Raw genomic sequence first — 54832 nt, forward strand, 5'->3', positions numbered from 1 at the left:
GAAATGCCAGGGCTGGTGGTTCGCGCCGCTCGGGGCGGTGCCGGCTGCCAGCAGACAGGTCTCGATCACCGCGCTCGGCACCGGCCTTTCGCTGAAGGAGCGCGTGGTGCGGCGGCGGTTGATGTCCTCGTAGAATTCAGCCGCACGCGCTGCCATCTCCTCGGGGCTGCGCTCGATCCATTGGTCGTAGGGCACGGTTTCATGAGCACGCATGGCAAGTCTTCTCCTACAGCGGCGCGCGTCTTATCAGACGCGCCAAGGTCGCTTCAGCACTTTGAATGGCTGCATGTTTTATCCTTAAATCGAATAGGATTTAAGGAAACATGCAGTAGTTCCAGGAGACGTTAGAGCGTGCCGACCACCCGGAATCAAGCGGCCCGGACTACGCTTCAGAGTGCGGGAACGGCCTTGAGATAGGCGGCAATCGCCTCGCGGTCGGCAGCGGTCAACTTCGCCATATTCTTCTGGACTTCGACCATGGAGCCACCAACGGAATCGAATTCCGGCGTGAAACCGGTTTCGAGATAGGAGGCGATGTCGGAGGCGCTCCAGCCGCCGATGCTCTTCGAGCCCGGCGTGATGTCGGGGATGCGTCCCTTACCTTCCGGGTTCGGCGCGCCAGCCAGCCACTGGGCCGGCTCGAAGCCACCAAGCGCGTTTCGTGGCGTATGGCACTCGCCACAATGACCCGGCCCTTCGACCAGATATTGGCCGCGCGTCAGCTTCGGATCGGCGGCATCGATGGTCACGCGTGGGGTGTCGGTGAGGAACAGCAGCTTCCAGCCGCCGAGCGCCAACCGCATATTATAGGGGAACGGCAGCTCGTGGTCCGGCGCAACGTCGCTCGCCTTCGGCAGCGTCTTGATGTAGCCCCAGAGGTCGTTGACATCCTTCGGCGTCATCCTGATGTAGGAGGCGTAGGGGAAGGACGGATAGAGATGTTCGCCGTTTCGACCGACGCCCCGCGTCATGGCGTTGCCGAATTCCGCAAGCGTCCATCCGCCGATACCGGCCGCTTCGTCAGGCGAGATATTCGGCGCGTGGAAGGTGCCAAATGGGCTTTTTAGCGGCGGCCCGCCGGCAAGAACCAGCCGGGCGTCACCCTCGCTGCCGCGCTTTGCATGGCAGCTGACGCAGCCGCCGGCCCAGAAAATCTGCTCGCCATTGGTCAGATCTGGCTCTCCGAGACCCTCCCAATGAGCCGCCGCCCAGGGCGCGGGCTTGGTCAGCCACCAAAAGGCCGCACCGCCGACAAGGCCCAGAATCACGAGACCCGAGACCAGCTTTCTAATCCGTCGGCCCATCAGGCTTCCTTTCAACTGCATCCCCAACCCGCTACAGCGCCGCGCGTCTTATCAGACGCGCCAAGGCCGCTGTAGCACTTTGAATTGCTGCATGTTTTTATCCTTGAATCGGATACGTTTTAAGGAAACATGCAGTAGGTTCGCTCACACTCAAAACTGCGTGACAAGCCACAACCTTACTGCGGCAACAGCGCGATGATGCGCCGAAACAGTCGGCGCATCGTCTGAGAATTTCGGGGAGAACGACCTACCGTCAGTCCTTCTTCAGGCGATAGGTCTCATGACAGCTGCCGCAATCCTTGCCGAGCATGCCGAGTGCCGCACCGACGCCAGCCTGATCGGCCGGAAGCTGGGCGAGCACGGCGTCGGTGTCAGAACCAAGCTTGGCCGCCTTGGCTTTGAAATCGTCCATGTTCTCCCAGATCTTCGGGCTTGCTTCCGTCTCCAAACCGGTTTCGGAACCGGCCGGGAAATGGTCCGGGAAGACCTTGACCGTCTCGGAGATGGTCGTCAGCGACGCCTTGACGATCTCAGCGTCATAAGGCTTTTCGCCCTTGGCGATACCACCGAGCGCACCAGCAGCCTGACCAACCTTCTTCATCAGGGCCTGACGAACCGCCTGCGGTTCGTCAGCCGCGGTCACGGCGGTAACGCCAAGCCCAGCGAGGGCGGCCGCAAGCATTAGAGCGCGTATCTTCATCGTGATCTCCCGGTCATTCGAATCCGCATCTGCGGCCTTCGTGTTGAATGCGCCGGCATGATGTCATTTTAGCCTTTCGACGGAAGTAACATTTTTTTGATGTCCTTGTCACAACAGCATAATTTGACGCGGCCGCGCGATTCTTGATCGTCTCGACCGCGTCGTTCCAATAACATGACTACGGCAGTCATGTTTGTACGTGACGGCTCTACCGTCCGCCGGCCCAGCCCTGCCAGACGGTGAAAGCTGCGACCAGCACCAGAACAACGCCGGCGATACGGCCGATCAGAACCGTCGCACCGGGGCTGCCGACGAGAAAGTCGCGGCCGCGACCGGCGGCGAGCGCCAAGCCGCCATAGACGGCAAGCTGGGTGGTGGCGATCATCAACGCCATGACCGCCGCCTGCGACCATACCGGCCCGAATTGGGGTTTGAGAAACTGCGGATAGACCGCCAGCATGAAGAGATAGGCCTTCGGGTTCATCAGGCTGGTGAGTGCGCCCTGACGAAAGCTCGCCCAGCGCGACAGCCGCGCGGCGCCGTCGATACCGCCGATGGTGATGGAACTGCGGATGAGGGAATAGCCGATCCAGGCGATATAGGCGGCACCGCCGATGAGCAGCACGTTGAACAGTTGCGGCACCAGATGAAGGATGACGCTGACCCCGAGCGCCGCGTAGAGGGTGTGAAGGACACCGCCCGCCATGATACCGGCCGTCGCCGACAGGCCGGAGGCTCGCCCCCCGGTCAGCGAATTCGCCAGCACGAAGATCATATCCATGCCCGGCACGATGATGATGCCGAAGAGAAGGGTGAAGAAAAGCCAGAGATTTTCCGTATAGCTCATGTCAGTTGTCCGAGGTCCGTTCGATCGTTGCCTGAGCGGATTGCTTATTTTTCAATCCGTTGCCCAATGTTATAAGCGTCGCCAACTGACAGGGTCTTGTCAGGAGCGTTTTGGAACAGCGGAGTTTTTTCGATGCGCAAGGCCTCGCGCCTGTTCGAGATTATCCAGATCCTGCGGCTGGCCCGAAAGCCGGTGACCGCCGCTGAAATGGCCGAGACGCTGGAGGTGACGCCGCGCTCGATCTATCGCGATATCGCCGCCCTACAGGCCATGCGCGTGCCGATCGAAGGTGGTCGCGGCATCGGTTATATCCTGCGCCCCGGCTTCGACCTGCCGCCGCTGATGTTCTCGATCGAGGAAACCGAGGCGATCGTACTGGCGCTGGCGCTGCTGGCGCGCACCGGAGACGAGGAGCTGAGGGCGGCAGCCGGCCGCGTCAATCAGAAGATCACAGGTGCTGTGCCAGAACCGCTGCGGCTTGCGCTTCGCTCACAGGCGCTGCATGCCTGGGGAACGGTGGCACCCTCACCTACCGGCGTCGATCTGGCACTGGTGCGTCGCGCGATCCGCGACGAACGCAAGCTCGGCATCGACTATCGCGACGAACTCGGCCGCGCCACCGAGCGGACGATCCGGCCGGTCGCGTTGATCTACTATTCCGAAACCGCCAATATCGTCGCCTGGTGCGAGCTGCGTCAGGCGATCCGCAACTTCCGCGCCGATCGGGTCGAACATTGCGAAGCGACCGACGACTTCTTTCCAGGCGAAGGCGAAGGCCTGCGGGACCTCTGGATCAGCGGCTGGCGGCCACAACCAGGCGGGGCATGATCGTCTCCAACTGCAGGGTTCGATCCGTTTCGCGGCCGTAGCCGCGGATTGCCATTCTGTCCGCATGGATCTCGACGATCGCATAGGCTGTCGTATCCGGCGTCTCGACCATGCCCTTGATATTGACGAAATGAGTGCCGTCGGCGAGGCCGTAATTGCCGTCGTGGTTGTGACCGCAGAAATAGGCGCCGACGTTTTTGAAACGACCGAAGAGATCGACGATGCGCTGGCTGTCCCACATGTTGTGGGCGTTCGGCGGATAGACCGGGTAGTGGCCCATGACGACCACCTGCTCGCCGGCAGCCTCCGCCTTGCGCAGCGTCTCCTCCAGCCAGGCGAACTGCACGTCGCCGAGCGCGGCATTCCAGGGATGGGCGTTATCGGCCCCTTGCGATTTCAGCGTCTCGATCCACGTCTCGGCTGCGGTTCGCCGCGGGTCGCCGGGTGGCGGGGCGAAAAGGCTGACCTCGTTGCCGTCGATCAACACGAACCGCCAGTCGGCCATCGCAAATGTCTGATAGGGCGAGGGCATGCCGACCCGGCCGAAAACCTGCCCGAGCTTCTCCGGATCGACGCCGAAATCATGATTGCCGAGCAGAAAATGCTTGGGATGACGAAGCTTGTCGTAGAGCGGCAGGATCGCATCGAAGCTCTGCCAGCCTCGATCGATGATATCACCGAGCGTCACCACGAAGGCGAGGTCTTCGGCGTTGAAGGTCTCGATCGCTTCGGCGAGCTTCGTCAGGCTGTTGGCATAATAGCGGCCGAGGACGAGGTTCGGTTCCACAGCGGCATATTGCGGGTCGGCGATGACGCCGAAGCGGAGGAGAGGTGATGTGTCTGCGTGCATGGTGCTTCTCCCTACAGCGCTGCGCGTCCTATTAGATGCGCAAAGGTTGCTGTAGCACTTTGAATTGCTGCATGTTTTTATCCTTAAATCGAAGACGATTTAAGGAAACATGCAGTAGCGCCGGGCGATGACACGTTGGTGACGGCCGAGCATCCCGCCTCCACCGGTCACCCCCAAACGAAAAGACCCGGCGCAAGCGCCGGGTCCTGAAGTCGAGGCTTGGGAAGGCTTACTTGGAAGCCGCTTCGTACATTTCGAGTACGTAATCCCAGTTGATCAGGCTGTCGACGAACGCTTCGAGGTACTTCGGGCGCGCGTTGCGATAGTCGATGTAATAGGAATGTTCCCAGACGTCGACGCCGAGGATCGGCGAAGCGCCGTGAACGAGCGGGTTCTCGCCGTTCGGGGTCTTGGAGATTTCGAGCTTGCCGTTCTTGACCGAAAGCCATGCCCAGCCCGAACCAAACTGGCCGGTGCCAGCCGCGATGAAATCGGCACGGAACTTGTCGTAGCCGCCGAGATCCGACTTGATGGCTGCGTCGAGCTTGCCCGGCAGGCTGGTGCCGCCGCCGCCCTTCTTCATCCACTTCCAGAAGTGGATGTGGTTGTAGTGCTGGCCGGCATTGTTGAACAGCGGCTGGTTGGTGCCATAGGACTTCTTGACGACTTCCTCGAGCGAGAGGTCGGAGAGACCGGCTTCCTCGGCAAGCTTGTTGCCGTTGGTCACGTAAGCGAGGTGGTGCTTGTCGTGGTGGTACTCGAGCGTCTCGCGCGACATGTAGGGCGCCAGCGCATCGTAGTCATAGGGAAGGTTCGGCAATTCGAAAGCCATGTGGGCATCTCCTCTTGGCATGGGATTTCGTCAAAGAAATCTGTGAGCGGGAACATAGGCACCGGCCTTGACGGAGGCAACCGATGCGATGCCAATTTTTCCTCAACCCACGGAATATACTTTCAACATCATTTTGAAAGCGCCCGCGGCCCGAGCACATTCGCGCCACGTTTCGCGGGCAGCGTGCACCCATTGCAACCAGTTGAGAATAAGGACTGAACATGCTGCATCGCCCGATCCTGACCCTTGCCCTTGTGGCAGCAACCGGATTTGCCGCGACCGGCGCCCATGCGTCCTCAGGCGATGCCTGGGAAGAATTCCGGGCCGACGTTTCGGAGAAGTGCATTGCGGCCGCCCCTTCGCTCGACAAGCCGGTCGTCGTCGTCGATCCGTTCGGCTCGGAAAGCTTCGGGCTGGCGCTGGTCTCGGGCAAGCCCAAGGGCGCCGAAAATGCCGTCACCCAGATCTGCGTCTACGACAAGCAGAAGAAGACGGTGGAAATCGGCGGTGAACTGGCAGCCGACACCGTCACGGTCGTGGCACCGGCCGCAGACAAGTAGGCTGTCGCCGGCGATCTGTGATCGCAGGCCCGCGCGAGCTTGCGCGCACAAGCGCTCATGCATGCGGTTTCCGGCTCTCATCGTCGAGCAACCGGCCGGAAACCGCACCGCCCAACGTCAGGGTTGCGAATCACAGCCGCCACAATTACCGGCAATTCTCCAACCGGAGATTGCCATGAAACCGATCCATATTGCTTCGTTCGCGTTTACCCTTTTGACCCTAGCCTCCTGCGCCCCAAGCCAGCGCGAGTATGAGACGGTGCAGACGGCGGTTCAAGGCAGCCCCGCGCTTCAGAGAGCGATTGTGAAGGATTGCATCAGCAAGAGATGGTCGAAATCCGACCTCGAAACTGGCGCGTTGATCATGAGCGTTCCGATCAACAAGGTCCAGGCGTTGACCTGCAAGCGGTTGACGAGCGCTCTGGCATCGGGCCGGCTGAAGTATGCGGACGTCCGCCCCGGCCAACCTACGGTCAACCTCATAAAGATCGTGCAGGGGCGCTAAGCAGCCTTTCACGGACCAACGGTGGAGACGATCCGGGGCAAGGCCTTGCCGGCTCTTCCGGCCGACCTTGCCACGTTGGCGGCGGAAACTGTCGAAGCCTTCGAGCGCCTGGGCCCCGACCCGCACGGCTCCACCTACGGCTTCTTCGATGGCCATGGCTGGAACATGGCCTTCGACCATGGGGAGCACCGGCTGTCGGAACTGGCCGAACTCGTTGACGATCCCGAGCATGCGCCGACGATGCTGCGCAGCGTCGAGACCTGGGCCGCGACCGTGGCGCGGGCAACCTGACCCGCGCCATAGTCGATCTCGTTAGGCGTCCTGGCTCGAATGGGCCCAATCCATGTAGAGATCGCGTGCCTTGGCGGCGACCGGTCCGGCCTGCAGGTCACGGTCGTCAAGGCGGGTGACCGGCAGGACCTTGGAATAGTTGCCGGAGGTGAAGATCTCATCGGCAGCCTCGAAATCGGCCATCGACAACGTCGCCTCGACAACCTCGAAACCGGCTTCGCGCAACAGCGTCATGACGCGGAAGCGGGTGATGCCGGCAAGGAAGGTGCGGTTGGCGGCCGGCGTGAACACGACGCCATCCTTGACCAGGAAGACGTTGGACGAGCCGGTTTCGGCGATGTTGCCGAGCATATCGCGCACCAGCGCATTGTCGAAGCCGCGCGACCGCGCCTCGGTCAGGATGCGGGCATTGTTGGGATAGAGGCAGCCGGCCTTGGCATCGGTCGGCATGGATTCGAGCGTCGGCCGGCGGAACGGCGACAGGGTCAGAGACGAGCCGCCATGGCCGTTACCCATCGGCGCCTCGAACAGGCAAAGCGCAAAGCGGGTCGATTCCGGATCGATGGCGACCATCCCGGCCGCACCATGCTCGGCCCAATACATCGGCTTGACGTAGAGCGCGGTCTGGCCGTCGAATTTCTTGGCGCCTTCCCAGGTCAAGGCCTCGATCTCTTCCGGCTTCACGGTCGGCTTCAGTCCGAGCGCCGTTGCCGAGCGGTTGACGCGCTGGCAATGCAGGTCGAGGTCCGGCGCGATGCCGTCGAAGAAGCGGGCGCCGTCGAACACGGTCGAGCCCAGCCACATGGCATGGGAGGTCGGGCCGATCAGCGGCGGATTGCCGGACAGCCATTCGCCGTCGACATAGGTCCAGGTCACTGAGCGGGGGGATGTATCGACGGCCATCTGCGTCTCCTTCACGTTTTGTCTTCCGTATCTTCCGCCATAGCTCGAAAAAGCAGCATGGGGGTGAATGGGTACATCAAAAAATGTCATGGCGTCCATTCTGGCACCGGAACGGCCTCTCGCGTAGTCTCTCTCGCAGGGCAAAGGGGCAGACGTGCACATCATCAGGCATCTTGATCAGGACGACGTGGAAATCTTCCGCCGCATACGGCTGGAGGCGCTGCAGCGCGAGCCGCAAGCCTTCGCTTCCACCGCGGCGGATTGGGCGCGGCTGTCGACGGCGGAATGGCAGGCAAGGCTCGCCGCAAACACCGTCTTCGTCGCGCTCGACGGGGGTGAGCCTGTCGGCATGATGGGACTCATGCGCCAGCGCTCCAGCCGGATGGCGCACCGTGCCACCATCATCATGGTCTATGTGCGCCGCGAGGCGCGCGGTTCCGGCGTGGCGCGCGAGCTTCTTGCACACCTGACCGACCATGCCCGCTCGACCGGCATCCGGATGTTGGAGCTCGTCGCCCGCGCCGACAACGAGACGGCCATCCGCTTCTACAGGCGCGAAGAGTTCCACGAAATCGGGCGCGTTCCAGGTGGCCTGCTCGACGGCGAGGAAGAGGTCGACGAAATTCTGATGGCGCGGCACATAGACGGTCGCGCCGCACCGGCCAGACATCGCAAGGAGTGCCCCGATGAAAGCCATGTACTACGACGCCTTTGAGAAGACGCCCGAGATTCGCACGTTTGCCGATCCGACGCCGACCGAAAACGGCGTGGTCGTCAAGGTCGAGGCGACGGGTCTGTGCCGCTCCGACTGGCATGGCTGGATGGGGCACGACGCCGACATTCGCCTGCCGCACGTGCCGGGCCACGAGCTCGCCGGCATCGTGACCGCCACCGGCCGCGGCGTGATGCGCTACAAGGTCGGCGACCGGGTGACGGTACCCTTCGTTTCCGGTTGCGGCCGCTGCGGCGAATGCCGTTCGGGCAACCAGCAGGTCTGCGAGGCGCAGTTCCAGCCGGGGTTCACCCATTGGGGCTCATTTGCCGAATATGTCGCACTCGATTTCGCCGACCAGAACCTGGTGCATCTGCCTGAGAACATGGACTTCAAGACTGCCGCCAGCCTCGGCTGCCGCTTTGCCACCTCGTTTCGCGCCGTCGCCGACCAGGCACGGGTCAAGGGCGGCGAATGGGTGGCGGTTCACGGCTGCGGCGGTGTCGGCCTTTCGGCGATCATGATTGCTGCTGCACTTGGCGCACATCCGATCGCGATCGACATTTCCGAAGAAAAACTCGCCTTCGCCAAGAAGCTCGGCGCCGTTGCCACGGTCAACGGCCGCGACACGGACGACGTCGCAGGTGCCGTGAAGGAGATCACCAGCGGCGGCGCCCATGTCTCGATCGACGCGCTCGGCCATCCCGTCACCTGCTTCAACTCGATCAAGAACCTGCGCCGGCGCGGCCGCCACGTGCAGGTGGGCCTGATGCTCGGCGACCATGCCACGCCGGAAATCCCAATGGCGCAGGTGATCGGCCACGAGCTCGAGATCTATGGCAGCCATGGCATGCAGGCTTGGCGATACGACGCCATGCTGTCGATGATCGCTGGCGGCAAGCTCAATCCGCAACAGTTGATCGGCCGCGAGATCTCGCTCGAGGAAGCGATCCCTGCCCTCGTTTCGATGGACCGCGCCACCGATCTCGGCATCAGCGTGATCACACGGTTCTGAAGGGGACATTCCAAAGCCTGTTTGCTTTTGGCTGCGGATGCGATTTTGCCCTTAAGTCAGAACCGGTTTCAGGGCAAAATCACCACAGGAAGAATCACGACGAGGTCCTGTCATGGCGCTAGCGGCAGCTGCCACCGGGGAAGAACTCTACAGCCCCGTTCTTAATGCCAATCCGGCCCATCCGAACGGATGGCCCATCCAGATGGTCATCAGTTCACAAACGGAGGCGCGGCACAATCGGGCGCTCTGGGCACCGACGCACCTGATCTCGATGCGGGCGCCGGCGAGCCGGCTGCTGTCGATGATCGAGCTGCCGCCCGAAAAGCACCTGGAACTCTATTTCGGCGACGCCACCGACCCCGATGCTCCTGACGCCGCCCGTCCGGACGCGATCGAGGCGGCCTTCAATTTTATCGACGGCTTGCCTGAGGATGCGCATCTGCTGGTGCACTGTCTGCGCGGCATCGGCCGCGCGACGGCACTGAGCCTCGGCATTCTTGCGCGGTACATGTCGCCCGAGGAAGCGGCCGCGGCGTTGCATGCCCTGCGGCCGGAAGCCAAGCCGAACCGGCATGTGGTCGGGCTTTGCGATGCGGCGCTCGGGCTCAAGGGAAAGCTTGCCAAACAGGCCCTCCGCTTCCCCGCAAAGGTCTGGAAACCAGGCAAAGGCTGACGCCTGGTGGCGCAATGCCGTTGTGCAACGCACAAATCTTTGACATGATCGCGCAAAAGAACGGTATTCGCGGCGTGCCAACACCGGCACAATGCGGTAAGCCTTTGTTTTCGGCCACGCTTTTACGGGGTATGACATTTTGTCCCGCTGTGTGGCCGGGGATGACAGACGGGAGGAAAGAATGTCCCACGCGGCCTATGTGTTCGATGCCTATGGCACGCTTTTCGACGTGCATGCGGCGGTTCGGCGCCATGCCGCCGAGATCGGTCCGGACGGACAGGCGTTCTCCGAACTCTGGCGCGCCAAGCAGCTCGAATATTCCTGGGTGCGCTCCTTGATGGGCGCCTATCAGGACTTCTGGCAACTGACCGAGCAATCGCTCGACTACGCATTTTCCCGCTTCCCTTCCGCCGACCGCAAGCTGAGGAAACCGCTGCTTGATGCCTATTGGACGCTCGATTGCTACCCGGAGGTTCCCGCCGTTCTGAAAGGGCTGAAGGAGCGCGGAGCGCGGCTCGCGATCCTTTCCAACGGTTCACCTGATATGCTGGCTGCAGCGGTGCACAATGCAGCGCTCGAGATCGTCATCGACGACGTCTTCTCCGTCGACACGGTGAAGACCTACAAGGCGGCACCAGCGGTCTATGATCTCGTCACCACGCGCTATCGGCTTTACCCGCATGCGGTTTCCTTCCAGTCGTCAAACCGCTGGGACATTGCAGGGGCGACGAAGTTCGGCTTCCGCACGGTCTGGATCAACCGGGCCGACATGCCTGACGAATATCGTGACCAGGGGCCGGCGTTGATCCTGCCTTCGCTCGAAAGTCTGCAATTCGGTATCTGAGGTTTTGTCTCAATGGCTTGGTCGGCGTCGCAATACCTGAAATTCGAAGACGAACGCACGCGGCCGGCACGCGATCTGCTGGCGCAGGTTCCGGACCTGCCCTCCGGTCCTGCCTTCGATCTTGGCTGCGGCCCGGGAAATTCGACCGAACTGATCCACCAGCGATTTGCGGACGCCTCCCTTTCCGGCCTCGACAGCGACGAAAACATGCTGCTGGCCGCCGCCAAGCGGTTGCCGGGCCTGACCTTCGAGAAGGCTGACCTGGCGACCTGGGTGCCGCCGAAGGGCGCGTCGCTATTCTTCGCCAATGCCGTCTTCCAGTGGCTGCCCGATCACCTCGACGTGCTGGAACGGCTGACCGCTTCGCTTGCGCCCGGCGGTACGCTGGCGGTGCAGATGCCCGACAATATCGATCAACCGACCCATCTGCTGATGGAAGAAACGGCCCGCAGCGCCGACTTCGCCGATGCCTTCGAGGGCCGGACGATCCGCCGCAATGCGTTGCCGGCACCGACTGTCTATGTCGAGCGTCTGTCGCGCCATGCGCCCCATATCGAGGTCTGGCACACGATCTACTATCACCGGCTGGCGAACACCAAAGCGATCGTCGAATGGGTCAAGGGCACGGGCCTGCGCCCCTATCTCGATGCGCTGCCGCCTGAGCGACGCGACGCCTTTGCTGCAGCCTATACCGACCGGATCCGTGACGCCTATCCGGCGATGAGCGACGGCCGGGTGCTGTTGCGCTTTCCCAGGTTCTTCGTCGTCGCCGTCAAGGCCGACTAAGACACACCATCCCGCGGGCCATGCATCAGATCCGTTCGGCCAGGAAGTCGATGAAGGCGCGGATGCGGGCCGCGAGATGTTCATGGCCGGCATAGACGGCGTAGACCGTTTCGATCTCGTCCGGCCGATAATCCTCCAGCAACGCAACCAGCCGTCCCGCGGCCAAGTCCGGCTCAGCGTGGAAGCGGCCGATACGGCCGATGCCGACACCGGCGAGACAAAGCTGCTGGACGATCGCGCCGCTCGAGACCTGCAGATTTCCGAAGACCGACAGAAGCTCGGCCGAAGTTTGGCCGGGGGCACGGAAGGCCCACTCGTCGACGCTGCGGCGGAAGTTGAAGCGAATGCAATTGTGATTTTCCAGGTCGGCAGGCGTCTGCGGCACGCCGTGTCTGGCCAGATAGGCCGGTGACGCGATCACCACCGGCCGGCTCTCCATCAGCTTGCGCGCCTTCAGCGACGAATCGCGCAAGGGGCCAGTGCGGATCGCCACGTCGGCCCGTTCGCCGACCACGTCGATCAGGCTGTCCGTCAGGGTCAGATCGAGGCGCACCTCCGGATAACGTTCGAGAAATTCCGGCGCGAGCGGCAGGATGTAGCGCTCGCCGAAGCCGACCGATGCGTTGATGCGCAGAAGCCCGCGGGGAGAGAGCCGGCCGCCGGCCGCAACCAGTTGCTCGGTCTCGGCGATCTCGGTCAGAATGCGTTGGGCGCGTTGCAGGTAGACTTCACCCTCCGGCGTTAATTGCAGGGACCGGGTCGAGCGCACCAGCAGGCGCGTGCCCAGCCGATCCTCGATCCGGGTGACCAGCTTGCTGACCGCAGATGGCGATAGCCTCAGCCGCCGGCCGGCGGCAGAAAAGCTGCGCGTTTCGCAGACGGCGACGAAGACCTCCATTTCACCGGCGCGGTTGTCCATCACTCACCTATGAATTCAGTTCACAGCCGTTTATCCGATTATACGGATTATCGCGCAAGCTCTCCACCCTCATATTCCCGTCGAACACATCAACACCAAAACGCCCGGTCCTCCCAGCCGGACGGGAAAAGGTCTTGTCATGCCCATTGCACTCTTCGCATTGACGATCGCGGCCTATGCGATCGGAACCACCGAGTTCGTCATCGTCGGCCTGCTGCCGACGGTTGCCGACGATCTCAACATCACCCTGCCGCTTGCCGGCCTCATCGTCAGCGTCTACGCGCTCGGCGTCACCTTCGGCGCACCGATCCTGACGGCGCTCACCGGCCGGATCGAGCGCAAGCCGCTGCTGGTCGGACTGATGGCGCTGTTCATCATCGGCAACGCCGCGGCGGCACTGGCGCCGAGCTACGAGCCTCTGCTCATTGCCCGCGTGATTTCCGCCTTCGCCCACGGCGTCTTCTTCTCCGTCGGCTCGACCATTGCCGCCGACCTCGTGCCCGAGGATCGCCGTGCCTCGGCGATTGCCATGATGTTCATGGGCCTGACGGTCGCCATCGTCACCGGCGTGCCGCTCGGCACCTGGATCGGCCAGACCTTCGGCTGGCGCGCCACATTCTGGGCTGTCACCGGGCTTGGAGTCATAGCGCTTGCCGCCATCGCCACGCTGCTGCCAAACACGCTGACCAAGGCGCCGCCGGCAAGGTTGATCGACCAGGTGCGCGTTCTCGGCTCTGGTCGGCTGCTGATCGTCTTCGCCATGACCGCGCTCGGCTATGGCGGTACCTTCGTCGCCTTCACCTTCCTGGCGCCGATCCTGCAGGAAATCACCGGCTTTTCCGAAGGCGCCGTCAGCCTGATCCTGGTGCTCTACGGCGTCGCGATCGCGATCGGCAACATCGCCGGCGGCAAGATCGCCAACCGCGATCCGGTGAAGGCGCTGGTTGGCCTCTTCCTTGCTCAAGCCGTCGTCCTTGTGCTCTTCACCTTCACGGCCACGTCGCAAGTCCTGACGCTGGTGACACTGGCAAGCCTCGGCTTCCTGTCGTTCGCCACCGTGCCCGGCCTGCAGCTCTACGTCGTGCAGCTTGCCAAGCAGCATCGGCCCGGCGCTGTCGACGTCGCCTCGGCGCTCAACATTGCCGCCTTCAACCTCGGTATCGCCATCGGCGCCTGGCTTGGCGGCGTCATCGTTGCCTCGTCGCTTGGCCTCGGCATGACGCCGGTCGTCGGTTCCGTTCTGGTCGTTGGCGCGCTGCTGCTGACGCTTCTGAGCGGCGCACTCGATCGCAAGGCAGAAACAGTCGCCCAGCCGGCTTGACCAAGCGGCCAACTGGCCCACCTATACCCTCGCCTCTTTCCCGCCCGGCCGATGGCCGGGCGTTCTGCAAAAACAAGGAGTTCCCACATGCATTCGGTCAATTCCAACGGCGCCAACATCCCGGCGCTCGGCTTCGGCACCTTTCGCATGCCCGGTGCCGACGTGCTGCGCGTGCTGCCGGAAGCGCTGAAGCTCGGCTTCCACCACGTCGATACCGCCCAGATCTACGGCAACGAGGCTGAAGTCGGCGAAGCCATCCACAAATCGGGTATCGCCCGCGCCGATATCTTCCTCACCACCAAGGTCTGGGTCGACAAATATGCCCATCGCGATTTTCTCGCCTCTGTCGACGAGAGCCTGATGAAGCTCAAGACGGATCACGTCGACCTGCTTCTCCTGCATTGGCCGGGTGGTAGCGACGTGCCGATGGCCGAGCGCATCGGCGCACTGAATGAAGTGCACAAGGCCGGCAAGGTCCGCCACATCGGCGTCAGCAACTTCAACACCGCCCAGATGGAAGAGGCGGTGAAACTCAGCGACGCGCCTGTTGCCACCAACCAGGTGGAATACCATCCCTATCTCGACCAGACGAAGGTGCTCGCCACGGCCCGCAAGCACGGCATGTCGATCACAGCCTACTACGCCATGGCCAACGGCAAGATCCCGAACGATCCGCTGCTGAAGGACATCGGTGCGCGCCACGGCAAGACCGCGGCGCAGGTGACGCTGCGCTGGCTGGTGCAGCAGAAGGATGTCATCACCCTGTCGAAGACAGCAACGATCGAGCGCCTGAAGGAAAACTTCGACATCTTCGACTTCGCGCTTGGTGACGGCGAGATGGCGGCGATCCATGGCCTCGCCCGTCCGGACGGCCGCATCGTCAGCCCCGAGGGTCTGTCGCCGGTGTGGGACAAGGCCGCCTGACAATAGTTGCCGATCCGCCGCCGGTCGAGTTCCAAACCGGCGGCGGATGATCTATGCAGATCCCCTGGGGAGATCGATGCCGATCTCCCCAGGGGACGCACTGTCGATGGGAGGGGCCGATGACGTCGAAAACCGTTGAGGTGGGCGACATCGCTCCGGATTGGCCGGCCATCATCGCCGTCGTGCTTGGCGTTACCGCCTTTTCCGTCGCGCAAGGGCTCACCTATCCCTTGATTTCGCTGTCGCTGGAAGGCCGCGGCGTCTCGGCCGCCACGATCGGTCTCAATGCCATGGGCTTTGCCGCCGGCCTTGCCGCGGCGACCCTGCTGCTCGGGCATCTGACGCGACTTGCCTCCGCAGACAAGCTGATCATCGCCAGCCTCTGCGGCTGTTCCCTCTGCCTCGCAACACTTGCGTCCACCTCCTCGCTTCCGGTCTGGTTCATCGCCCGCTTCGCGCTCGGCTTCTTCGTCAGTATGGTCTTCATGCTGGGCGAAGCCTGGCTCAACACCGCCTGCCCGGACCGGCTGCGCGGCCGGGTATCCGGCCTCTACGGCGCCGGCATGTGCGGCGGCTTTGCCGCCGGGCCGCTGGCGATCCCGCTTCTCGGCACCAGCGGCGGGCTCGGCTTTGCGTTGCTGGCGATCTATATCGCGCTCGTCGCCTTCCTCACCGGCCTTCTGACGATGGGCGCGCGGACGCGGCCGGAGCCATCTTCGACGCGCGATCTGTTCGCGTTCTTCCGGCACGCGCCGACCCTGATCCTGATGGTGCTGATGTTCGGCTTTGCCGATATTGCGGCGATCTCGGCGATGCCGGTCTATTTCGTCAAGTCCGGCCACAGTCAGGCCTTCGCGGCGTTGAGCGTGACGGTGCTTGCGGTGCCGACGGCACTGGCGCAGCCCTTCATTGGTGTCTTGCTCGACAAGTTGCCGCGTCGGCGGGTGGCGATTACTGCAGCCGCGGTGGCGGCAACCGGCTATCTCGCCATTCCGTTGGTGACGTCGGCACCGCTCTTGCTGGCGCTGTTCGCGCTGATCGGCGCTGCCAGCTTCGCCCTCTACACGGCAGCGCTGACCATGCTCGGCGAGCAATATCGCGGCAGCATGCTGGTGGCTGGCAGTGCCGCCTTTTCGCTGGCCTATGCTGCCGGCAGCGCGGCCGGATCGGGCGCCACCGGCTTTCTCATGGCGCTGATCAATCCCACTGCCGGTCCGCTCGGGGTCGGCATGGTACTGGTCATGTTCACGCTGATATTCGCCGTCGCCGGCAGGAGATAGGCGCGGCCGTCAGCGCCGACAAAGTCGGGTAAGCGCGTCGCCAAAAACACGCGCCGCCGGCCCGAGCGGCTCGTCGATCCGGTGCACAAGATAGGCCTCGGCGGCGACCTGGCTGTTGCGGCCGAGCGAGGCCGTAGGCAAGCGAACGAGCCGGCCCTCGGCGAGATCGCGCTCCACCTGCCACAGCGGCAACCGCCCCCAGCCGAGCCCCGCCAGGATCATCGCATGTTTGGTATCCTGGTTGCTGACTCGGCAGGTCTGCGGCGAAAGCACGCCGAAGTCGCGCCCCTCCGATCGCTGCGAGGGATCCGACTGGACGATCTGCAGATGGTCGGCGAGCTCCGGGCTGCCGAGCACGCCGTTGACGGCGTTCAGACCCAGCGGATGCTGCGCGGCCACCACCGCGATCAGCTGGACGTCCGTCAGCGCCTGCCGGCCGATCGCCGGATCGCGAAAATCTTCACCCACCATGATCCCGAGCGTGAAGCGTCGCTCGATCAGGCCATCGAGCGGGCCGCCGAGCGGCGAAACCGAAAGCCTGATGGCAACCGAGGGAAAGGCCACCCGCATTTCCTTCAGTGCAGCGCCGACGGTCACAATCGGAAACAGCGTATCGACGATCAGCGACAGTTCCAGCTCGATGCCCTCGCCGAGGCCGCGGGCGCGGGCACGCATGGCATCGACGCGCAACAGGATATCGCGCGCATTGGCAAGCAGAGCCTGGCCTTCGGGTGTCAGCACCGGCCGGTGGCCAGAGCGATCGAACAAGGAAACCCCGAGCCCGGCCTCGAGATTGGCGATGGCGTGGCTGACGGCAGACTGGACGCGGGACAGCCGGCAGCGCCGGAGCGAAAACTGCCGCTTTCGGCAACCACCACGAAAGTCCGCATCTGGTCCAGGGTCAAGGCGTCAATCATGATCGATTCCATAGATCAGTTTGATGCATTTTATATCACTTTTTCAGATCGATGAAAGCACCCATCCTGCCTGACATCAGCGGCCGCGAACGCTCCGCAGACCGAAGCAAGCGCAACAAGGGAACCGGAAATGACAAAGATCCTCGTGCTTTACTACTCCTCCTACGGTCACATCGAGACCATGGCCGCAGCCGTTGCGGAAGGCGCACGGGCCGCAGGCGCCAGCGTTGCGGTGAAACGGGTGCCGGAGATCGTACCGGAAGCCGTCGCCATCAATGCCGGCTACAAGCGCGACCAGGACGCACCCGCCGCAAGCGTTGCCGAACTGCCCGATTATGACGCGATCATCATCGGCACGCCGACGCGGTTCGGTAACATGGCCGCGCAGATGAAGAACTTCCTCGATCAGGCGGGCGGCATCTGGGCCAGGGATGCGCTGGTGGGAAAAATCGGCAGCGTCTTCACCTCGACCGGCAGCCAGCACGGCGGCCAGGAGTCGACGATCCTGGCAACACACACGGTGCTGCTGCATCTCGGCATGGTGATCGCCGGTCTGCCCTACAGCTTCAAGGGCCAGATGCGCATGGATGAGATCAGCGGCGGCTCGCCCTATGGCGCCTCGACGCTCGCCGACGACGGCAATGGCGGCGACCGGCAGCCAAGCACCAACGATCTGGAGGGTGCACGCTTCCAGGGCCGCCACGTCGCCGAACTGGCGCGGGCGCTGGTCGCCGGCCGGGCGCGTGTGGCGGAGGTGGCCTGATGTCGACGGTCATCGCTTTCGTCCCGGAAAGGACCAGCTGGACCGCAGTAACGGCGGTCGTTGCCGCCGGCATGGTCGCCGCAATGCAGGTGGGCAAGGGGCTGATCGCCGGCCCCCTGCTGCAGGCCGATCTCGGGCTCGACCTGACCGCACTCGGCTGGCTTACCTCCGTCTTTGCGATCGTCGGCGTTGTCGGCGGCATGCCGGCCGGAGCCATGGTCGCGGCCATCGGCGACCGGCGCATGCTCGGCGTCGGCATGGGCATCCTCCTGCTCGGCATCATCACCGGTGCCGCGAGCCAGAACTTCACGCTGCTCATCCTGTCCCGCATCTTCGAGGGGTTCGGTTTCCTGCTCGTCGTCGTTGCCGGTCCGGCGATCCTCATGCGCATTGTCGGCTCCGGGCGGCGTGATCTGGTCTTTGCGGTCTGGAGCTGCTTCATGCCGGCGGGCATGGCAATCGCGATGCTCACGGGTCCTCTGTTTGCCTCCTGGCAGGCAATCTGGTGGATCAACGGCCTCGTCGCGCTCCTCAGCCTGTTGACGATCATTGCAGCGATATCGCCCTCGCAGAGCAGGCCCCGCCCATCCGCTGGCGGCTTCCACGCGGACGTGATCGCAACGGTGAAAAGCCGAGGGCCGGTGCTGCTCTTCGCCCTTTTCGCCCTCTACAGCCTTATGACGTTCACCCTGTCCAGCTTCCTGCCGATCCTGCTCGTCGCGCTTGGAACGGCTGGGGTGCTCAGTGCCCTCATCACGCTTTCCAACGTCATCGGCAATCTTGCCGCCGGCCACATGCTGTCCCGCGGCGTCGGCCGCGGTCGTCTGGTTATCACTGCAGCCACGCTGATGGGCGCTGCCGGCCTCTGGATCTTCCTTTCGCAGTCGGGTGACTTGCTGACGTTTACATCATGCGTGCTATTTTCGGCGATTGGCGGACTGATCCCTGCGACCTTGATATCGACCGTACCGATGCTGTCGCCAAGCCCGGCGCCCGCACCGATGGCGATGGGCCTCTTGATGCAAGGCAGCAATCTCGGGCAGCTCGTCGGACCTGTTGCTGTCGGAACCGCGATCGAAGTTTACGGCTGGACTTCCGGTGCGGCCTTCATCGGCATCGGCGCACTCGCCTGCATCCTGCTGGCGACAACTCTTGATCGCGCCCTTCCTGTTAAGGAACAGAAGAAAGCGTGATGGAGCATCTGTTCGACACCCTCTACGGCGCCGGGGCGGAACGGCTCAGCTTCGCCCCCAATTTCACCGGTCGCGCCTTCGTACTTCGTCGCGATGCTGGCACCCTGCTCGTCTGCGCCTCGCGGCAATTGGCCGAAGAGGCCGAAGGCCTCGTTTCGGTGGGCGCGATCGCACGGTAGCACATCAACCACCATCACCAGGCGATGCCCTCCTGCGATTGGGCCTCAGACCACCTCGGCGCACCGCTGTTTGGACCCTGGAACGCCGGCAGATCCGGGCACATTGCCGAATGGCCGGTGGTTTTGCTGATCGCGAACTGCCTTCCGCGGATTTTGAAGTGATCCCCACACCTGGGCATACGGCGGGCTCGGCCTGCTTTCTCTGGGACGATGGCCAGCGTCGTGCCGAGCCTGGCAAAGGGACTGCCGCTTCATCAGACCGAGGTACGGGAAACGGAACGCCAGATCGATGCGATGACGCGGCGGCTGAAGCACGGTGCCGATGGTTAGAGCATTTCCAGGAAAAGTGCGAAGCGATTTTCCGTCAGGAAATCCGTAAAAAACAAAGAGATAGAGCGTTTCTGCGACTTCGTCCAAACCCGAAACGCTCTATCGTCGATCGAGGGTACGACACCAAGACAACAAAAAACCCACCGGCGCTGGCGCCGGTGGGTTTTCTTCAAGCAGAGCCGAAAGAGATCAGACGAACTGGCTGAGGCCCGGGACCGAGGCGACAACTTCGTCGACGACATCGGCGCCAGCCTTTTCCTTGGCGAAAGCAATGGTTTCCTTGGCGAGCGAGGTGATCTCGCCCATGCCGAGGCCCTGGCTCATCAGCTGCTGGCCGAGCGCCATGACACCGCCGCCGCCGATCGCCGACATCAGGCCGTCGAGCAGACCGCCGCCGCCCGTGCCTTCGCCGTTGTACTGTGCGATCAGGTCGGTTGCGCCCGGGATCGATTCGATCATCTGGGCGACCGGACCGTCAGCCGCTTCGCGCTGCAGGAAGCCGAGGATCATGCCGACAGCCTTTTCAGCCGTCGCAGGCTCTAGGCCGACATTCTCCGCTACGCGCGTGACCAGTTCATTCATGGATAACTCCTCGTTGAATTTTGACGTTGACGTCAAGGTAAATGATCGCTTCCGAAATAACAAGCGACGATGGATGGAATGCCGGGCAATCCACCAGCTTTCAAGCAGCTCTCCGCGCATCGCGTAGCGGCGCAATTCCGCGGCTCGGGGCAATCGTTTCACGGTCGTGACCGCTTGGCAATGCGACCGATCGGCCGCCACCAGCTCCGCTGGTTTCGGGTTGCGCGCCGCAATCACCTTGTTGCCGGGTGGAGCAGCACCGCCTATAACAGGAACGAGCCACATTTCGATGACGGGCCCGGCAGACATGCCGCGAACCGCCCGCTTTCATTGATGAAACGGAGATGAAGCCCACATGGTGGAAGAAGGCAAGCTCTTTATCGGCGCCAGCCGCAAGCCGGATGATACGATCAACAAAGGCGAATATCTCGAGCTGAAATTCGGCAACCGCCACGGGCTCATCACCGGCGCCACCGGCACCGGCAAGACCATTACCCTGCAGATCCTCGCCGAAGGATTTTCCAACGCCGGCGTTCCGGTGTTCTGCGCCGACGTCAAGGGCGACCTCTCGGGCATCGGTGCGATCGGCGAGGCCAAAGACTTCATCCTCAAGCGCGCCGAACAGATCGGCCTGCCGACCAACCCCTACGAGTTCCAGGAATTCCCGGTCATTTTCTGGGATCTCTACGGGGAAAAGGGCCACCGCGTCCGCACCACCATGTCGGAAATGGGTCCACTCCTCCTGTCGAGGCTGATGAATGCGACGGACGCTCAGGAAGGCGTGCTCAACATCGCCTTCAAGATCGCCGACCAGGGCGGCCTGCCGCTGCTCGATCTGAAGGATCTGCAGGCGCTGCTCAACTACATGGGCGAGAACGCCACCCAGCTTTCCAACCAGTTCGGCTTCATCTCCAAGGCCTCCGTCGGCTCGATCCAGCGCGAACTGCTAATCCTGGAACAGCAGGGCGCCGAACATTTCTTCGGCGAGCCGGCACTGAAGATCACCGACATCATGCGCACGACCAATGACGGGCGCGGCGCGATCTCGGTGCTTGCCGCCGACAAGCTGATGATGAACCCGCGCCTCTACGCGACCTTCCTGCTGTGGCTTTTGTCCGAGCTGTTCGAGGAGCTGCCTGAGGTCGGCGATCCCGAGAAGCCGAAGCTGGTGTTCTTCTTCGACGAGGCGCATCTGCTGTTCAACGATGCGCCGAAGGTGCTGACCGAGCGGGTCGAACAGGTCGTCCGCCTCATCCGCTCCAAGGGCGTCGGCGTCTATTTCGTGACGCAGAACCCGCTCGACGTGCCGGAAACGATCCTCGGCCAGCTTGGCAACCGCGTCCAGCATGCGCTGCGCGCCTATACGCCGCGCGACCAGAAGGCGGTGAAGACCGCCGCCGACACCTTCCGCCCGAACCCGGAGTTCGACTGCGCCACCGTCATCACCAATCTCGGCACCGGCGAGGCGCTGGTCTCGACGCTCGAAGGCAGGGGCGCGCCGTCGATGGTGGAGCGCACGCTGGTGCGCCCGCCGCAATCGCGTGTCGGCCCGCTGACGGCGGAAGAGCGGCAGAAGGTCATGGATGTCAGCCCCGTCCGTGGCCAGTACGACGAAGATTTCGACCGAGATTCGGCCTATGAAATGCTGACGGCGCGCGCCAAGAAGGTGGCGGAAGCGCAGCAGCAAGCCGAGCAGGCGCCGGTGGAAGCCGATACCGGCGGTGGCCGCTGGACGCTTCCGGGCTTCGGCGACGACGAGTCTGCGGCCCCGGCCGGAAAGCAGGCCCGTCCGCGCTCCTCCGGATATCAACGCGAAACCGTGGTGGAAGCGGCGATGAAATCGGTTGCCCGCACCGTTGCAACCCAGGTTGGCCGCGCATTGGTTCGCGGCATCCTTGGCAGCCTGAGCAGGCGCTAGAGTATTTCCAGGAAAGTGCGAAGCGGTTTTCCGTCAGGAGATACGGAAAGGCAGGAGCGAGGGCGTTTCCCCGGCTCCTCTAAAGCGGAAGCGCCGCAGCGCAACGGCGCGGACGCTGTCCGCCGCGGCGATAGAATAGACCATCTCTGCACGCCCTGATCCGCCGGATCAGGGCGTGCCTGCATCTTGAAAGGACATCCCATGGACGTGAAAGACTCGAACGGCGCCATCCTCAACGACGGCGACAACGTCACCCTGATCAAGGACCTGAAGGTCAAGGGCACCTCGACGACGCTGAAGCGCGGCACGGTGGTCAAGGGCATTCGCCTCACCGACAATCCTGACGAAGTCGAGTGCCGGGTCGAGAAGATCAAGGGCCTCGTGCTGCGCACCGAATTCCTGAAGAAGGCCTGATGCTGCTGCGCGCGGCAGGAAACGGGTAGCGCGCCCTCGCCGTCAATGACGCGCGAAGCTGAGCAGACAAACAATAAAGCCCGGCGGGAGCCGGGCTTTATTGTTTATTAGCGAAACGAGAGGCTTAGAGCGTTTCCGGTTTAAACGAAGCCGCAAACGCTCGGCCTCTTTGTTTCCAAGCATTTCCTGACGGAAAACCGCTTCGCACTTTCCTGCAAAGGCTCTAGGCGACCGTCAGCGTGACGTCGATATTGCCCTTGGTCGCATGGCTGTAGGGGCAAACGATATGCGCCTTCTGGACGAGATCTTCGAGAACCGCCTTGTCGACGCCCGGCGAAGTGATTTCGAGTGCAGCGTCGATGCCGAAGCCGGTGCCGTCTTCGCGCGGGCCGATGCCAACCGTGCCCGTCACGGTGGTGTCTTCCGGAAGCTTTACCTTCTCCTTGCCGGCGACGAATTTGAGCGCGCCGAGGAAGCAGGCGGAATAGCCGGCAGCGAAGAGCTGTTCGGGATTGGTGCCGCGGGCGCCGTCGCCGCCAAGTTCCTTCGGCACGGTCAACGTAACGTCGAGAACGCCATCGGCGCTCTTGGCCTGGCCGGCGCGGCCACCGGTTGCGGATGCAGTGGTACGATAGAGAATGGGCATTGGCGGGGTCTCCTTTGCGTTTCGTTGTCGAATGAGAATTACATACTGCAAAATTAAATTGTGCGCAAATTAATTTTGCAAATTGCATTTTCGGCCCAAATTTGCGACAATGCTGAGATGACGATCAAAGCGGCACAATTCGACACGCTCCCGGACGAAGCGCTGACGCTCGGTAAACAGCTCTGTTTCGCCGTCTATTCCGCTGCGCATGCCTTCAACCGCGCGTACAAGCCGCTCCTCGATCGTTTTGGCCTCACCTATCCGCAATATCTCGTGCTGCTGGCGCTCTGGCAACAGGACGGAATGACGGTCAAGCGTATCGGCGAAGAGATCGGGCTCGATTCGGGAACGTTGTCCCCGCTGCTGAAACGGCTAGAGGCGGCAGGTTATGTCGGTCGGCAACGCGATCCCGGCGACGAACGGCAGGTGATCGTCAGCCTGACGGAGAAGGGTCATGACCTCAAGACGGAGGCTTTCGGCATTCTCGCTGATATCGGCAAGGCGTCGGGCTGCAGCCTGGAGGAAGCCCGTGAAATCAGGGAAACCCTACATCAGCTGACGCGACGGCTCTCCTCCGGCGAGAGCGAAGTCTGATCGCGGGCGGCAACGTCGAAATTTCAAAACTTGAGAAACGTGCCGGGATCGTGGCTGTCGCGCCGATCTTGCGCAGCACAGAAACCGGGCGCGCAGGTCGAACGCCCGGACTGATCCAACCTGCGGCGCTGTAAGCGCAGCTCAGACGACGAGGATCGGCGCCTTGCCTCGCACGCGGTCATAGAGATCTATGACATCCTGATTGAGCATGCGCACGCAACCCGACGAAACGGCCTTGCCGATCGACTGCCATTCGGGCGAGCCATGCACGCGGTAGAGCGTGTCCTGCCCGTTCTGGAAGATGTAGAGCGCGCGGGCGCCCAGCGGGTTGTCGATACCAGGTGCCATGCCGCCATTGCTGGCGGAATACTTTGCCAGCTTCGGCTGGCGCGCGATCATCGAATCGGGCGGCGTCCAGCGTGGCCACTTCTTCTTCCACTGGATGACGCCGCGGCCCGACCAGGCAAAGCCCTCGCGACCGAGACCAACTCCGTAGCGCAATGCGCTGCCACCCGGCTGGATCAGATAGAGGAACCTGTCACCGGTATCGACGACGATCGTGCCCGGACGCTCGCCGAAGGGATCGCTGACCTCCTGGCGATAGAAGCGTGCATCGATCTGGCGATAAGGCACGGCCGGGATCTGATTGCCGCCATCGTCGACAGCGGCATAGATATCGCCGAAATAGGCGCTCTGCGGCGGCAGGCCCGTCGGCAACGGACCTCCATAGGCAGGGCCTTCCAGAATGACCTCGGCACGCGGATCGACCCAACGCCCTTCAAGAGCAGGATTGCGAAAGATCGGCGCAGTTTCCTGGCGGAAGCGATCGGTGTTCATCGAAGACGTGCAGCTCGCAAGGCCCGCGGAGGCGAGCGCAATACCGGACGTGCGGAGAAACTGGCGACGGGAGAAAATAACTGAAGAGGACATCGAACTCTGAAAGGCTTGAGTGCGCGACGAACTGGAGTGCTGCACGAAATTGATTAATGAAACGATTCGCGCAGACCCGCCCAATTTAAGAATGCTGGCATCTACGGCTGGAACGAGGCTTGTGTCGGTAAACGTCGGATCACGTTTCCGACAGCTTTTTCGGCGTTACGCCGGCGTGGCTCAAATGCCGTCGGCGTTCAAGCCGGGCTGGCGCAACAGCGCCTCAAAATCCGCTGATGCAAGCGGGCGGCTGAAAAAATAGCCCTGGATCTCGTCGCAACCGCTATGGCGCAGGAACTCCACCTGCGCCTGGGTTTCGACCCCTTCGGCGATCACCCGCAGCCCGAGATTTTGTGCGAGCGATATGATCGCCGCGGTGATGGCCCTGTCGTCGACATCACCAGGGATATCCTCGACGAAGGATCGGTCGATCTTCAGGCGACGGACGGGAAACCGCTTCAATGCGCTAAGGCTCGAATATCCCGTGCCGAAATCGTCGATCGCCAGATGCACGCCGATCGCCTTCAGTTCGTGCATGGTCGCCAATGCGCCCGGCACGTCCTGCATGATCAGGCTCTCGGTCAATTCCAGCTCGAGAAACCGCGGCTCCAGCCCGGTCTCGGCGAGAACGGCGGCGACATGCGCCGCCCAGTTTCGCTCGCGGAACTGGCGTGCGGAAACGTTGACGCTGACGATCAGCAACGGCAGCCCGGCCTCGTGCCACGCCTTGCACTGACGGCAGGCGGCGCGCAGCACCCAATCGCCGATCGGCACGATCAGTCCGGTCTCTTCGGCCAGCGGAATGAAATCGCCCGGCGAAATCATGCCACGCTCGGGATGCCGCCAGCGAAGCAGCGCTTCGGCGGCAAAGACCCGGCCGCTCTCGATATTCACTTGCGGCTGGAAATGCAGCAGGAATTCTTGCCCCGCGATCGCCTGGCGCAACTCCGCCTGCTTCAACAGCTTTTCGTGGGCCTTGTCGGCCATCTCCTCGGTGAAAACCTGCAGATTGTTGCGGCCGAGCTCCTTGGCGCGGTACATCGCCATGTCGGCATTGGCGAGCAGCTCGCCGACCGTCTTGCCCTGGTTGGGGAAACAGGCAACGCCCATGCTGCAGGATATCTGCAGGCTGCGGCCGTTGATCTGCATGGGCGCAGCAATAGCCGCCCGAATATCCTCAAGGCGTGCGAGCACGACATCGCGCTCGCAGGGCAGGCCGTTCAGAAGAAGGATGAATTCATCGCCACCGACGCGCACGACCATATCGGATTTGCGCACCGATGCGCGCATGCGCGTGGCGGTCACCTTGAGCAACTCGTCACCCGCCGCATGACCCAGCGTGTCGTTGACGAGCTTGAAGTTGTCGAGATCGAGGAAGGCGAGGACCGCCCATTGCCTCGTTCCGCGCAACGCTTCCAGGGCTTCGGCGACCTGCTCTTCGAACAGCGCCCGGTTCGGCAAACCGGTCAACGCATCGTGGTGAGCCATGAAGCTGATGCGGTCTTCGGCCTGCTTGCGCTCGATCGCGATGCCCGCCAGATGGGCTGCCATGGCGATCAGCTCCTTCTGGGGTTCGTCGGGAACGCACACGGTTTCCGAATAGAGGGCAAAGGTGCCGAGCACCTTCCGATCGCGAGAATGGATCGGTGTCGACCAGCAGGCATGGAAGCCGTAGGGCGTGACGACCTCCTTGCAATCCTCCCAGAGCGGGTCGCTATGAATATCCGCAACGATCACCTGCTCGCCGCGCCAGGCGGCCGTGCCGCAGGAGCCCGCTTTCGGGCCGATCTCGAGACCATGGATCAGGCCACAATAGGTTTCGTCCAGGCTCGGCGCGGCACCATGCAGCAGGTGACGGCCATCGGCCGATAGCAGCAGGATCGAGCCGCGGATCCGCGGCACCAGCGCCTCGATCAGCAGGATCAGTTCGCGGAAAAATTCTTCGAGCGGCCGGCCGTTGGCGATCATCTCCAGAAGATGCGCCTGGCCCTCCAGCAAACGTTCTGCCGCCTTGCGGTCGGAGATATCGCGTGACACGCCGACGATGCCGACGATCTTGCCGCGCTTGTTGCGCAACGGCACCTTGGACGTCATCAGCCAGCGATCGCGACCCTTGGTCACCATCGCACGCTCTTCGATGCCGAAGATCGGCTCTCCCGTCTCGATCACCCGGCGCTCGACAGTGGCGATGATCTCGGCCAGATGTGGCGGATGCAGGTCGAAATCGGTCTTGCCGATGATGTCGCGAAGCGATTCCAGTCCGTTGTCTTCGATAGTGACCTGGTTGGCGATGAGGAACCGGCCCTCGGTATCCTTGGCATAGATATAGTCGGGCACGTGGTTGATGATCGTTTCCAACCAGTAATGCCGGTCGGCAATGTCAGGGTCGGAAGGAAATATCCGGCTCATCTCATCGGCCAGACGATTGCTCGCATCGATCAGGCAGCGCGTATCCTCGTTGCCGCCCACATTGAGGGCCGCATAACGCGGATTGCGGGACGTGTTCTTCGCCAAGCAAGGCCTCCGGAAGCACAATGTCGAGATCGGTCTGACTTCCCCAACCAACGATAGGCGGCCAAAGGTTAGCCGTCCCTAAATAAGACAAGGAAAATCGTGCAGAGGTTGCATTTCGGTGCTCAATATAGCCGGAAAGATGGGGCGGCGCGAGCCGCCCCATGCCAAATCAGGACAGAACCCTGCGCAATGGCGGAACCAGCATCAGTGCCTGGTCCGCAACGATCATTACGATGATCGCAATGCCGGTCAGCGGAAAGGCCAGCCCGAACAGTAGCGCCAGCAACCACAATCCGGCATAGATACTACGCCGCGGCGGCATCGGCGGCACGCCGATGCGCCCGGCCGGGCGCCGTTTCCACCACATCACAACCGCCGAAACCGACACGAATATGATCGCCAGGCAGGTCGCAAGCATCAGCAGCTGGTTGAACAGCCCCCATTCCTGGCCCTTGTGAACGTTGATGCTCCATTCGATCGCCTTGCCGAGTGGCGGGTACTGGCCAAAGGCGATGTCGACCAGCGGCTCGCCGGAATATTGATCGATGTGCATCGTGCGTTCGCGGGAGAGATCGGCGGGAAAAATCGCCGCGGTGTAGACACCGGTCTCGTCGGCGGGAATGGCCAGTTCATAGCCAGGCAGCATGCCGGCCTTGTCGGCAATCGCGACGGCCCTGTCGAGCCCGATGGACGGGACTGAGCCGCCGCCGGCCGCCGACATCGGGACCGGCGCGTTCTCCACCAGCCAGCCGGCCTTGGAGAGCACGTCGGTCGACACCTTCGTCGAGGTCGGGACATCGTCCCAGAGCTCGGCCGGGTAGCCCAGACCAGCCGCCGTCAGCTTGCCGTTGACGGTCGAGCCCCAGTAACCGGACCAGAGCAGACCGGAAAAGGCGAGAAAGACGATGAGCAGCGCCGAGGCGATGCCCGTGACCGCATGCATGTCGCGCCAGAACACCCGTCGCCCCGGTGTGCCGCGGACGGTGATCACACCGCCGGTCTGCTGCCGTGGCCACCAGAGATAAATGCCGGTGACGACGAGCAGCAGCGCAAAACCCGCGACAATCTCGATGATCGTTTCGACACGTTTGCCGAAAAAGTCGAGGCTGTGCAGGTCTTCGACCACCTGGTTGAACTCGTCGCTCGGGGCGACCATGTCGAGTATGCCGGCAGTATAGGGATCGACATAGACCATCAGGCGCCCTGCGCCTACGCCCACCGTCACGCGTGCCGACCGATCGGCACCGGCCGGCGTGCGATAGGCAACTGCCGTGCTGCCCGGCACCGCCTCGACGGCGTTGGCGACGATCGCCGAGGGCGGCAGCGGCGTCTCCCCCACCGCAACGATATTGCGATAGGCAAAGAACGTGTCGTCGATCTCGTCGTTGAAGAGATAGAGCCCGCCGGTCACGGCAAGGCTGATCATGAATGGAATGACCAGAAGGCCGGCGAAGAAGTGCCAGCGCCAGATCGCGCGGTAGAGCGAAATGCCGCGCTCGGCGACATCGGGCAGTCGCGCGGCGCCGGAAAGAGATGCAGTCGTCATGGGTGTCCCCCCGGGAAAAGCCCAGCGATGACCAGCTGGCGGCTTACCCTTGCTTGAAGTCTGGATGTGGTGGTTGCGCCAGCCGCTGGAGCGAACGCGTCGACCGAGAACCCCTCGTCGACAGTGCGCGTGCTGGCACTCAACCCTTCAGAGGCAGATCAGGCGGAAAACGGTGGGGGCGCGCGAGGCCCGGAGCCAGCCAGCAGCACCGGACGAGCGAGCAAAAGCTTGGCTGCTGGCGAAGAGAGCGCCAGGAACGTAGGCGCGGTCTTGGCGTGAAACGCCTGAGGCGTGGGCAGAAGCACCGGCGCGGCGAGACAGCAGGACTGGCATGCATGCGCTTTCGTGCCGCCCTTGCCATCCGGATCGTCATGGCCGGCCAGGCAGAGGTCGGGAAGCGAGCCGTCGGGCAGAACATAGGCTGCCATATCCGGTGCAGCCCGCATGGCGGCGCCCGCTGGCAGTTGCACCAGGGCGGAAACGATGAACACCAGCGCGCAGAAAATGCGCACTGCCGCGTCCATCCTCATCCACTCTCGCCGCGGTCGCGCCAATCAAGCCCCCATATCGATGCTGGGATTGCTAGTGTGCGAAGGTCTGAAAGACAAGCGGCCTTACCGCCGCACCGGTCGTTCAGCAAAAGATTTCATGCGAGATATCAACGCCCGCCGCTTCTTGCGCGGTCCGCGATTGCCTATGACAAGGGTATGCAAATGACAGGAGGAGACCGGACATGCTGACGATCTATGGCGTCTATCGCTCGCGCGCATCGCGCAATTACTGGATGGCGGGAGAACTCGGCATTCCCTTCAAATCCGTACCTGTTAAGCAGGCCTATAGGCTGGCCGATCCGCTGGCGGACGATGCGCCTGTTAACACCAAGTCGGCGGAGTTTCTCGCCGTCAATCCGATGGGCTTGATCCCGGCGATCGACGACGATGGCCTTGTGCTGACGGAATCGCTTGCCAACAATCTCTACCTCGCCCGCAAATATGGCGGGCCGCTTGCGCCCATCGACGTCCGGGAAGAAGGACTGATCGGCAATTGGACGATGTGGGCGGCCACCGAAGTCGAGCCGCACGCCGTTCGCATCATTCTCACCTACGATGCCGGCACCGAGAACACCGATGAGGGCAAAGCCAAGGTCAGCGCGGCTGTCACCGCATTGGGCAAGGCCTTTGCCTATCTCGAAAGCCATCTCGATGGCCGGGACCATATCGTCGGCGACCGCTTCACCGTCGCCGACCTCAACCTCGCGGAAGTGTTCCGCTACGCCATGAGCCAGACGGAACTGTTCGACGGGCATCCCAAGGTCAAGGCGTGGCTGGCGCGCTGCCAGTCTCGTCCGGCTTTCAAGGCGATGATGGAGGTTCGGTCAAAGGAAGCCGAATAGGCTTCTGCCATCGAACGCCACGCCGGCGAAGCGACATTAGTCACTCGCAGACGGTGGCTTGAAACGGGTGCGTGGCGCCTTGAGGTCGAGCAGTCGCATGCCCTCTTCGACCTCGTCGCGCACCCAACGTTTGAACGCCGTGGTGGCCTTGCTCTCCCGCCTTGAGGGCGAGCTGACGAAGTAGTGGCCGTAGCCGGTACGCGCGCGGATACCGTAGGGAACGACGAGACTGCCCTCGGTCACGGCGAAACCGGCAAGCGTCTGCCAGGCGAGCATCACGCCTTGGCCGGCAATCGCGGCATCGAGCACGAGCGATGCCTCGTTGAAGGTATGGCGCACGCCCAATTCGGCACCGGAAAGCCCGACCTCGCGCAGCCAGACCTCCCAGGTAAACATCGAATGGCCGTCGATAACCGCCGGCATCTTTAGAATATCTGCAGGCTCGCGCAGGTTTTCAGCCATCGCCGGCGAGCAGACCGGGAAAACCTCCTGCTCCAGCAACAGCTCCGATTTGACCCCCGGCCAGCGACCCTCACCAACACGAATTCCGACATCGACATCCGATGTATCGAGATTAACGAGCCTGGTCGTCGCGTCGATGCGCAGCCTGATATCAGGATGGCGCTCGGCGAAACGATTGAGCCGGTAGACCAGCCAGCGCGCGGCAAAGACCGGCGCGACCGAGATTGTCAGCACCGATTCGTCCCGCCGCCGCGCCGAGGCAACCGCCTCAGCCAACTCGCCGAAAGCATTGCTCAGCCGCGCCAGGAACAGCCGGCCGAAATCCGTGGCCACCAGCCCACGCGATGTGCGCTCGAACAGGATGCGGCCGAGCTGCGCCTCGGATTTGGCGATCTGCTGGCTGACCGCGCCGGGGGTCACCCCCAATTCCTCGGCTGCTGCTGCCAGCGAGCCAAGGCGACCGGCCGCCTCGACCGCACGCAAGCCGTTCAGGTGAATAGCATTCAATTCTTTCATATAGTTTTTCTAAACCTACCCTTTGGCAATCTCAATTGAAATCGTGGTCAAACAGGCAGATGCTCTGAAGCATCGAAAGGATGGCCCGCCATGCTGAAGATTTTCTCCCTGTTGAAACCGACCCGATCTCTTACCGACACCCGACAGGACGCCTCGCTCTCCTGGGCACGCGACCCATTGCAACATCCCGATCTCGAACGAATGGACGGGCGCGAACTCGGCGACCTGCCCTTCCCGGGCTGGCCCTGGCCGCGGACCGGCAATTGCGATTGCGCCTCGGCGGCCAGGCGATGAGCCACCCTCCGGCCGCGCATAATGGCCGCCCGAGCGAAGACCTCGACGGTCCTTTTGCCCGCGTCGTGACGCTGGCCGAAGCCTCTGGCCTGCCGGAGGTGTCGCTCGGCACCTCCTATGGCACGCCCGCTCTCTTGGTAAAAGGCAAGAGCTTTGCGCGCATGAAGGACGCCGACACCCTGGTGGTCATGTGCGCGCTCGAAGAAAAAGAAATGCTGCTGGAACTCGATCCGTCACTCTTCTTCGAAACCGATCACTACAAGGGATGGCCGGCGATGCTGGTGCGTCTTGGAGCGATCGACGACGCGAGCCTGACACAGAGGCTGATCGCCGCCTGGCGCGAGAAGGCGCCGCGGAAACTGTCAGCCGACTTTCCGGCCTAACTCGACATTCCTCGTCGCGTGGGCCTGGCGGATCACCGGGCCGTTACCCGACAAATACCTGCTATGCCACGCCGTTAGCTCCCTGCCTTTGAACCCAAGCCAGCCGGATCGCTCAATCGCCGACGGCATAAACGAGGCTGACAGTGCCGTCCGGGCGCGACTTCGCCTCGTTGAGCTGCAGGCGATGCCGTTGCGCGATCGTTGCAAACAGCGCCTTGCCCTCCCCCACCACCAGCGGATGGATCGTCAGGCGCAACTCATCGATCACGCCCCTGTCGAGCAGGCCGGAAACCGTCTGCGCGCCACCGACCACATAGATGGTCTTGCCCGACCGTTGCCGCAAAGCGTCAACATCCGCTGCGTCGCGCAGCACCGTCGTGTTCGCCCAGCGCACGCCGTCGAGCGTGTTGGACAGCACATAATGCGGCGTGTTCAGGGCGAAGTCGGCGTATTCGATTTCCTCTGGTGTCGGCAGGTTTCCGCTCAATTCGAGCGGGCTGTGCGGGTCGGCCTTGATCGCGCTCCAATATTGTTCGTAGCCCGAATACATGCCGCTTCCGAGCACGCAGGCATCGATTTCGGGCAAGAGATCAAAGGTATCCGACCAGGACTCGACCCAATCGGCATAGCCATCGGGACCATCGATCTTGCCATCGATGGACATTTGCATGCCGGCAACAACCTTGCGCATTTTCGTCTCCTCTTCGATGCTCTCATCAAGGACGAGCGGGACGCCCGCGTGCCGACAGGGTGCCTGAAATATCGTTGGAGACTGGTGCCGCGGTGCAGGCGGCGAAAAGGACGGCAGCGGGAAGATCGCCAATTTACATTGCTGGTCATGGCAAGGCACGGATGCGGGCGCTGACAACATCGCGCGCTCTTCCAATTTTCGTGTCCCGCCTGTACCGATGCTAAATCCTTGCCGCACAGGTACCCGTCGATGATCGTTCGCGACCGCCCCAGCCTCCCCAAGCTCTTCTTCATTCTGCGCGGCTCGGTCATCCAGCGGATCTTCCCGCAGGTGCTGTTCGTCTTTGCCCTGTCAGCCGGCGTCGTCTGGTCGCACCAGGCCTTCCCGACGATGGTGCCGAGCGTCAACAGCGGACCGTTCGCGCTTTTGGGCATCGCCCTTTCGGTGTTTCTCGGCTTTCGCAACAATGCCTGCTACGACCGCTGGTGGGAGGCCCGCAAGGATTGGGGGCAGCTGATTTTCGTCTCGCGTGACTTTGCCCGCCAGACACTGATCCTCGAAGCAGGTGACGCGGACGGCGCGCGGGCACGTTTGCTCAATCTGGTGATCATCTTTGCGCAGACGCTGGTCTGCCACCTGCGGCCGGGCAGCAAGCCCGACAAGGCGTTGCGGAGGCTGCCAGCGGATCTCCTGCCTACCTACAAGGCAAGCCGCAATGCCCCGGACCTGCTGCTGCGCGAGATCGGCGGCCTGCTTGCCAGCCTGCGTGCCACTGAGAGGATCAGCGACATTCAGTACATGATGCTGGACGGCACGGTCGGACGCATGTCGGCCGTGCTTGCCGCCTGCGAGCGCATCCGCAACACGCCGGTTCCCTTCGGCTACACGTTGCTTCTGCACCGCACCGCCTATCTCTTCTGCTTCCTCCTGCCCTTCGGATTTGCCGATGCGCTCGGGTGGGCGACGCCGTTCGTAACGGCACTCGTCGCCTACACCTTCTTCGGTCTCGACGCGCTTGGCGATGAACTGGAGGAGCCGTTCGGCACGCTGCCGAACGACCTGCCGATCGTGGCGCTTGCCGATACGATCGAGATCAATCTGCGCGAGGCGCTTGGAGAAACCGACCTGCCCGAATTGCCGCAACCGAAGGATTACATGTTGATGTAGCCGACAGATTTCCAAGGACCGCAGGCTTGTGGCAACACACGCCAGGATAGCCATGATAACTCATTGCAGCTTCCAGCTTTGTTTTCTATTTGCTATGCAGGGTGTCCTGAAAGCGAAGGTTTCGAATGCGGCTCAGCAAGGCATTGAACGAACTCATCGTAAGCCTCGGCCTTGTCGTTGTTCTCATGCTTGTGATGAACTTCAGGGTGGCCGAATTCGGCCGTGCCTCCAGCGCTGACAACCTTACGGTCGAGGAATGGCAGCAGAGGAAACGTGCTCTTCGCGAAGAACGCCACGCCTTTTCCCGTGCAGTGACCGGGTGCAGGCTTGGGATGGAAAAGCGAATTGCCGAAGGCCGGATCGCCAATGTCGACCTGGCGAAGCTGGGGTCCCATTTTGACGTGCGGCTGGCAGAGATTCCGGCAGCCTATTGCCGCCTGTTCGTCCGCGCCATTATCGACGATCAGATCAGCTACGGGGAATTCGTCGCCTGGGCAGACGAACCCCCGCTCGACCTGCCCGAGAGACTCGCTGGCCGTTAGCCCCGATCCTTAACCCTTCAGAACCGCGAGAACCCGGGCGACTGCCGGCCGCTGCGTCATGCGGTTGCGGTGGTCCAAAATCTTCGGGAAGCGTGTCGGGTCGACGCCATCCGGCTCGAGCCAGCCAGCGATCGTGAACAGGTAGGGGTCGGCGATCGAGTAGGTGTCGCCGGTGACGAAGGGACCGGCGAGCATCCTGGTTTCGATCAGCTCGAAACAATCCGTCATATTCGAAGCAACCTTGGCCCTCATCGCCTCATGCGCCGCCGGGTCGTCGGCCCAGCGCGAGCCACGCCGGCCGTGGGCATGGGCGACATGCACGGTCGAGCAGAGATAGCTCAGGAAGGATTGGATCCGTGCAAACTCGAAGGCATCGTCGAGCGGTGCCAGCTTCGCTTGCGGAGCGCTTTGGGCAATGTAGGTGAGGATCGCCGGGGTCTCGGTAATTGTGCCGCGATCGGTGACGAGCGCGGGGACACGCCCCTTCGGGTTGATCGCGAGATAGTCGGGCTTGGTCTGTTCCGCCTTGGAAAAATCGACCGGCGCGGCCGTGTAATCGATGCCAGTCTCTTCCAGCGCGATGTGCGAGGCCAGCGAGCAGGTTCCCGGGGTGTAGAACAATTTCAGCACGTTACTCTCCTTGCTAATCAAGGCGACCCTGGCGCCGCCTTCGGGCCGCAGAAGAAATGAAGTCTCCTCGGTTGACAAGCCGAACATGACTTCAATACAACGTGAACGTAACGTTATAACATATTTTCGGAGTCACTCATGAAGACCTTGATTTCCTCCCTGCTTGCCGCCGGTCTGCTGGCCACCGCAGCCACGCCGGCATTTGCGCATGGCGCCTGGATCGGCGAGCGCTGGGGCGACCTTGCGGTGATCTACGGCCACGGCCCCGCCGACGAAGCCTATGATCCGGCCAAGGTGAAATCCGTTTCTGCCCTCGGCGAGGATGGCACGGCATTGCCGGTCACCATCGAGCCGGCCGGCACCCATGCCCTGCTGAAGCTCGACGGCGAACCGGCCCTGCTCGCGCTCGAATTCGACAACGGCTACTGGAGCCAGGGTGCTGACGGCAAATGGGTGAACAAGCCGAAGAGCGAGGTACCAGGCGCCAAACAGGCGAGCCACTCGGTGAAATACAGTATCGCGCTTGTGCATGTGCATGGCGACATGCCGGCCTTCCCGGCCCAGCCACTGCAGATCGTGCCGCTCGACAATCCGATCGGGCTGAAGCCCGGCGAAAAATTTCGCGTCCGCCTGCTGCTTGATGGAAAGCCGCTCGAAGGCAAGGAAATCACCGTCGACTACGCCGGACTTCCGGAGCTCGTCTCCGAAAAAACGGACGCGAAGGGCGAAACCGAAGTGACGTTGCGCAATGCCGGCGTCAACATTCTCGCCGTCAGCCACGCAATTCCGCTCGAAGCGGATACCGCCGCCGACAAGAAGGGGCTGACGGCAACGCTGACCTTCGTCGCCGAGCCGCACGTGCACGAATAAGTCCACGCCTTTCCGGGTAGCCGGCGCAAGTGCGACAAGGCACGCGTCGCGGCATGCCCGGCACCAATCCGCAGCCCCGGCGAGCTATACCCGCCGGGGCTGCTGTCGCTCAGGCGACCTGCGCTTCGCTGCAGCCGGGCACATCTTCGAGGTTGTAATAGACCGGAATGCCGCGCTCCCGGGCAATGCGGACATCATTGTCCGCCCCCTTGCTGTCGCCCGGCAGACGCAGCACGGCATCGCAAAGCGCCAGCAGGCGCCCGGCGACGGGATGAAAGATCTCCTCGTAGAGGTCGTCACCGATGCTGGCGCCGCCGGCGGCATGCCAGACCGGCAGCGCCACCCACTCCCCGATAACAGGCACATGGCCCGCCCTGAAGAGGGCATAGGACGGTTCCTCCAGACGCTTCAAATTTTCCGCCATCTTGGCCGGATCGTCGCCCGTACCCGAGCGATAGGGACCCGCAATCAAGATCAACATGATTTTTTCCTTACTTTGCACGATACACCCAGATAACTCTGGAATATTCATGATATTTCGTGTAATATCGTGAAGAGTCAAGGAGCGAAATGATGCTGACCACACAGAGACGAGCGTTGATCTCGGCGCGGCTAAGCCGCGATGGCGAGATCGTCGCCAAGCGCCTGGCGGATGAATTGCAACTTTCCGAAGATACGATCCGCCGTGACCTCCGGGAAATGGCGGCCGAAGGGCTGCTGAAGCGGGTGCATGGCGGTGCGCTGCCGCTGACACCTGCCCTACCGGACTTTGCCACACGCCAGGAAATTGCTGGCAACGTCAAACGCCGGCTCGGACGCAAGGCAGCCGGGCTCGTCGCACCGAGGCAAACGATCTTTCTCGATGGCGGCACAAGCAACGCCGAAATCGCCAGAGCGCTTCCGCGCGAGATGCGGCTGACGATCATCACGCACAGCCCGACCATTGCGGCGGAGCTGGAGAGACATGAGGCGGATGTGATCCTTATCGGCGGCAGGCTTTACAAGCACTCCATGGTGGCAACGGGTGCGGCCGCCCTGGCGGCCATTACCGCTATCCGTGTCGACATCTTTTTCCTGGGCGTCACCGCGATCCATCCGGTTCATGGGTTTTCGACCGGCGATTACGAGGAGGCCGCCGTCAAGCGCGCCATTCTTGGCCAAGCCGCCGACACCTTCGTCATCGCGACAGCCGAAAAGTTCGATGCCGCTTCGCCGCACCACGTCGCCAACGCCGAAGACATTGCCGGCCTGATCGTGCCGGAAGATATGAACGATGATGCTCTCGGCCCCTATCGCGACAAGGGCATGGCGCTTCTGTCGGCGTGAGACGCGGAGTACTGGTCGCTACGGGGCGTGTGCAACAACGCGCGGCCGGGATTCCTGCGCGCGCGTCATTCCGATCGACATCAGGCGGCGAAGGCGTCCGTCACCCTGACGTCACCGACCGGGATGCCGTTCCAGTTCTTCATGGTGTGGTTGGCCTGCGCCATCAGTGCCGCGTGCACGTCAGGCTCGCCCCGAAAGAAGCGAGCAAGCGTAGCGGTGACCATCGCCTCGGCAGCACGGGTGGCACCATCCCCGCATTTGACGGCGATGGCGATGCCCTTTTCCGGGATCGCCGCGCAGAACACACCTTCGGCGCCGGTTTTCGCGAAGATCCGGCCCGGTGCCGTTTCCATCAGCCGCGTGCAGCCGCGCTTCGTGCCGGCGACGTAGAAAGGCTCGGCCATGCAGGCTTCGATCAGCCGCTTCGATGCGCGCGCGCGTTCGGGCGCGAGACCGACGCCAGTCGCCATTTTGGCAAAACCGTGCGCCAGCCCCTTCAGCGGCACCGCATAGGTCGGGATCGAGCAGCCGTCAACGCCGCAATTGTCGCGGCCGAGGATCGCGCCGGTGAGGTTTTCCATGGCGCCACGGATTTCCTGCTGCAGCGGGTGATCATAGCCGACATAGCCCTTCACTTCAGTGCCTGAATGGCAGCAGGCGCAGATGAAGCCGGAATGCTTGCCGGAGCAATTGTTGTGAAGCGCGCTCGGCGCCTCCATCGAGCGCGCCTGGCCGATCAGCGTCTTCTGGTCAGACGACCAGTGGGCGCCGCATTCGAGCGCCGACACGTCGCGGCCGGCAGCAGCCAGCATCTTCGTGGCAAGCGCGACATGCTCCGGCTCGCCCGAATGCGAGGAGCAGGCGAGCGCCAGTTCCTTGTTGCCGAAGCCGTAAGCGTCAGCAGCGCCGCTTTCCATCAACGGCAGCGCCTGCATTGCCTTGCAGGCCGATCGCGGGAACACGCCGCTCTCGGTATCGCCCAGCGAAAAGACCGTACGGCCTTCGCTATCGACAGCGATGACCAGGCCGCGGTGACGGCTTTCGACCAGATTGCCGCGCGTGACTTCGACGAGAACGGGATTCGACATGTCTTGCCCTCAAATTTCCTAGATTAGTGCATGCATTTAGCAGGAATCGGACAACAGGAAACCGGCGCTTTCATGAAATTCATCCGCAGGCTCGTCGCCGTCTTTCTGGTCATCTACCTTCTGCCGGCTCTAGCGTCGGCCGGATGGTGGTATATGAAGGAGCGACCGCAGAGTTGGCGCCATGCCGATTGGTCTTCGGCGGGCATCCTGCCGAAGCCGGCGCAAAGCCCGGATGCGGCGGTCTATATCTTCTCCGCCACGACGGGCGGCATGAAGGGAGCGGTCGCCAGCCACGCCTGGATCGTCACCAAGCAACAGGGCGCCCAGGCCTATAATCGCTACGACAAGGTCGGCTGGGGCAAGCCGATCCGCAGGAACGCCTATCAGGCGGACGCCCGTTGGTATTCGAACGAGCCGCGATTGGTTGCGACCGCCAGCGGCGTCGAGGCGAGCAGGCTGATCCCGAAGATCGAAGCGGCAATCGCTGCCTACCCCTATTCATCGGCCGGCGGCTACCGGATCTGGCCGGGGCCGAACTCAAACACCTTCGTTGCCCATGTGCTGCGCTCGGTCCCCGAACTCAATGCGGTGTTGCCGCCAGATGCTGTCGGGCGCGACTACCTGCCGGAGGGGAAACTGTTCCAGATCGACGCCGATAGCCGCGACCTGCATGCGACGCTCTATGGCCTCGCAGGCATTTCGGCGGGGGTGCGCAGCGGCCTGGAGCTGCATTTCTTCGGCCTCGTCGCCGGTTTCGACATTGCCAAACCGGGCATCAAGATCCCGGCGGTCGGGCGTTTCGGTATTTGACGACATCGCAGGCGCACGCGCACGCCGGCGCAGAATGCATCTGAAGATCGGGATGGGAAATTGCATGGCGGGCTAGAAATGGAAAAGGGCCGCGCGAGGCGACCCTTCCATGAGTTTTGGCCAAGTGGCTGGCCCGGGCTTAGGACCCGAAGGAAGGCGGGAATCAGGCCGAAGTTCGCCTCGACGTGTTCACCTCTCCCATGCCTGTCACGACGACCGAAATCTCATTAGACATTGGATCACCTTCCTTTCTGTTCGTTAGCGATAATTTCAAGGTAGGTGAATTTCCCGGGATTGCAAGGCCGACGAAGGTCGTAACTCAAGCTAGGTTATGATGCGTTTCGCATGGTCACGACGAACTTCGCGCGGTCATGACGAGGTTCGCATGGTCATGACGATCTTGCCGATGTGGTCGCCCTCTTCCATCATCCGGTGTCCGTCCGCCACCTGTTCGAATGGCAGCACCGCGTGGATGACCGGTGCGACGCTGCCCGCTTCGAGCAATGGCCAGGCGGTTGCCAGCAGGCCGTCGCGGATCGCCTGTTTCTCTGCCGCCGTTCGCGGGCGGAGCGCCGAACCCATGACATGCAGCCGCTTTGACAGGATCGGGGCGATGTTGGCGGCCTCGACCTTGGCGCCGCCGAGAAAGGCGATGATCGAGAGCCGGCCATCCTTGGCAAGCGTACCAATATTGCGGTCGAAATAGCGGCCGCCGACCATGTCGAGGATGACGTCTACGCCGCGACCGCCGGTTTCCTCCAGCACGACCGACTTGAAATCTTCGTCGCGATAGTTGATCGCCCGTTTCGCGCCGAGCGCCTCGCAGGCCCGGCACTTCTCAGTATTGCCGGCGGTGGCGAAGACCTCGGCGCCCAATGCTTTTGCCAGCTGGATTGCCGTCGTGCCGATACCGCTCGATCCGCCGTGGACGAGGATGGTTTCCCCCGCTTTCAGCTCGGCCATGCCGAAGACATTGGCCCAGACAGTGAAGAAAGTTTCCGGCAAGGCTGCCGCTTTCACCGCGTCATACCCTTTCGGCCAGGAAAGCGCCTGCGTCGCCGGCACGGCCGCATACTCGGCGTAACCACCGCCGTTCGCCAGGGCGCAGACCTTGTCGCCGATCGAAAAACCCTGCGCGCCCTCGCCGAGAGCCACCACTTCACCGGCAACCTCCAGCCCGAGAATGGGGCTCGCCCCGGGCGGCGGCGGATAGTCGCCCTTGCGCTGGAGCACATCAGGCCGGTTGATGCCTGCCGCTTCGACGCGCACCAGAATGTCGCCCGGCTTGAGCGTCGGCAATGGTCCCTTCGACAGCACCATATTTTCCGCCCCGCCCGGGGACGGAAGATCAACGAAGGTCATTTCAACTGGAAGGGACATGGCTCTACCTCAAGGACTCTCAAGCGTCATACCTAGCGCCGCCCATGCGTCGCGGAAAGGCCCGATGTCGATCCGGGTTGGCCGACCTCATCGCCGAGAAACGAGAGGATCAGCGCTGCGACATCGGCAGGACTCTCCCAATGCGGGTTGTGGCCATGGCCGTCGAGCGTGATGGAGCGCACGGAGGCGAAGGTCTCGGCAAGAACCTGCCGATGCCCGATGTCAAAAAGAGGATCCTGTGCTCCGGCGATGCACAGCACCGGCGCTCTGACATGAGTCGCGCGCGATTTGAGATCCGTCACCGCGAGCGCATCAAGGAGCGTTCGCCAAGTCGTCATCGGCATCGCTGCGGCTTCGCGGCGCAGATGCCTTAGGAACGCCGTGTCGACCGACCGACTGCAGGCATGCCAGCGGTCGAAGAAGGCATCGTCGGGACCAAGCGGGTCTTTGAGCCCGCGTATCGCCCGGGCGACCTCCGTCCCCGGACCAAAGTCCGGCTTGAGGCTTCCCGAGAGCAGGATCAATGCACGCACCGCCTCCCGGCGGCGCGCGGCAATATCGACAGCAATCATCGCTCCCATGGAATGACCAACAAGCACAAACTGGTGAATGGCCAGGCGATCGGCCAGACAATCGACATCGTGGGCGAGTTCGGCAATCGACATCCCTTCCCTGGGCATCGAACCGCCGTGTCCGCCGAGATCTGGAATGATCAGGCGATATCCGCCTAAGGATGGCGCGATCAGGGAAAAACTGCGGCTGGTATCGGAGTAGCCGTGCAAGAGAAGGAGAACCGGCCCCTGCCCGTGATCGACATAGGTGAACTGCTGGCCGCCGGGCAGTTCTATTCGCCGCTTGGCGGCCGCCCACGACTGCTGATCGATCACCATCAAAGACCGAGCGCGGCTTTGACCGCGGCCAGCCCCGGCTGCCCGTCATAGGTCGTTACGCCAGCGAGCCATGGTTCCAGACGCTGCGGTTCTTCCTTGATCGACTTAGCCCCTGCCTCATCGGGCGACAGGCCGTCATTCATCAGGTAGCCCATGCCGCGGTTCTCGAAATCGACGTCGAAAACCAGATTGTTCAACAGGCGGGCGACATTCGGGCACTCCTGAAGGTATCCCTTGCGTACCTGCGTCGACACCGTCGCCGCGCCAAAATTCGGACCGTAGAACTTGTCGCCACCCGTCAGGTACTTCATCGAAAATACAGTGTTCATCGGATGTGGCGCCCAGCCCTGGAATACGATGAAGGCCTTGTCACGAACCCGACGCGTCACCTCGGACAACATGCCCTGCTCGCTCGACTCGACCACTTCCCAGTCTGCCAGACCAAGATCTGGATCCTTGATGGCATCGAGCATCAGTTGATTGGAGCCAGGTTCGATGCCGTACATCTTCTTTTCGAACTTGTCGGAGAAGGGTTTCAAATCCGAGAAATCCTTGACGCCCGCTTCCCAGACGTAGTCGGGAACGGCAAAGGTGTATTTTGCCCCCTCAAGATTGGTTCGCACGGTCTCGACCGAACCGTCCTCCCGGTAAGGCTTGTAGTAGGCGACCATAGCCGGATCCCAGTAGCCGAGAAAGACGTCGAGATCCTTGCTGCGCAGGCTCGTATAGATGACGTCGATGCCGAGAAGCTTGCTTTCCGGCTCATATCCAAGCGCCTTCAGCAGGCTCAGCCCGACGCCGGTCGTAAAGGCCAAGTCATTCCAGCCGGGCTCCGCCAACCGCACGCTTTTGCATGCCTGCGGATCACCGGCAAAGCCGGAACTTGTGGCCGTCAACAGAGCAGCGGCAAATATCAGGCTCTTCAAATGCAGCATCGCGATCCTCACAATTGTCCGTCGGGACTTCAAATTGACCCACGGGTCAGCAATTGATCTTCCTGGAAAGATTGTCAATGTGAGAATCGCTTGGGAGAAACCGCATGCGATTGACGAAAATCAGTGAGATCAGGCGCCGCGAGCTGCGGCGGGCGGCCTTTGAGGTCCTGCAGAAAGAGGGAATGGCCGGGGCGACCCTGGAAAAGGTGGCGACGCATGCCGGCGCCTCGAAGGGCATCGTGCTGCATTATTTTGCCAGCAAGCAGGAACTGTTCGAGCATGCCATGCGCGAGGCGAACGCTTCCTTGAAAGAAGCGGTGGTCGAGAGGCTGCATCGCGCACGTACCCCGCTCGAGCGGATGGATGCGATCATTGAGGCCAATTTCGAGGAACGCTTCTTCCAGCCTTCCGTCTGCCACGCCTGGCTATCGCTTTGCGCCGAAGTGCCGCGCGAACCGCAATTGGCGCGGATTCAGAAGATCATTCACGCAAGGATGCGGTCGAACTTGCTGTCGGCGCTGACGCACATCCTGCCTGCGAACGAGTGCGAAGATGTGGCGCTTGCCATTACATCGTTGATCGACGGGCTGTGGCTGCGGCTCGGGCTGCAGTCTGAAGGGGGGCTGACACGCGACATGGCACTTGCGCAGATGCGCGACTACCTGGTCCATCGCCTGCCAAAAACCCAGGCGTAAATGGACGCAGCGGCACTCATTGCCGACTGCAACGTGTTTGCCCATCCACGCGTTAGACGCCGAGCGCCTCCAGAACGAGGCCGCTGGCGCTGGCCTTGGCACGAGACTTGATCTCGGCGATGCGGGCGCTGACGGCTTGGCCGTCCGAAAACACAAAACCTTCCGGCAATCCGAGAACGGCGATCGAACAGCGCATCAGCGGAAAATCCTTGGCCGTGCCATCGCGGCCATGACCGCTGATACGCCCCTCTGCCTGATGCTCCGGTAGATAGAGCTGGCGGACATCGGAGGCGAAATCGTCGAGTAGACGGTGAAGAACGACCTGCAGCTCATCGACGGTGCAACCGCTGATGCCGACGAAGAAATCGTCGCCGCCGACATGGCCGAGGAACTTTTCTTCGCCAATGAAATGCCGCCGCAGCAGGGCGGCGAAAAGCGAAATCGCCAGATCGCCCTTCTGAAAACCGTAGGTATCGTTGAACGGCTTGAAATCGTCAAAGTCGCAATAGCAGAAATAGCGCGGCTGATCGCCGTCGAGGATCGCGTCCTGAACGTAATCGCGGATGGCGCGATTGCCGGGCAATCCGGTCAGGGGGTTCTGCTCCTGCGCCGTCTTCAACTGCTTCTCGTTGATGATCTTCAACAGCGACGATGCCGACAGGATGCCTGCATAGCGCATATTCTCGGTCAGGATCACACAATCGCTGCCGTCCATGCCGGCGAAAATCTTCAGCATCTCGTCGGCCGGCGTATCGAGATCGGCGATCGGCGCCGGGCTTGCGAAATGCGAGATGCGGCGCTGGTAGAGCCGGTTCTTCAGCAGGTCGCGGCCGAAGGGATGATAGATCATCTCCTTGACGTGATATTCGTGCAGGATGCCGCGCGGTTCGCCGTTGGCGTTGAGCACCGGAAAGAACGCCTGACGGGGATTAAGCCGGAACAGATCGAACACGGATTCGAGTTCGTCGCTTTCGCGCACCGCCGGCAGCTGTTCGATCTGCTTGCGGATCAGAATGCTGTCGAGCGTCGCCGACGAGCGGTGACCGCCGCCATTCAAGGCCAAATGCGGATAGGCAGGCTGCAATTCGCTCAGGTGCGTCGTCGGCCGGGCGATGAAATAGCCCTGTACGAGGTCGCAGCCGAGATCGCGACAGGTCTGGAACTCCGCCTCGGTCTCGACGCCTTCGGCGATGACCCGGGTGCCGAGCACATGGGCGGTGTTGACGGTGTGGCGCACCAGGTGGCGCTTGCGCGCATCGGCGTCGATGCCGGAAATGAAATGCCGGTCGATCTTCACGTAATCGACGGGCTGATCGCAGAGCAGCTTGAGGCCATTGAAGCCGGCGCCGAAATCATCGATGGCCAGCTTGAATCCGGCCAGCCGCAGTTCGCGCACGAGCGCCGAGAAATCCGGCATCTTGCCGCTGTCGAAACGTTCGGACAGCTCGAAGCATAAGGACGACGGCGCGATGTTGGCGCGCTTCAGGTGATTGACGAGGCGCTCGACGATCGCGTTTTCGCCGCCGACCAGGCGGGAATCGAAATTCAGGAACAGCGTGCGGGTGGAAAATTCCGGCAATGTCGCGAAGCCTGCGACGGCACGACTGTTGACCATATGCTCGAGCGCCAGCAACTGGCCGGCCTCTTCCGCCTTGTCGAGCAATTCCAAGGGCGAGGCAAAGCCCAGCTTTTGAAAGCCGCGCATCAGTGACTCGTAGCCGAACACGGCACCGGTTGCCGCTTCGACGATCGGCTGGAATGCGCTTTCGATCACAAGCTTTGCAAGCGTTACGATCTGGTCGTCGCCGAACCGGCGAAGCGAGAGAATTTCGGCGGGGGCGGCGGACATGCCGGGCTCCAGAAGATTGAGAACGGACGATCGGACGGCCGCAGGATGGCGACCAACAGTCAACGAAGTCTTTCCCCAATATGAAGCTTTGATGAAAGCTATATGACAGCTCCGCCCACGCTGATCATTATCGAACTTTCTAATAAAATCAGTAGTTTCATCGAATTTTCCCGAACTGCGGAAAATTGGTCGCAACAGGTTCAGGTGATGCGATAACGAGTGCATGCCACGACCGAGAAAGATCGCGGCAAGCGCAAACATCGTGGTCCAGAGCAGTCACACTGCAAGCAGGATCAGTGCCATGCCGGACAGGGGCACCTGTAGCGCTACACCCGAGATGGCGATCAGCGCTGGGATGAGCGTCGTTACACGGGCGGCCCGCACGGTCGCCTTCCCAATACGCCAGCCAACAGGCACGCTCTGCTTACAATCCCACCCGAACACGGCAAAGGCGAGCGAGCCGTGCGCTAGCCTTTTGCCAACACCCCGAAGGCGATCAGCGACAGACCCTGCATCACCAGATCGACCGCCAGGAACAGGCCGAGGATCCAGAGGCTGTTGACCGGCCAGCCGGCGGCAATGATCAGACCGGCGGCGAGCGTGACCAGACCGCCGAGCGCGACCCATCCCCAGCCCTGGATCGGCCGCAGCTTGAAGCTGACCCAGATCCGGAAGCAACCGGCGACGACGAGTGCGATGGCCATCAGGAAAGTGAGGACGGAGGAGGCCAGCACCGGGTTGATGAAGGCAAAGAGCCCGGCAATGGCGTAGCAGGCGCCGCTCAGCACCCAATAGAGCACGCTGTTCCAACCCTTGACCTGAAAGGCATGGGCGAGATTGAACAGGCCGCCGACGAGCATGATCAGCCCGACATAATAGACCGAGGCCACCGTCGCCATCAGCAGATTGCCGAAGGCAAGGCCGCCACACATGATCAACAGCACGCCGAGCGCGACGAACCATCCCCATTTGCCGGCAACCGCCGCCTTGCCAGCCGGATCGAATGCATGGGTCATTTCAACCTCCAGTCCTTCTGATATCCAGAACTCTACCATCGGATTGAGCCGGATTTCTCCGAAAAAAGAAAGAGAAAACATCGCAAATTTTTATTGATTGATGAGTCAATCAAAAATAAACTGACCATCATCGAGGGAGAGACGGATGCCCAAGGTCGGGATGGAGCCTGTGCGCCGCAAGGCGCTGGTGGATGCGGCGCTGCGCGTGATCGGCGATCAGGGCACGCTCGCCGTCACCATGTCCGACATCGCCCGCCGTGCCGGTGTCTCCCCTTCCCTTGCCCATCACTATTTCGGCAGCAAGGAGCAATTGCTGATCGAGACCGTGCGCAGTCTTCTAAGGCAACTGCGCGACGATACGGTGACGGCGCTGAGTGCAGCGATTACACCGCGTGAGAAACTGAGCGCGTTGATCCGCGTTTCGTTCCAGGCAAGCCAGTTTGCGCCCGACACCATCGCCGCTTGGCTCGCCTTCTATTCCGAGGCGCAGCGCTCGGAAGACGTCCGCCGGTTCCTCGTCGTCTACGCCCGGCGGTTGCGCTCCAACCTGATGGCGAGCCTCAAGGCGCTTTGTCCCGTCGATGACGCGGAACGCATCGCGGAAGGCGCAGCTGCGATGATCGACGGGCTCTACATCCGCCAGAGTCTGCGCTCTGCGCCGATCGGCATCGAAGCCTCGATCGCGCTGACGGAAGACTACGTCACCTCGCTTCTCGACCAGCTCCACCGCCAAGGACGGGCCATATGACCGCCAGACCTAATATCCTGATCATTATGGTCGACCAGCTGAACGGAAAATTCTTTCCCGACGGTCCGGCGGAATTCCTGCATGCGCCGAACCTGAAGAGCCTCGCCGCCCGCTCCGCCCGCTTTCGCAACAACTACACCTCGTCGCCGCTTTGCGCGCCTGCCCGCGCCTCGTTCATGGCAGGCCAGCTGCCGAGCCGCACCCGGGTCTATGACAACGCCGCCGAATACCAGTCCTCGATCCCGACCTACGCACATCACCTGCGCCGCGCCGGCTACTACACGGCACTGTCCGGCAAGATGCATTTCGTCGGGCCTGATCAATTGCATGGTTTCGAGGAGCGGCTGACGACCGATATCTATCCCGCCGATTTCGGCTGGACGCCGGATTATCGCAAGCCGGGCGAGCGCATCGACTGGTGGTATCACAATCTCGGCTCCGTCACCGGCGCCGGCGCCGCCGAGATCACCAACCAGATGGAGTATGACGACGAGGTCGCCTTTCTCGCCAACCAGAAGCTCTACCAGCTGTCGCGCGAAAACGACGACGCGGGCCGCCGCCCCTGGTGCCTGACCGTCTCCTTCACCCACCCGCACGACCCCTATGTCGCACGAAAGAAATTCTGGGATCTCTACGAGGATTGCGAGCATCTTCTGCCAGAGGTCGGCATGCTGCCGGAGGAGGACCAGGATCCGCACTCGAAGCGGATCATGCATTCCTGCGACTACGTCAATTTCGACTTGACCGAGGACAATATCCGCCGCTCGCGCCGCGCCTATTTCGCCAATATTTCCTATCTCGACGAAAAGGTCGGCGAACTTGTCGACACGCTGACGCGCACCCGGATGCTCGACAACACTCTGATCCTGTTCTGCTCCGACCATGGCGACATGCTGGGCGAGCGCGGCCTGTGGTTCAAGATGAACTTCTTCGAAGGCTCGGCGCGCGTGCCCCTGATGGCGGCCGGACCCGCCGTTGCGCCCGGCCTGCACCTGACGCCGACGTCGAACCTCGACGTAACCCCGACGCTTTGCGACCTCGCCGGCATCTCGATGGACGAGGTGAAGCCCTGGACTGATGGCATCAGCCTCGTGCCTGTCATCAATGGCGAGGAGCGCACCGAGCCGGTGCTCATGGAGTATGCTGCGGAAGCGTCCCACGCGCCGCTGGTCGCCATTCGCAAGGGCAAATGGAAATATATCCACTGCGCGCTCGACCCGGATCAGCTCTATGATCTCGAAGCCGATCCGCTGGAGCTGAAGAACCTCGCGGCAAACCCGGAGACACCGGTGCAGGCGGCAACGCTGAATGCGTTTCGCGACATGTGCGCCGCCCACTGGGACATGGAGGCCTTCGATGGCGCCGTGCGCGAGAGCCAGGCCCGGCGCTGGGTGGTCTACGAGGCACTGAGGAACGGCGCCTATTATCCGTGGGACCATCAGCCGCTGCAAAAAGCATCCGAGCGCTACATGCGCAACCACATGAACCTCGACAATCTCGAGGAATCCAAACGCTATCCGCGGGGAGAATGACATGAGAGCCCAACCGCAAGCCTCGCACTTCATCGATGGCGAGTATGTCGAGGACATTGCCGGCACCGTCTTCGAGAGCATCTATCCCGCAACCGGCGAGGTGATCGCCCGGCTGCATGCGGCAACGCCCGCGATCGTCGAAAAGGCGATTGCCGCTGCCAAGCGCGCGCAACCGGAATGGGCGGCCATGAGCCCGACTGCCCGCGGCCGCATCTTGAAGCGCGCCGCCGAGATCATGCGCGAGCGCAACCGCGAGCTTTCCGAGCTCGAAACGCTCGACACCGGCAAGCCGATCCAGGAGACGATCGTCGCCGACCCGACATCGGGCGCCGACTCGTTCGAATTCTTCGGCGGCGTCATCGCCACAGCGCTCAACGGCGACTACATTCCGCTCGGCGGCGATTTCGCCTATACCAAGCGTGTGCCGCTCGGCGTCTGCGTCGGCATCGGCGCCTGGAATTATCCGCAGCAGATCGCCTGCTGGAAGGGTGCGCCGGCGCTTGCCGCCGGCAACGCCATGGTCTTCAAGCCATCGGAGAATACCCCACTCGGCGCCCTCAAGATCGCCGAGATCCTGATCGAGGCGGGCCTTCCCAAGGGCCTCTACAACGTCATCCAGGGCGATCGGACGACCGGTCCGCTGCTCGTCAACCACCCCGATGTCGCCAAGGTATCGCTCACCGGCTCGGTGCCGACGGGCCGCAAGGTGTATGAGGCGGCAGCTGCCGGTCTTCGCCACGTAACGATGGAGCTCGGCGGCAAGTCGCCGCTGATCGTCTTCGACGATGCCGATCTCGAAAGCGCCATCGGCGGCGCCATGCTCGGCAACTTCTATTCCACCGGCCAGGTCTGCTCGAACGGCACCCGCGTCTTCGTCCAGAAGGGCATCAAGGATGCGTTCCTCGATCGCCTCAAGGCGCGCACTGAAGCGATCGTCATCGGCGACCCGATGGACGAAGCCACCCAGCTCGGGCCGATGGTGTCGGGCGCGCAACGCGACAAGGTCTTCTCCTATATCGAAAAGGGCAAAGCCGAGGGCGCGCGTCTGGTCACCGGCGGCGGCATTCCGAATGCGGTCAGTGCCGACGGCACCTATATCCAGCCGACCGTCTTTGCCGACGTCACCGACGACATGACCATCGCGCGCGAAGAGATCTTCGGCCCTGTGATGTGCGTTCTCGACTTCGAAAGCGAGGCTGATGTCGTCGCGCGCGCCAATGCCACCGAATTCGGCCTGTCGGCCGGCGTCTTCACCGCCGACATCACCCGCGCCCACCGCGTCGTCGACCAACTCGAAGCCGGCACGCTCTGGATCAACACCTACAATCTCTGCCCGGTCGAGATCCCCTTCGGCGGCTCCAAGCAATCCGGTTTCGGGCGCGAGAATTCCGTGGCGGCGCTCAACCATTACAGCGAGTTGAAGACCGTCTACGTCGGCATGAGCCCGGTGCAGGCGCCGTATTGAGGTTCAAGCGGCCTTCCTCGGGACGCATCTGATTCGCTCCCTCATCCTCGGGTGAGCGAAGCGAGTTCCGGGGATCCAGCAGCGCCACGTCGGTGGCGCGAAAGACTCCCTCAAGCGACAGACGTCGCTTGGCTGGATTCCTGTGACAAACACAGGAATGAGGGGACAGAGGTAGAGGCACGGTACCGGCCGGTTTAGAGACGCAGAAGAAAGAGCACGATCATGCAGGCAGACTACATCATCATCGGCTCCGGCTCGGCCGGTTCGGCGCTCGCCTACCGCCTCTCGCAGGACGGCAAGCATTCCGTAATCGTGCTCGAATATGGCGGTTCGGACATCGGGCCGTTCATCCAGATGCCGGCAGCACTTGCCTGGCCGATGAGCATGGACCGCTACAACTGGGGCTATCATTCCGAACCCGAGCCGAACCTCAACAACCGGCGCATCACCGCGCCGCGCGGCAAGGTCATCGGCGGCTCCTCCTCGATCAACGGCCTTGTCTACGTGCGCGGCCATGCCGAGGATTTCAATCGCTGGGAGGACCTGGGCGCACGTGGCTGGGCCTATGCCGACGTGCTTCCCTACTTCAAGCGCATGGAGCATTCGCACGGAGGCGAGGTCGGCTGGCGCGGGACCGACGGGCCGTTGCACGTCAAGCGCGGGCCGGTGACCAACCCACTGTTCCATGCCTTCATTGAAGCGGGCGAGCAGGCGGGCTTCGAGCTTACCAACGACTACAACGGCTCCAAGCAGGAAGGCTTCGGCCTGATGGAGCAGACCGTCTGGCAGGGGCGCCGCTGGTCCGCCGCCAACGCCTATCTCCGCCCGGCTCTGAAGCGGCCCAACGTTTCGCTCATGCGCTGTTTTGCCCGCAAGGTGGTGATCGAGAACCGCCGGGCGACCGGCGTCGAGATCGAGCGCGGCGGCAAGATCGAGATCGTCAAGGCGAACCGCGAGGTGATCGTCTCCGCCTCCTCCTTCAACTCGCCGAAGCTGCTGATGCTGTCCGGCATCGGCCCGGCACAGCACCTGAAGGACATGGGCATAGAGGTCAAGGTCGATCGACCCGGTGTCGGCGCCAACCTTCAGGACCATATGGAGTTCTATTTCCAGCAGGTCTCGACCAAACCGGTCTCGCTCTATTCCTGGCTGCCGTGGTTCTGGCAGGGGGTCGCCGGAGCACAATGGTTGCTCTCCAAAGGTGGGCTCGGCGCCTCCAACCAATTCGAGGCCTGCGCCTTCCTGCGTTCGGCGCCGGGCGTCAAGCAGCCCGATATCCAGTATCACTTCCTGCCGGTCGCGATCAGCTATGACGGCAAGGCGGCGGCCAAGAGCCACGGCTTCCAGGTGCATGTGGGCTACAACCTGTCGAAGTCGCGCGGCAACGTCACCCTGCGATCCTCCGATCCGATGGCCGACCCGGTGATCCGCTTCAACTATATGAGCCACCCGGAGGATTGGGAGAAGTTCCGCCACTGCGTGCGCCTCACCCGCGAGATCTTCGGCCAGCGGGCCTTCGACCAGTATCGCGGGCCGGAGATCCAGCCGGGCGAGAAGGTGCAGACGGACGATGAGATCGACGCCTTCCTGCGCGAACACCTGGAAAGCGCCTACCACCCCTGCGGCACCTGCCGGATGGGTGCCAAGGACGACCCAATGGCCGTGGTCGACCCGGAGACGCGGGTGATCGGCGTCGATGGTTTGCGCGTCGCGGACTCCTCGATCTTCCCGCACGTGACCTATGGCAATCTCAACAGCCCCTCGATCATGACCGGCGAAAAGGCAGCCGACCATATCCTCGGCAAGCAACCGCTTGCCCGGTCCAATCAGCAGCCCTGGATCAATCCGCGCTGGGCCGTCAGCGACAGATAGGATCGCCTGCGCCACGAGGCACGTTTTCCCCGGCATTCGACTGCCGCAACGTCTGCGGCATGTCACATTCATTGACGCTATCTCGTCCTGTCTTCTCAAGTGCCCGAGATGAAGGAGACGAACATGACAGCGAAGCTCGATCCGCTTGTCGCAACCGCTGCGGCAATGCCATCATGGCTCCGCCTGCGCGCTGGCCATTGCTTGACCGCCTGCACCGCACGGCAGTGGGGGATGTGATGACCGAGATGACCGACGAAGACGTCAAAACGAGCTTCGACCCGCTGCGTCCGCGACTGATCCGCATTGCCTATCGGATGCTGGGTTCGGTCAGCGAGGCCGAGGACATCGTCCAGGAGGCATTCCTGCGCTGGCTGGACACCGACCGTGTGACCGTCAAGGAACCATCGGCGTTTCTGCGCCGGATCGTGACGCGCCTTTGCCTCGATCAGTTGAAGTCGGCACGACGGCGGCGCGAAACCTATCTCGGGCCGTGGCTGCCGGAACCGATCGTCGAGGAGAGCGACGACCTCGACGACATCACCCTGCCGCTGATGATGGCGCTGGAGCGTCTGTCGCCGCTCGAACGGGCTGCCTTCCTGCTGCACGATGTCTTCGGCGTCAGCTTCGATGAAATTGGCGAGACGATCGGCCGCAAGCCGGCGGCCTGCCGCCAGCTCGCCAGCCGCGCCCGCGTCAATATCCGCAATGCCCGACGCCGCTTTGCGATGCCACGGGAACAGGGCCTGGAAATCGCCTCCGCCTTCTTCGCGGCGTCGCGTGGCGGCGACATGCAGCAGCTTCGTTCGCTGCTTGCGACCGAGGCGATCGTCTATGCCGATGGTGGCGGTAAGACGGTGGCACCAAGACGGCCGATCGTCGGCCTAGACAAGGTGATGAAGCTGCACGCCTCGCTGGCGCTGATCTTTGCCCAGACGATGTCGCGGCTGGTGCGTTACGATTTCATCAATGGGCTGCCCGGTTTCATCACCATCGAAGACGGAGAGATCCTGCAGACCACTGCCCTTGAGATCGAGCAGGATCGGATCACCGCCATCTACGTCACCCGCAATCCGGAGAAGCTCAAACATCTCCCGGAAACACTGCGACATTTCGGTGGCCATGCCGTTCACTGAACGGCGGGTGGCCGCGCCCTAAAAATCGTTGGAGCCGACAGCTCCGTCAACCGACCCTGACCAACGCTTCAGCAAACCTGGCACGCGCCGACGGCGCGCGCCTTCGCTCGCGCGACAAATCCACCACCAAAACCAAAGGAGACCGAACCATGAGCAACATATGCATCGCCGTCATCTACCACAGCGGCTACGGACACACGGCACGGCAGGCTGACGCTGTCAAAACCGGTATCGAGCGGGTCGACGGCGCGCAGTGCCTGCTCTTGACCGTTGAAGACACACCGGCGCGCTGGAGCGATCTGCTCTCGGCCGAGGCGATCATCTTCGGCACGCCAACCTATGTCGGAGGCCCGTCGGCCGCGTTCAAGTCTTTTCAGGAAGCGAGTTCCAACGCTGTAATGGCCAAAGGCTATCTCTGGAAAGACAAGATCGCCGCCGGCTTCACCAATTCGGGAACCGCTTCCGGCGACAAGCTCGCGACGCTGATGCAGCTCGCACTCTTTGCTGCCCAGCACGGCATGCACTGGATCAACCTCGATCTGCCGCCTTCCAACCACTCGACCACCGGATCACCTGATGATCTCAACCGGTTGGGCTTTTGGCTGGGCGCCGGCGCCCAGTCGAATGTCGACCAGGGGGCCGATCTCGCGCCGCCGGCATCCGATCTCGCCACAGCACGGCATCTCGGCCAACGCGTCGCCGAGGCCACGTTGCAGTTCGTGCGTGGCAGAACGGTCGAGCGGGAGCCGGTCGTCCCCGCGTGGAGAACGGCAAACGAGCGATAGGATCGGCATCAGAGAAAGCCGATCCAGCGCCCAGCCAGAAGTGCTGCCGGCCACACCGTCAGCGAGACGGCTGCGGATACGCGAAGACGCCATGAGACCGGGCCGCCATTTACGGCGGCCCGCCAGGCGCCGCCAAGATGCACAGTCATAGCATTGGCGGCGCCAACCCCGAGCAGACCGATCTTTGCGAGGAAGGCAGCATTCGCGGCATAAGCCGCCGGCCGAACGCTAAAGAGGCAGAAACCGGTCACGATCGCCAGACCCAGACCGACCGCGGCAGCGCGCGACAGAAACGGCCCGAGCCCTTCCAGCGAAGTGTTCCCGAAGAAACCGAGCAGTCGCAGGTCCAGAGGCACGATCGCGCCGATCAAAAGCGCGATCGCCAAGATATGGGCCGCGTTGACGACGAGATAGAGGATCGCGGATCGACGCATCGCTGACGCCAGCGGCCAGGCGGCAATCCAATCGAGCAGTTCCGCCGCGCTCATCCACCGGTCCGGATGCGGTCCGGATAGATGTCGAAGCTCTTGCCGGCAACGGTGACGCGGACTGCCTTCAGGCGCTTCTCGTTCGGATCGAGCGAGCGATTGCCCAGAACCACGATCTGATCGCCGACTTTGGCGACACCTTCGACGAAGCCGGACCGTTCCGTCTGTCTGGGATTGCCCAGTTCGACGCGCCAGAGCCCGTCCTTTTCAGTCTCGACCTGAAGCGTCGGATGTGGCGGCGCCATCGAGATTTCACGGATCGTGCCGGCAAGTTCGATCTGGTCCGCCTCTGCCCAGGACCAGCCGTGATGAGCGTAGGCGCCAGTGACCAGAAGCAACGTCACGATGCTTCCGGCGAGAACGCGGCCAGGAAAGGACCTCATCATCTCCCACTCCTCAATTTGCCTCGGAACCCGCAAGATTGAACCTGAAGCGACGGATGGGAAAGCATCTGCCGTTCAACATATCTTGAGCGGTCCGGCCTTGAGGCAAGCGCTACGTCGTCGTTGCTAGGCCCGCGCATCCGTGCTCGGCCGCCGACTTGCGGCTGCTTTTCGCAATCCGGAAGCCGAGCAGGAGAAGGCCTGAGTAGAGTTCTGACCGGCACCGTTGACCGATCGCCCGTTGAAGCGCGGACCGAAGGGGCCGCGCTTCTTCATGTAACGGCCGGGCCAAGGACGCGAAAGGAAGTATAAAGTCTAGTAAATTACTAGCTTATCTTGCGTTTTTCGCTGCTTTTCGATCTGAGAGGCAGATTTGCTCCAAACGCCCAGCATTAGAAACCGCTATTTCTGTCCCTCGCCACACCCGGCTGCGATATTCCTGACAAGTTGGAACAGGACGCAGCCATGACCACGTCACCCCTCGACGCCACCGCGAAAGCTCTGAACCAAGCGCTTGAAGTCCTGGATCTCGCAGGACGTCTCGCGCTCGTTGCCGGCCTTGAAGGCCGTGCCGTCTTTACCACGTCGCTCGGTATCGAAGATCAGGTGATCACGGCCGTCATCGGCGAGAACCAGCTGGCGGTCGATGTCGCCACGCTGCAGACCGGCCGCCTCTTCAACGAGACGGTGGCGCTGATCGACAAGACCGAAGAGACCTATGGCATCCTGATCAAGCGTTTTCATCCGGAAAAGGCAGACGTCGACGCCTATGCCGCGCAATATGGTGCCAACGGCTTTTATGACAGCGTCGAAGCCAGGCATGCCTGTTGTGACGCGCGCAAGCTGAAGCCGCTTGCACGCGCACTCGA

The 54832-nt window shown here is 62.4% G+C and carries 60 protein-coding genes and 2 pseudogenes (2 of these 62 cut by a window edge); 35 read left to right on the plus strand and 27 right to left on the minus strand.

What is annotated here, in order from left to right:
- The 4 genes from IB264_RS06280 to IB264_RS06295 all read right to left on the minus strand — a co-directional run.
- Nucleotides 1–213, minus strand: partial view of a nitroreductase family protein gene (locus IB264_RS06280; RefSeq protein WP_025426283.1) — the start only. It extends 462 nt beyond the left edge of the window; the window shows 213 of its 675 coding nt (coding positions 1–213); it begins with the start codon at nt 211–213; its stop codon lies off the left edge, out of view.
- Nucleotides 214–389: 176 nt separating this feature from the next.
- Complete coding sequence (locus IB264_RS06285) at nt 390–1304, minus strand: cytochrome c (protein WP_025426282.1); 915 nt, start codon at nt 1302–1304, stop codon at nt 390–392.
- 253 nt (nt 1305–1557) lie between these two features.
- Nucleotides 1558–2004 carry a cytochrome c gene (locus IB264_RS06290; protein ID WP_025426281.1) on the minus strand — a complete coding sequence of 149 codons (447 nt, stop codon included), beginning with the start codon at nt 2002–2004 and terminating at the stop codon, nt 1558–1560.
- Between the two features lie 208 nt (nt 2005–2212).
- A complete protein-coding gene (locus IB264_RS06295) occupies nt 2213–2851 on the minus strand; it encodes a LysE family translocator (RefSeq protein ID WP_025426280.1) in 639 nt (212 codons plus the stop codon).
- 132 nt (nt 2852–2983) lie between these two features.
- Here IB264_RS06295 and IB264_RS06300 point away from each other — a divergent pair, with 132 nt between their 5' ends.
- The gene (locus tag IB264_RS06300; protein ID WP_025426279.1) at nt 2984–3679 is read left to right on the plus strand and encodes a YafY family protein; all 696 of its coding nucleotides are present in this window, start codon (nt 2984–2986) and stop codon (nt 3677–3679) included.
- On the opposite strand, the gene IB264_RS06305 is transcribed toward IB264_RS06300, so the two are convergent.
- Together IB264_RS06305 and IB264_RS06310 are read right to left on the minus strand one after the other, a co-directional pair.
- Complete coding sequence (locus tag IB264_RS06305; protein WP_025426278.1) at nt 3645–4529, minus strand: metallophosphoesterase; 885 nt, start codon at nt 4527–4529, stop codon at nt 3645–3647. The genes IB264_RS06300 and IB264_RS06305 overlap by 35 nt on opposite strands.
- Before the next feature lie 229 nt (nt 4530–4758).
- The gene (locus IB264_RS06310; RefSeq protein ID WP_025426277.1) at nt 4759–5361 is read right to left on the minus strand and encodes a superoxide dismutase; all 603 of its coding nucleotides are present in this window, start codon (nt 5359–5361) and stop codon (nt 4759–4761) included.
- Between the two features lie 224 nt (nt 5362–5585).
- On the opposite strand from IB264_RS06310, the gene IB264_RS06315 reads away from it, so the two are divergent.
- The 3 genes and pseudogenes from IB264_RS06315 to IB264_RS06325 form a co-directional block, all read left to right on the plus strand.
- A complete protein-coding gene (locus IB264_RS06315) occupies nt 5586–5921 on the plus strand; it encodes a hypothetical protein (RefSeq protein WP_025426276.1) in 336 nt (111 codons plus the stop codon).
- Nucleotides 5922–6096: 175 nt separating this feature from the next.
- A complete protein-coding gene (locus IB264_RS06320) occupies nt 6097–6426 on the plus strand; it encodes a hypothetical protein (protein WP_025426275.1) in 330 nt (109 codons plus the stop codon).
- Nucleotides 6427–6450: 24 nt separating this feature from the next.
- Nucleotides 6451–6717: pseudogene (locus IB264_RS06325) on the plus strand (hypothetical protein); the annotation flags it as partial.
- A gap of 21 nt (nt 6718–6738) precedes the next feature.
- On the opposite strand, the gene IB264_RS06330 reads toward IB264_RS06325, so the two are convergent.
- Nucleotides 6739–7620, minus strand: a complete 882-nt coding sequence (locus IB264_RS06330) for a branched-chain amino acid aminotransferase (RefSeq protein WP_025426273.1) — start codon at nt 7618–7620, stop codon at nt 6739–6741.
- Between the two features lie 160 nt (nt 7621–7780).
- Between IB264_RS06330 and IB264_RS06335 the strand changes: the two genes are divergently transcribed.
- From IB264_RS06335 to tam, 5 genes are all read left to right on the plus strand, one after another.
- Complete coding sequence (locus IB264_RS06335) at nt 7781–8335, plus strand: GNAT family N-acetyltransferase (RefSeq protein ID WP_051509198.1); 555 nt, start codon at nt 7781–7783, stop codon at nt 8333–8335.
- Nucleotides 8307–9347 (plus strand): zinc-dependent alcohol dehydrogenase family protein, encoded by a 1041-nt coding sequence (locus tag IB264_RS06340; RefSeq protein ID WP_025426271.1) that lies wholly within the window; start codon nt 8307–8309, stop codon nt 9345–9347. Before IB264_RS06335 ends, IB264_RS06340 begins: the two co-directional genes overlap by 29 nt.
- 112 nt (nt 9348–9459) lie before the next feature.
- Complete coding sequence (locus IB264_RS06345) at nt 9460–10020, plus strand: phosphatase (RefSeq protein WP_025426270.1); 561 nt, start codon at nt 9460–9462, stop codon at nt 10018–10020.
- A gap of 181 nt (nt 10021–10201) precedes the next feature.
- Nucleotides 10202–10864, plus strand: a complete 663-nt coding sequence (locus IB264_RS06350; RefSeq protein WP_025426269.1) for a haloacid dehalogenase type II — start codon at nt 10202–10204, stop codon at nt 10862–10864.
- Between the two features lie 12 nt (nt 10865–10876).
- On the plus strand, nt 10877–11650 hold the full coding sequence (gene tam / locus IB264_RS06355) for a trans-aconitate 2-methyltransferase (protein WP_025426268.1): 774 nt from the start codon (nt 10877–10879) through the stop codon (nt 11648–11650).
- Nucleotides 11651–11675: 25 nt separating this feature from the next.
- On the opposite strand, the gene IB264_RS06360 is transcribed toward tam, so the two are convergent.
- Nucleotides 11676–12569, minus strand: a complete 894-nt coding sequence (locus IB264_RS06360; RefSeq protein ID WP_025426267.1) for a LysR family transcriptional regulator — start codon at nt 12567–12569, stop codon at nt 11676–11678.
- Between the two features lie 139 nt (nt 12570–12708).
- Between IB264_RS06360 and IB264_RS06365 the strand changes: the two genes are divergently transcribed.
- The 3 genes from IB264_RS06365 (at nt 12709) to IB264_RS06375 (ending at nt 16094) form a co-directional block, all read left to right on the plus strand.
- A complete protein-coding gene (locus IB264_RS06365; protein ID WP_025426266.1) occupies nt 12709–13890 on the plus strand; it encodes an MFS transporter in 1182 nt (393 codons plus the stop codon).
- An 87-nt stretch (nt 13891–13977) separates the two neighbouring features.
- Nucleotides 13978–14814: an aldo/keto reductase gene (locus tag IB264_RS06370; RefSeq protein WP_025426265.1), complete on the plus strand. Its 837-nt coding sequence runs from the start codon at nt 13978–13980 to the stop codon at nt 14812–14814.
- Nucleotides 14815–14933: 119 nt separating this feature from the next.
- Nucleotides 14934–16094 carry an MFS transporter gene (locus IB264_RS06375; protein WP_025426264.1) on the plus strand — a complete coding sequence of 387 codons (1161 nt, stop codon included), beginning with the start codon at nt 14934–14936 and terminating at the stop codon, nt 16092–16094.
- 9 nt (nt 16095–16103) lie between these two features.
- Here the strand turns inward: IB264_RS06375 and IB264_RS06380 are convergent.
- Nucleotides 16104–17011: pseudogene (locus IB264_RS06380) on the minus strand (LysR family transcriptional regulator).
- Nucleotides 17012–17141: 130 nt separating this feature from the next.
- Here IB264_RS06380 and wrbA point away from each other — a divergent pair.
- The 4 genes from wrbA to IB264_RS06400 all read left to right on the plus strand — a co-directional run bounded on the left by wrbA (nt 17142) and on the right by IB264_RS06400 (nt 19682).
- On the plus strand, nt 17142–17774 hold the full coding sequence (gene wrbA / locus IB264_RS06385) for an NAD(P)H:quinone oxidoreductase (protein ID WP_025426263.1): 633 nt from the start codon (nt 17142–17144) through the stop codon (nt 17772–17774).
- Entirely contained in the window at nt 17774–18967 is a 1194-nt protein-coding gene (locus IB264_RS06390; RefSeq protein WP_025426262.1) for a CynX/NimT family MFS transporter, read from the plus strand. The genes wrbA and IB264_RS06390 overlap by 1 nt, the downstream gene beginning before the upstream one ends.
- A complete protein-coding gene (locus IB264_RS06395) occupies nt 18967–19146 on the plus strand; it encodes a hypothetical protein (RefSeq protein WP_025426261.1) in 180 nt (59 codons plus the stop codon). Before IB264_RS06390 ends, IB264_RS06395 begins: the two co-directional genes overlap by 1 nt.
- A gap of 110 nt (nt 19147–19256) precedes the next feature.
- Nucleotides 19257–19682: an MBL fold metallo-hydrolase gene (locus IB264_RS06400; protein WP_128090419.1), complete on the plus strand. Its 426-nt coding sequence runs from the start codon at nt 19257–19259 to the stop codon at nt 19680–19682.
- Here IB264_RS06400 and IB264_RS06405 read toward each other — a convergent pair.
- Nucleotides 19666–20058, minus strand: coding sequence for a hypothetical protein (locus IB264_RS06405; RefSeq protein WP_025426260.1), 393 nt, complete (start codon nt 20056–20058; stop codon nt 19666–19668). The two genes, IB264_RS06400 and IB264_RS06405, sit on opposite strands and share 17 nt — an antisense overlap.
- A gap of 355 nt (nt 20059–20413) precedes the next feature.
- Here IB264_RS06405 and IB264_RS06410 point away from each other — a divergent pair, with 355 nt between their 5' ends.
- A complete protein-coding gene (locus IB264_RS06410) occupies nt 20414–21976 on the plus strand; it encodes a helicase HerA-like C-terminal domain-containing protein (RefSeq protein ID WP_025426259.1) in 1563 nt (520 codons plus the stop codon).
- A gap of 201 nt (nt 21977–22177) precedes the next feature.
- Entirely contained in the window at nt 22178–22390 is a 213-nt protein-coding gene (locus IB264_RS06415) for an alkylphosphonate utilization protein (protein ID WP_025426258.1), read from the plus strand.
- A gap of 223 nt (nt 22391–22613) precedes the next feature.
- Here the strand turns inward: IB264_RS06415 and IB264_RS06420 are convergent, their stop codons facing one another.
- On the minus strand, nt 22614–23036 hold the full coding sequence (locus tag IB264_RS06420; protein ID WP_025426257.1) for an organic hydroperoxide resistance protein: 423 nt from the start codon (nt 23034–23036) through the stop codon (nt 22614–22616).
- Between the two features lie 117 nt (nt 23037–23153).
- Between IB264_RS06420 and IB264_RS06425 the strand changes: the two genes are divergently transcribed.
- A complete protein-coding gene (locus IB264_RS06425) occupies nt 23154–23630 on the plus strand; it encodes a MarR family winged helix-turn-helix transcriptional regulator (protein WP_025426256.1) in 477 nt (158 codons plus the stop codon).
- A 141-nt stretch (nt 23631–23771) separates the two neighbouring features.
- Here the strand turns inward: IB264_RS06425 and IB264_RS06430 are convergent, their stop codons facing one another.
- The 4 genes from IB264_RS06430 to IB264_RS06445 all read right to left on the minus strand — a co-directional run bounded on the left by IB264_RS06430 (nt 23772) and on the right by IB264_RS06445 (nt 29132).
- Nucleotides 23772–24560, minus strand: coding sequence for a L,D-transpeptidase family protein (locus IB264_RS06430; RefSeq protein WP_025426255.1), 789 nt, complete (start codon nt 24558–24560; stop codon nt 23772–23774).
- Between the two features lie 180 nt (nt 24561–24740).
- Entirely contained in the window at nt 24741–27074 is a 2334-nt protein-coding gene (locus IB264_RS06435; protein WP_025426254.1) for an EAL domain-containing protein, read from the minus strand.
- Between the two features lie 169 nt (nt 27075–27243).
- Nucleotides 27244–28620 (minus strand): PepSY domain-containing protein, encoded by a 1377-nt coding sequence (locus tag IB264_RS06440; protein WP_192433215.1) that lies wholly within the window; start codon nt 28618–28620, stop codon nt 27244–27246.
- A gap of 158 nt (nt 28621–28778) precedes the next feature.
- The gene (locus IB264_RS06445; protein WP_128090418.1) at nt 28779–29132 is read right to left on the minus strand and encodes a hypothetical protein; all 354 of its coding nucleotides are present in this window, start codon (nt 29130–29132) and stop codon (nt 28779–28781) included.
- 221 nt (nt 29133–29353) lie between these two features.
- On the opposite strand from IB264_RS06445, the gene IB264_RS06450 reads away from it, so the two are divergent.
- Nucleotides 29354–30013 carry a glutathione S-transferase family protein gene (locus IB264_RS06450; RefSeq protein WP_025426251.1) on the plus strand — a complete coding sequence of 220 codons (660 nt, stop codon included), beginning with the start codon at nt 29354–29356 and terminating at the stop codon, nt 30011–30013.
- Nucleotides 30014–30049: 36 nt separating this feature from the next.
- Here IB264_RS06450 and IB264_RS06455 read toward each other — a convergent pair whose 3' ends face one another.
- Nucleotides 30050–30991 (minus strand): LysR substrate-binding domain-containing protein, encoded by a 942-nt coding sequence (locus IB264_RS06455; protein WP_025426250.1) that lies wholly within the window; start codon nt 30989–30991, stop codon nt 30050–30052.
- 90 nt (nt 30992–31081) lie between these two features.
- On the opposite strand from IB264_RS06455, the gene IB264_RS06460 reads away from it, so the two are divergent.
- The gene (locus IB264_RS06460) at nt 31082–31285 is read left to right on the plus strand and encodes a hypothetical protein (RefSeq protein WP_057212448.1); all 204 of its coding nucleotides are present in this window, start codon (nt 31082–31084) and stop codon (nt 31283–31285) included.
- Nucleotides 31282–31668, plus strand: coding sequence for an MmcQ/YjbR family DNA-binding protein (locus IB264_RS06465; RefSeq protein ID WP_051509197.1), 387 nt, complete (start codon nt 31282–31284; stop codon nt 31666–31668). The genes IB264_RS06460 and IB264_RS06465 overlap by 4 nt, the downstream gene beginning before the upstream one ends.
- 112 nt (nt 31669–31780) lie before the next feature.
- Here IB264_RS06465 and IB264_RS06470 read toward each other — a convergent pair whose 3' ends face one another.
- Nucleotides 31781–32359 (minus strand): dihydrofolate reductase family protein, encoded by a 579-nt coding sequence (locus IB264_RS06470; RefSeq protein ID WP_025426248.1) that lies wholly within the window; start codon nt 32357–32359, stop codon nt 31781–31783.
- 249 nt (nt 32360–32608) lie between these two features.
- Here IB264_RS06470 and IB264_RS06475 point away from each other — a divergent pair, with 249 nt between their 5' ends.
- Both IB264_RS06475 and IB264_RS06480 read left to right on the plus strand, forming a co-directional pair.
- Nucleotides 32609–33526, plus strand: a complete 918-nt coding sequence (locus IB264_RS06475) for a bestrophin family protein (RefSeq protein WP_025426247.1) — start codon at nt 32609–32611, stop codon at nt 33524–33526.
- 125 nt (nt 33527–33651) lie between these two features.
- Nucleotides 33652–34068, plus strand: a complete 417-nt coding sequence (locus tag IB264_RS06480) for a hypothetical protein (RefSeq protein WP_025426246.1) — start codon at nt 33652–33654, stop codon at nt 34066–34068.
- A 9-nt stretch (nt 34069–34077) separates the two neighbouring features.
- On the opposite strand, the gene IB264_RS06485 is transcribed toward IB264_RS06480, so the two are convergent.
- The gene (locus IB264_RS06485) at nt 34078–34698 is read right to left on the minus strand and encodes a glutathione S-transferase family protein (RefSeq protein WP_025426245.1); all 621 of its coding nucleotides are present in this window, start codon (nt 34696–34698) and stop codon (nt 34078–34080) included.
- Nucleotides 34699–34836: 138 nt separating this feature from the next.
- On the opposite strand from IB264_RS06485, the gene IB264_RS06490 reads away from it, so the two are divergent.
- Nucleotides 34837–35568: a DUF4198 domain-containing protein gene (locus IB264_RS06490; protein WP_025426244.1), complete on the plus strand. Its 732-nt coding sequence runs from the start codon at nt 34837–34839 to the stop codon at nt 35566–35568.
- Nucleotides 35569–35677: 109 nt separating this feature from the next.
- Here IB264_RS06490 and IB264_RS06495 read toward each other — a convergent pair whose 3' ends face one another.
- Nucleotides 35678–36049, minus strand: coding sequence for a hypothetical protein (locus IB264_RS06495; RefSeq protein WP_025426243.1), 372 nt, complete (start codon nt 36047–36049; stop codon nt 35678–35680).
- A gap of 92 nt (nt 36050–36141) precedes the next feature.
- Here IB264_RS06495 and IB264_RS06500 point away from each other — a divergent pair, with 92 nt between their 5' ends.
- Nucleotides 36142–36894, plus strand: coding sequence for a DeoR/GlpR family DNA-binding transcription regulator (locus IB264_RS06500; RefSeq protein ID WP_025426242.1), 753 nt, complete (start codon nt 36142–36144; stop codon nt 36892–36894).
- Between the two features lie 80 nt (nt 36895–36974).
- Here the strand turns inward: IB264_RS06500 and IB264_RS06505 are convergent, their stop codons facing one another.
- Nucleotides 36975–37982 carry an asparaginase gene (locus IB264_RS06505; protein ID WP_025426241.1) on the minus strand — a complete coding sequence of 336 codons (1008 nt, stop codon included), beginning with the start codon at nt 37980–37982 and terminating at the stop codon, nt 36975–36977.
- 72 nt (nt 37983–38054) lie between these two features.
- Here IB264_RS06505 and IB264_RS06510 point away from each other — a divergent pair, with 72 nt between their 5' ends.
- Nucleotides 38055–38792 carry a DUF3750 domain-containing protein gene (locus IB264_RS06510; RefSeq protein ID WP_025426240.1) on the plus strand — a complete coding sequence of 246 codons (738 nt, stop codon included), beginning with the start codon at nt 38055–38057 and terminating at the stop codon, nt 38790–38792.
- A gap of 369 nt (nt 38793–39161) precedes the next feature.
- Here the strand turns inward: IB264_RS06510 and IB264_RS06515 are convergent, their stop codons facing one another.
- From IB264_RS06515 to IB264_RS06525, 3 genes are read right to left on the minus strand one after another with little or no spacing between them, the layout of a single operon-like run.
- Nucleotides 39162–40172: an NAD(P)H-quinone oxidoreductase gene (locus IB264_RS06515; RefSeq protein ID WP_025426239.1), complete on the minus strand. Its 1011-nt coding sequence runs from the start codon at nt 40170–40172 to the stop codon at nt 39162–39164.
- A gap of 32 nt (nt 40173–40204) precedes the next feature.
- On the minus strand, nt 40205–41059 hold the full coding sequence (locus tag IB264_RS06520) for an alpha/beta fold hydrolase (protein ID WP_244494606.1): 855 nt from the start codon (nt 41057–41059) through the stop codon (nt 40205–40207).
- A gap of 2 nt (nt 41060–41061) precedes the next feature.
- Complete coding sequence (locus IB264_RS06525; RefSeq protein WP_025426237.1) at nt 41062–41997, minus strand: choline ABC transporter substrate-binding protein; 936 nt, start codon at nt 41995–41997, stop codon at nt 41062–41064.
- A gap of 104 nt (nt 41998–42101) precedes the next feature.
- Between IB264_RS06525 and betI (IB264_RS06530) the strand changes: the two genes are divergently transcribed.
- Nucleotides 42102–42692 (plus strand): choline-responsive transcriptional repressor BetI, encoded by a 591-nt coding sequence (gene betI / locus IB264_RS06530; RefSeq protein WP_025426236.1) that lies wholly within the window; start codon nt 42102–42104, stop codon nt 42690–42692.
- Nucleotides 42693–42744: 52 nt separating this feature from the next.
- On the opposite strand, the gene IB264_RS06535 is transcribed toward betI (IB264_RS06530), so the two are convergent.
- Nucleotides 42745–44541 (minus strand): GGDEF domain-containing protein, encoded by a 1797-nt coding sequence (locus IB264_RS06535; RefSeq protein WP_025426235.1) that lies wholly within the window; start codon nt 44539–44541, stop codon nt 42745–42747.
- A 467-nt stretch (nt 44542–45008) separates the two neighbouring features.
- Nucleotides 45009–45557: an HdeD family acid-resistance protein gene (locus IB264_RS06540; protein WP_025426234.1), complete on the minus strand. Its 549-nt coding sequence runs from the start codon at nt 45555–45557 to the stop codon at nt 45009–45011.
- 145 nt (nt 45558–45702) lie between these two features.
- Between IB264_RS06540 and betI (IB264_RS06545) the strand changes: the two genes are divergently transcribed.
- From betI (IB264_RS06545) to IB264_RS06570, 6 genes are all read left to right on the plus strand, one after another.
- Nucleotides 45703–46305 (plus strand): transcriptional regulator BetI, encoded by a 603-nt coding sequence (betI, locus tag IB264_RS06545; RefSeq protein ID WP_025426233.1) that lies wholly within the window; start codon nt 45703–45705, stop codon nt 46303–46305.
- Entirely contained in the window at nt 46302–47837 is a 1536-nt protein-coding gene (gene betC / locus IB264_RS06550) for a choline-sulfatase (protein WP_025426232.1), read from the plus strand. The genes betI (IB264_RS06545) and betC overlap by 4 nt, the downstream gene beginning before the upstream one ends.
- Before the next feature lies 1 nt (nt 47838).
- Nucleotides 47839–49302: a betaine-aldehyde dehydrogenase gene (gene betB / locus IB264_RS06555; RefSeq protein WP_025426231.1), complete on the plus strand. Its 1464-nt coding sequence runs from the start codon at nt 47839–47841 to the stop codon at nt 49300–49302.
- Between the two features lie 222 nt (nt 49303–49524).
- Nucleotides 49525–51174, plus strand: a complete 1650-nt coding sequence (gene betA / locus IB264_RS06560) for a choline dehydrogenase (RefSeq protein ID WP_192433217.1) — start codon at nt 49525–49527, stop codon at nt 51172–51174.
- A 236-nt stretch (nt 51175–51410) separates the two neighbouring features.
- Nucleotides 51411–52307, plus strand: a complete 897-nt coding sequence (locus IB264_RS06565) for a sigma-70 family RNA polymerase sigma factor (RefSeq protein WP_025426229.1) — start codon at nt 51411–51413, stop codon at nt 52305–52307.
- A gap of 149 nt (nt 52308–52456) precedes the next feature.
- Nucleotides 52457–53092: a flavodoxin family protein gene (locus tag IB264_RS06570; protein ID WP_025426228.1), complete on the plus strand. Its 636-nt coding sequence runs from the start codon at nt 52457–52459 to the stop codon at nt 53090–53092.
- An 8-nt stretch (nt 53093–53100) separates the two neighbouring features.
- Here the strand turns inward: IB264_RS06570 and IB264_RS06575 are convergent, their stop codons facing one another.
- A complete protein-coding gene (locus tag IB264_RS06575; protein ID WP_025426227.1) occupies nt 53101–53580 on the minus strand; it encodes a hypothetical protein in 480 nt (159 codons plus the stop codon).
- Nucleotides 53577–53966, minus strand: a complete 390-nt coding sequence (locus tag IB264_RS06580) for a DUF6152 family protein (protein ID WP_025426226.1) — start codon at nt 53964–53966, stop codon at nt 53577–53579. Before IB264_RS06580 ends, IB264_RS06575 begins: the two co-directional genes overlap by 4 nt.
- A 462-nt stretch (nt 53967–54428) precedes the next feature.
- Here IB264_RS06580 and IB264_RS06585 point away from each other — a divergent pair, with 462 nt between their 5' ends.
- A protein-coding gene (locus IB264_RS06585) for a phosphoadenylyl-sulfate reductase (protein ID WP_025426225.1) crosses the window boundary here: on the plus strand, nt 54429–54832 show its 5' portion. 352 nt of this gene lie beyond the right edge of the window; the window shows 404 of its 756 coding nt (coding positions 1–404); it begins with the start codon at nt 54429–54431; its stop codon lies beyond the right edge, outside the window.

This window comes from Ensifer sp. ENS11 (genome assembly GCF_014851895.1).
Lineage (GTDB): Bacteria > Pseudomonadota > Alphaproteobacteria > Rhizobiales > Rhizobiaceae > Ensifer > Ensifer canadensis.

Bases quoted from the DNA above. Each gene is read 5' to 3' on its own strand.
- IB264_RS06285 (WP_025426282.1), bottom strand. From the start codon at position 1,304: ATGGGCCGACGGATTAGAAAGCTGGTCTCGGGTCTCGTGATTCTGGGC.
- IB264_RS06290 (WP_025426281.1), bottom strand. From the start codon at position 2,004: ATGAAGATACGCGCTCTAATGCTTGCGGCCGCCCTCGCTGGGCTTGGC.
- IB264_RS06295 (WP_025426280.1), bottom strand. From the start codon at position 2,851: ATGAGCTATACGGAAAATCTCTGGCTTTTCTTCACCCTTCTCTTCGGC.
- IB264_RS06300 (WP_025426279.1), top strand. From the start codon at position 2,984: ATGCGCAAGGCCTCGCGCCTGTTCGAGATTATCCAGATCCTGCGGCTG.
- IB264_RS06305 (WP_025426278.1), bottom strand. From the start codon at position 4,529: ATGCACGCAGACACATCACCTCTCCTCCGCTTCGGCGTCATCGCCGAC.
- IB264_RS06310 (WP_025426277.1), bottom strand. From the start codon at position 5,361: ATGGCTTTCGAATTGCCGAACCTTCCCTATGACTACGATGCGCTGGCG.
- IB264_RS06320 (WP_025426275.1), top strand. From the start codon at position 6,097: ATGAAACCGATCCATATTGCTTCGTTCGCGTTTACCCTTTTGACCCTA.
- IB264_RS06330 (WP_025426273.1), bottom strand. From the start codon at position 7,620: ATGGCCGTCGATACATCCCCCCGCTCAGTGACCTGGACCTATGTCGAC.
- IB264_RS06340 (WP_025426271.1), top strand. From the start codon at position 8,307: ATGAAAGCCATGTACTACGACGCCTTTGAGAAGACGCCCGAGATTCGC.
- IB264_RS06345 (WP_025426270.1), top strand. From the start codon at position 9,460: ATGGCGCTAGCGGCAGCTGCCACCGGGGAAGAACTCTACAGCCCCGTT.
- IB264_RS06350 (WP_025426269.1), top strand. From the start codon at position 10,202: ATGTCCCACGCGGCCTATGTGTTCGATGCCTATGGCACGCTTTTCGAC.
- tam (WP_025426268.1), top strand. From the start codon at position 10,877: ATGGCTTGGTCGGCGTCGCAATACCTGAAATTCGAAGACGAACGCACG.
- IB264_RS06360 (WP_025426267.1), bottom strand. From the start codon at position 12,569: ATGGACAACCGCGCCGGTGAAATGGAGGTCTTCGTCGCCGTCTGCGAA.
- IB264_RS06365 (WP_025426266.1), top strand. From the start codon at position 12,709: ATGCCCATTGCACTCTTCGCATTGACGATCGCGGCCTATGCGATCGGA.
- IB264_RS06370 (WP_025426265.1), top strand. From the start codon at position 13,978: ATGCATTCGGTCAATTCCAACGGCGCCAACATCCCGGCGCTCGGCTTC.
- IB264_RS06375 (WP_025426264.1), top strand. From the start codon at position 14,934: ATGACGTCGAAAACCGTTGAGGTGGGCGACATCGCTCCGGATTGGCCG.
- wrbA (WP_025426263.1), top strand. From the start codon at position 17,142: ATGACAAAGATCCTCGTGCTTTACTACTCCTCCTACGGTCACATCGAG.
- IB264_RS06390 (WP_025426262.1), top strand. From the start codon at position 17,774: ATGTCGACGGTCATCGCTTTCGTCCCGGAAAGGACCAGCTGGACCGCA.
- IB264_RS06395 (WP_025426261.1), top strand. From the start codon at position 18,967: ATGGAGCATCTGTTCGACACCCTCTACGGCGCCGGGGCGGAACGGCTC.
- IB264_RS06400 (WP_128090419.1), top strand. From the start codon at position 19,257: ATGGCCGGTGGTTTTGCTGATCGCGAACTGCCTTCCGCGGATTTTGAA.
- IB264_RS06405 (WP_025426260.1), bottom strand. From the start codon at position 20,058: ATGAATGAACTGGTCACGCGCGTAGCGGAGAATGTCGGCCTAGAGCCT.
- IB264_RS06410 (WP_025426259.1), top strand. From the start codon at position 20,414: ATGGTGGAAGAAGGCAAGCTCTTTATCGGCGCCAGCCGCAAGCCGGAT.
- IB264_RS06415 (WP_025426258.1), top strand. From the start codon at position 22,178: ATGGACGTGAAAGACTCGAACGGCGCCATCCTCAACGACGGCGACAAC.
- IB264_RS06420 (WP_025426257.1), bottom strand. From the start codon at position 23,036: ATGCCCATTCTCTATCGTACCACTGCATCCGCAACCGGTGGCCGCGCC.
- IB264_RS06425 (WP_025426256.1), top strand. From the start codon at position 23,154: ATGACGATCAAAGCGGCACAATTCGACACGCTCCCGGACGAAGCGCTG.
- IB264_RS06430 (WP_025426255.1), bottom strand. From the start codon at position 24,560: ATGTCCTCTTCAGTTATTTTCTCCCGTCGCCAGTTTCTCCGCACGTCC.
- IB264_RS06440 (WP_192433215.1), bottom strand. From the start codon at position 28,620: ATGACGACTGCATCTCTTTCCGGCGCCGCGCGACTGCCCGATGTCGCC.
- IB264_RS06450 (WP_025426251.1), top strand. From the start codon at position 29,354: ATGCTGACGATCTATGGCGTCTATCGCTCGCGCGCATCGCGCAATTAC.
- IB264_RS06455 (WP_025426250.1), bottom strand. From the start codon at position 30,991: ATGAAAGAATTGAATGCTATTCACCTGAACGGCTTGCGTGCGGTCGAG.
- IB264_RS06460 (WP_057212448.1), top strand. From the start codon at position 31,082: ATGCTGAAGATTTTCTCCCTGTTGAAACCGACCCGATCTCTTACCGAC.
- IB264_RS06465 (WP_051509197.1), top strand. From the start codon at position 31,282: ATGAGCCACCCTCCGGCCGCGCATAATGGCCGCCCGAGCGAAGACCTC.
- IB264_RS06470 (WP_025426248.1), bottom strand. From the start codon at position 32,359: ATGCGCAAGGTTGTTGCCGGCATGCAAATGTCCATCGATGGCAAGATC.
- IB264_RS06475 (WP_025426247.1), top strand. From the start codon at position 32,609: ATGATCGTTCGCGACCGCCCCAGCCTCCCCAAGCTCTTCTTCATTCTG.
- IB264_RS06480 (WP_025426246.1), top strand. From the start codon at position 33,652: ATGCGGCTCAGCAAGGCATTGAACGAACTCATCGTAAGCCTCGGCCTT.
- IB264_RS06490 (WP_025426244.1), top strand. From the start codon at position 34,837: ATGAAGACCTTGATTTCCTCCCTGCTTGCCGCCGGTCTGCTGGCCACC.
- IB264_RS06495 (WP_025426243.1), bottom strand. From the start codon at position 36,049: ATGTTGATCTTGATTGCGGGTCCCTATCGCTCGGGTACGGGCGACGAT.
- IB264_RS06500 (WP_025426242.1), top strand. From the start codon at position 36,142: ATGCTGACCACACAGAGACGAGCGTTGATCTCGGCGCGGCTAAGCCGC.
- IB264_RS06505 (WP_025426241.1), bottom strand. From the start codon at position 37,982: ATGTCGAATCCCGTTCTCGTCGAAGTCACGCGCGGCAATCTGGTCGAA.
- IB264_RS06510 (WP_025426240.1), top strand. From the start codon at position 38,055: ATGAAATTCATCCGCAGGCTCGTCGCCGTCTTTCTGGTCATCTACCTT.
- IB264_RS06515 (WP_025426239.1), bottom strand. From the start codon at position 40,172: ATGTCCCTTCCAGTTGAAATGACCTTCGTTGATCTTCCGTCCCCGGGC.
- IB264_RS06525 (WP_025426237.1), bottom strand. From the start codon at position 41,997: ATGCTGCATTTGAAGAGCCTGATATTTGCCGCTGCTCTGTTGACGGCC.
- betI (WP_025426236.1), top strand. From the start codon at position 42,102: ATGCGATTGACGAAAATCAGTGAGATCAGGCGCCGCGAGCTGCGGCGG.
- IB264_RS06535 (WP_025426235.1), bottom strand. From the start codon at position 44,541: ATGTCCGCCGCCCCCGCCGAAATTCTCTCGCTTCGCCGGTTCGGCGAC.
- IB264_RS06540 (WP_025426234.1), bottom strand. From the start codon at position 45,557: ATGACCCATGCATTCGATCCGGCTGGCAAGGCGGCGGTTGCCGGCAAA.
- betI (WP_025426233.1), top strand. From the start codon at position 45,703: ATGCCCAAGGTCGGGATGGAGCCTGTGCGCCGCAAGGCGCTGGTGGAT.
- betC (WP_025426232.1), top strand. From the start codon at position 46,302: ATGACCGCCAGACCTAATATCCTGATCATTATGGTCGACCAGCTGAAC.
- betB (WP_025426231.1), top strand. From the start codon at position 47,839: ATGAGAGCCCAACCGCAAGCCTCGCACTTCATCGATGGCGAGTATGTC.
- betA (WP_192433217.1), top strand. From the start codon at position 49,525: ATGCAGGCAGACTACATCATCATCGGCTCCGGCTCGGCCGGTTCGGCG.
- IB264_RS06565 (WP_025426229.1), top strand. From the start codon at position 51,411: ATGACCGAGATGACCGACGAAGACGTCAAAACGAGCTTCGACCCGCTG.
- IB264_RS06570 (WP_025426228.1), top strand. From the start codon at position 52,457: ATGAGCAACATATGCATCGCCGTCATCTACCACAGCGGCTACGGACAC.
- IB264_RS06575 (WP_025426227.1), bottom strand. From the start codon at position 53,580: ATGAGCGCGGCGGAACTGCTCGATTGGATTGCCGCCTGGCCGCTGGCG.
- IB264_RS06580 (WP_025426226.1), bottom strand. From the start codon at position 53,966: ATGATGAGGTCCTTTCCTGGCCGCGTTCTCGCCGGAAGCATCGTGACG.